We start from the raw sequence: 57,671 nt of genomic DNA on the forward strand, positions 1-57,671 counted from the left end.
GTTCACTTGAAGAAGTAAAAGAATTGTATCGTTCATCTGGTTTTGAAATTGAGTTTAAGCAAGATTCTGACTGTACTACTTTTGCGAATCATTTTCCTGAGTTTGAGCAAATACACTCAAAACTTCTACTATATCCACAAGGAAGTGATACTGATATGAAAAATGCAATTAATTATATCGCAGATAATTCTATCGATATCATAAAAATCGAAAAGAAAGAACCTACCTTAGAAAATTTATTTATGGAGGTGGTGAAGAAATGAAACAGTTTACTGGATACCTACAGAAAGAATTTTTGGAAATTATACGCAGCGGGAAGCTTACAATTCTGACACTACTTTCTGTTTTATTTGGAATTATGAATCCACTGTTTGCCAAATTAACACCGTGGTTAATGCAACTGATGTCTGAACAGTTATCAGAAGCAGGTATGAGTGTTGGGGAAGTCAGTGTTGATGCAATGACTTCATGGACGCAATTCTATAAAAATATTCCAATTGAATTAATTATCTTCATTGTAATCTTCAGTGGCATATTAACTACCGAATACCTGAAAGGCACACTAACGATTGTTTTAACCAAAGGATTGAAACGATGGAAGGTAATTGTCTCTAAACTTATAACGATGGTTGTTATGTGGTCCTACTGTTTCTGGTTATGTTACTTTATTACTTATTTCTATAACTCTTATTTTTGGTCAAATAACATCGCATCACATTTATTTTTCTCCGCTTTTTGTATCTATTTATTTGGAATTTGGATTTGCTCACTTATTATACTGGCATCTACGTTCCTAAAAAATAGTTATGCTGTATTAGTTTCTACAGGAGTTATCGTGATCATTAGTTATATTCTTGGAATGCTCCCACAACTAAGTGAGTACCTTCCAACTTATTTACTATCTTCTTCTAGTTTGCTAACGAATGCACTCACTATCAATAGTTTTCTATATTCAATTATAATCATTATTATATTAACTACTTTAAATATTCTTTCTTCTGTTATTTTCTTCAACAAGAAATCAGTATAAAGACAAAAATAGAGTTTCTTCATCTTTTATGAAGGAACTCTATTTTCGTATCTTTACTTCTTCACCATCATCCAACTTTCCTACTAAAAGGGTTGATGTATCATCGTGATTCTTTATATTACTATTTACTTTCTTTTCATCATAATTTGCATAACAATACTTACAAAAATGCGGACATGAATTGTATACTCCTATATCAGCAAACCCAACACAACTACAGTTCTGTGATTGTCTTGCCGTCCACTTCTTATAAGTTTTCCCTGTCATTTTATAAGCAAGCTCATTACTCATACAATCCTGTTTGATAAATCCATACTCCAACAGTCTTCGCTCTTCACAACAAGTCTGCACATTCATATTATGTTCTTTCGCTATCAAAGAGAAGTTTTTACCTATCTGTTCATAATCATTATCTGTAAATTCTCTTGCATTTAAAACCTGTTTATTATTTCTAACATTTTTATAATCATCTAAGAAAGATACAATGATATAACTGATATAACCATCCAGTAACTCACACATTCTTTTAAACACTCGAATGTGATAATCAATTGTATACTTATCACTTAAGAAAATTGGATCATATCGTACATAGACATATTCTTTTCCAACTCTATCTGATAATTCTTTGATTGCATCAATAATCTTGCTTTTATCAATTACCCCAGGTTCTATCTCTTTTCCATAAGCAGTTAACGTCACATTGAAAATAACTGGCTCTTCTATCTCATCCAGATATGGAAGAATTGGAATTGGATTCTTTGTACAAAAGTAAATCATATCAACATTAGATCGTTCAATCCTACTAATTTGTTGTGGATAATAAGGATTACGAACATCCCAAAAACCTTCACGATAGCGTTTCATGAACCATTCAATATAAAATGCGACTATATCTGTTCTTTGGGATACACTTAATATCATTCATTTACCTCTTGCTTTATTATAGAAAACAAAACTGTTACTTTCAATCCTAATTACCTTATTTGTTTCAGTTGGTCCTATATCGTTAATATAGTATTATAAATATAACGTGTATGGATAGGGGGAATAGATTTGGAAACAACTATTATTGAAGAACTTAAGGAAGAAGCAGAAGAGAAGTTCAAAAAAATTGATATCTATAAAATATTTGCATACTTCTTAGTGTGTGGTTTTATTGGCTGGATTTTTGAAACCCTTGCCGTTTGGATAACTTTGGGAGAATTAACAGACCGTGGATATCTCTTTGTTATGGGACCATTAAAAGATTATATCGGGTTCTTCGCAAACATTCCTATACTAGATTCTATCCCTCTTGTCTGGGGATTACCTATCATTGAAATGTATGGATTTGGTGGAGTTATTATGATTTTGTTATTTCGCCATCTAAAAGATCATAAAGCAAAAATATTTGTATATGGTGCCATCCTAATGACTTTATTCGAATTAGGATCCAGCTATTTCTGTACAATGGTACTACATCACAGTTACTGGGATTATAAACAGGAGTTCCTTAACTTCCAAGGAAGAATCTGTTTAAGGTCTTCAATTGCCTGGGGAGCATTATCGATTGTTGCAATAGAGTTTTTAATGCCTCGTCTAGATAATCTGTATCGTCATATAAGAGCCAGAAAGAATTTTAAAATAATAATTGCTGTATTAATTATTTACACCATTATCTGTGCAGCTACCAAATACATTATAGATCCTACTATCATTGCAAACTAAAAGCACCTGTCAACCTATGACAAGTGCTTATTTTTTAGTTATACAAATCGTTTTTCTTTTCTTTTTTATATAATCGAACATCAAATACATGATTATTAATTTTAGTTTTTCCCATTTCATTAATAATCTTTTTAGCGATATCCTTTTCCACAATTACAATACTGTAACGTTTACGAATATCAATCATTCCAATTTGATTTTGTTTTACTTTACAGTCTGCAAGAATTGCATGTTCAATATCAGCTGGAGATATTTTCTTTTCCGAACCAATTGTAAATTTAAGTTCTACTCCATCTTTTACTTTTCTTTTTTTCTTCATTGGTGTAGCTGGAATTACTTCTCCACCCTGCACCATTGTAAGTAAAGAACTTACCATTGTTTCATAACTATATCCTTGAGCTAATAAATCATCCATCAGTTTCTGATGTTCAGGAATAATTCCCTGATTATCCATTAGCGAAGTCAACTGATCCATCATTTGTGATTGTTGTTTCAATTGAATATCCTTTAATGTAGGTAATTCCTTCTTTACAATATTTGCTTTTGTAAACTTCATAACACTTCTTAGACGGTCATTTTGTTTTCTACCTTGTACAAGGGTAATTGCTAATCCATTCTTACCAGCACGTCCTGTACGACCAATACGGTGTACATAAACTTCATTGTCTTGTGGTAAATCATAGTTCAACACTAAATCGATATTATTCACATCAATTCCTCTGGCAGCTACATCACTAGCCACAAGAATGGCTTTCTTAGATTTCTTAAAGTTTGCCATAATCTTTGTACGTTTATCTTGCTTAATATCACCATGAAGTCCCATTGCCTTGATTCCAGCTTTATTTAAGTCATCTACTAAATCATCAACACTTGATTTCATATTACAGAAGATAATACTTAGATTTGGTGAATAGTAAGTCAACAACTGCTGAACAGCTTCTGCCTTTTTACCTTGACGTTTGATTTCATAATATACTTGATCAATCGTTTCCACTGTTTTATATTGTGCTTTTACTTCAATCTCTACCTGATTCTTTAAATATGTTTTCGCAATATCACGAATTGGTTTTGGCATTGTTGCACTAAACAAGATTGTCTGATGTTCCTTTTCAATCTTACTTAAGATTAATTCGATATCATCACGAAATCCCATATTCAACATTTCATCTGCTTCATCCAGTACTACACAATCATAATCTTTTAATTTGATTGTTTTTCTTTTAACATGATCCAAGATTCTTCCTGGTGTTCCAACAATAATCTTCACACCTTTTTTAATCGCACGAATCTGACGATCAATCGGGGTTCCACCAAATACACTTGTAATCTTAATAAACTCCGTATACTTTGTATATTTACGGATTTCATCTTCCACTTGCATTACAAGTTCTCTTGTTGGACAGACAATCAATACTTGATTGATTTCTCCTTCACAAATCTTCTCTAATAACGGAAGTCCAAATGAAGCTGTCTTACCTGTACCAGTATTTGATTTTGCAATTAAGTCTCTACCTTCCAACACAAAAGGAATTGCTCGCTCTTGTATTTCAGTTGGTTTATCATATCCAATATCTTCGATTGCTCGAAGTAATTTTGTATTCTTTATTAATTCATTAAATTTGTTCATCTATTGTTCTTTCTTTGCAATTGTCGCAATGTTACAATTGTACCTTAAATAAAGGAAAAAGTATACAAAAAGAGAAAGAAGTTGAACAATCCATGATTATTCAACCTCCTTTAGTTATTTTATTTTTTTACGATTATATACAGAATATGATATCCCTAAAATTCCAAACATCAGTAATACCATCATCAAAGATTGAGATGTAGTATCTCCTGTATTCGTTCCATTTGATATATTTGTACCATTTGTTTTTCCAGAATCGGATTCTGTAGATGGCTTAGATTTTGATTTAGTTTTTAGTCCATCTATTGCATTCTGTAAATCTACTTTGGCTTGATCTATCTCTTCTTGAGTAACCGATGCATTATTTAATACATCCGTTGCAGCGTTCATCGCCTCAATAAATATTTCCCAGCTTTCATCTGTATAGCTATCTTTCTTTAATTGATTACCTTTCTCAATCAATTCTTCCAGTAGAGATTTATCTAGCTCTATATTTGAATTTCTTTTTATTAGGGACTCTCTCGCTTCTGTTAATTGAATCACTATGTCATCAACTTCCTTTTGTGTAGCGTTTGTGTCTGCTAATACTTCTTTAGCAATCTTTCGTGCATTTGCATACACTTGCCAACTTTCTGCGGTATAATCATTTTCATTTAACTTATCTACTTCTGCCAGTTCTTCTACTAATTTGCTAGTATCAACTACTTCCACCGAGACTTCTTCAAGTGAATCTTTTGCAGATGTTAATTCAATCACTTTTGCATCTATATCTGATTGTGAGATATTTTTATCTTGAACAACTGCTTTTGACTCTGCTAATATCTCCATAAATGACAACCAGCTATCTTCTGTATAGTTACTTTCATTTAACTTCTCACATTTTTCAATTAATTCAACTAACGAAGAAGTATCTGCAACTTTTACAAGACCAGTTATTGCAGTATTTAAAGCTACTATTGCATTGTCAATTTCATCTTGTGTTGTAGCCGTTGCTAGCACTGTTTCTGCCAGTTCTAATTGGGTCACTAGATCTGCATATGTTTTTGGAGTGTACTCACTTTCCACAATTGATTTTGCATCATCAATCACCGTCTCCAATTTACTGAAATCCAACGCAACCTCTACTTTTATTGTAACCGATGAAGATGCTCCACCATCGTTATTCACTGATGTAAACTCAAAACTCTTTCCATCTTCTAATGGTGTAATTCTTGAATCGCAAGATACCACGCTTAAATATGCTTCATCCATAGAAACAATAATCTTTCCTTGTTTTCTTGTTGGATCTGCTATCGTAATAGTTATTTCATCACCAACTTGTTTTACAATTAATGAAGATTGCTTATCAACTGTATAACCATTCAAAGAATATCCTGTGTTGTTCCAGACATTCATAGCAAATATTTGTTCTTCAGTATCTTGAACTGCATGAACATCATCATTATTTTCAAGAATTTCTAATGCATTATTTTTTGCATACTCCCTAGTCTCTTCTTCTGTTTTCCCAGGTAATAATACATAACTATATGTACCATCACTCACAGATGAACCATGTTGAATCATCATTTTAAAATATTCATGTTCATATGTTTCACCATTCACAAACAATGTGTTAATTGAGAAATGACTATCTGTTCTAGTTTCCTTCATTGTCGTAACTTCACCACCATCAGGAAAGTAATAACCAAGATCAGTTCCTTCTTTACTACCTTTTAAATGAACATATGAATTATCAGATAATGTTTGTGTTTTTTCACTACCATTATCAAGGGTTCCATTAATTGATAGTGGATTACTTACAAATTTTTTTATTCCGCCATCCAACAGTCTGTTTTCTACAATTGTTTCAATTGATGCATCTGTAGTCCCATTAATGTCACTACCTACTGCTACAACTTTATCACCAAATAAAAACCAAGATTTCTTTGCTGTTAAATCCATTGATACATTTGTTTTATCTAAATACATCCCTGCAGCTCCAAACTCACCATCAGTTGCTCCTCCAACCCATGATTGTTTTGATTTAGTCCCTTTTCCAGCACCTAAAGATAATTCTTTTGTATCAACTGTTGTTCCAGGTAATCGATATGAATCTACTGTTGCCCAATACCCATCACTATATGAATTGCAATCTTCATTATATAAATATAAGGCTCCATCTGCCTGATGCCATCCTCGAATATTTTCATATTTTGTATTAACTCCACTACCTTGTGTCTGCAACTCATAATTACCACTCCGTGACGAATACATGCTAATTCCTACTGAATAATTCTTTGTTGCTTGGATTACTCGATCCATTGAAAATATTTTAACGCCTTCAAATGTATATTCTGATTCAATTGTAGAATCATTCATAATTTTATCTGCATTTTGTAGTGCTTCAATGTCACGTGCATTAGCAAAGAAATTATAAGTGTCTTCACTGGATTCAATCCAATACTTAACATTTTTATTGAATTCGGATCTATATTCTTCAGGTGCAAAATTCGAAATTACCATAATATTAGAAATTGTTTCCTGTCCTGCTGAATATTCAGTCGAGAACTTATTTGTTCCTGGAGCTCTTGAAATACTTCTTCCACTCATCATCGACATCATACGTCCATCATGAACTAACGGAATATATCCTTCTTTTACTGTTTTGTATACATTCTCAATTGCAGGATCTGTAATTTCCCACTTCGTTCCCTCTGTTGTAGAAAGAATTCTACCAACCCCTTTCATTAGTTCATTACCATAACTACCTGAATAAGCATAGATTGTATGTTGAACTAATGAACCATCTAAATACATTCCATCGCCTGTTGTAACCAATTTAAATACTTGAGGTATCTTTTCAACAACCAAATTCATTCTTGAAGAATCTTCTAAAAGAATTCCTGTTCCTAAAACTGAAATACCAATATCGGTACGATTTGCGCCTGTAGCTGTTGCACTAGGCCATTGTTTTGATGGATCACTTGCATAGCCTCCAATACAATCAGCATATACTTTAATTTCATCATATGTCATATATTCTGATAAAACCATCAATGTATCAGTAAACTGTTGCGCAGCACCAATCTGGCAATCCCACCAGTTGCTTGTCCCAGTTGTACCATTATACTTTTTAGTTGTTCTCATAAATTCTATAGCATCAAGAATATCAAAATATAATTCTCTATTTCCTTCTAGAGATGATCCTTTTGTTCCAAATGCTAATGCTAATTTATTTATGTTTGTAAATTGAGTTGTTATATCTGCTGAAGATGTATCACCATCTTTTAATGGCCAAAGATAAGTTCTATTTTCTGATTTATCCATTGTATTCCATAATGCTTCAGCTTCTTCAGATAAATTATCAACATAATCAGATATATATTCGTTTTCTAAGTTTAAATTATCATCTCCAACAATACGTAATAACCAGCGCTCCTTCATCAGATTATAATCAGCATCACTAGTATCATCCATAACTGTAACTTTAATAGAAGTTGTAATAGATGGATTTTCCAGCGAGGATAATGACAATGTTGCCTCACCACTACCGACTGCCTCTACAAGACCACGCTTGTTATCAACTGTAATTACATTCTCATCACTTGATGACCAAATTACTTCCAAGTCTAAATTGACAGCAGTTTTAGGTAATGCTATGTAATCCATGAAACGACTCTTATCACTCTCCAGTGTCAAATCACCTCCAACAATTTCCAGTTCGTCAACAACGATATCTCCATCCACAACTTTCACTAGACAACTAGCCTCTAATTCTGGATGTATTTTAGAACGAACCGTAATCGTTGTTTCTCCTACTGCAAGCGATTCTACCAATCCTGTAGAGTTTACTGTTGCAATACTTGGATTTGAGCTTTTCCATTCTATTTCTGTTTCATCTGTATAATCTGGAGATAATAATGCTGTTAAAGTCTTAGAATCTCCATTACTTAACACTATTTTATTCTCATCTAACGTTAAGTCTTTTAAACTAATATCTTTTACTCCCAGATAAATATCATCAATCCACATTGATCCTGTTGTTGATGAAGGTACTACAAAAATTAAGTTTATTTTTGCTGTATTACTTCTTGTTTTAAAATAGTTTTCTTGTTGTGTCCAATCACTTGTACCTTTACCAAAAGTAAAATCTGTTGTTGTAATTTTTGAACCACTGGACGTATACTCTTCGATTCTAGCAACTACTTGAGAACCTGTAATTCCATCTAATTTAGATGCAAAGTTAAAATCATAATAGGTATTTGGATCGATAGCAATTTCATTTTGTTTTAAAAAGGCTTGTGTCGTACTATTAGATTTTTTCACTGTTATTTTAGCTGACTGATTGCCTTTAGTTTTTTCAGTTGTATCCAAAGTAGCATTAAAATTTTCATTTGGTTGATTTATATTCCAACGCTGAAAATCCCATGATACTGCTTTTTTATCATCTGTCCAAAGATCTGTATTCCACCATGTCCCTGATGGTCCATTTGGGGTGTCTGGTGCTATTTCTGATTCTTCAAAACTCCAATTACTTACCAAGTTAGTTGATGGTTCTACTTCTCCACCAGCCACCTTAAAACGCAACGCAGTAATCAAATCACCAGATGTTGCCTGAATCATTGCAGTTCCGGAACCAACTGCGCTAACTACTCCATTTGCATCAACAGAAACAACTGATGGATCTGTCGATGTCCAGGTAAGAGTTGGCATAAGTGCTTCATTAGGATGAACAGTTGGTGTAACTTGAATTGTATCTGCAACATCCAATTCATTAGTAGATGCAGATAATGAAATGTAGTCCATTGCAGGAATACCTGTAGGTACATCTTCCTTCACTTGAACATCATCTAAGTAAAAAGTTCCATTTGCTCCACCTAATATCTTAAACACTAAATCATATTGTGCTGTATTTGCTGTTGTTGTAAAAGATGTAGTAATGTAAGTCCATTCGTCATTCACCAAACCATTTACAGTTTTCCCCGCAGAAGTAATTTCTGTACCACTACTATTTCTTTGCGAAATTGATAATGCAAATTTTGCATCAGTTAAGTCTGTTGTCCTCACCCAGAAAGAAACATTATATGTTTTACTTGGTTCTATAGGCAAACGCATTTGTTTAAAGAATGCCTGCGAACTACCTGATCCACCACTCTTCACTACCTTAACTGCATTTGTACCTTCTTTCACATCTTCACTTATAACCTCTGCTTGGTAATATTGTTTTCCTTCACTCGCAGGATATAATTGAAAATCCCACGATGTAGATTTCACATCGTTAACCCAAAGATCTGTATTCCACCATGTCCCAGATGGGCCATTTGGTATTTCAGGCGATGGTTCTGTATTTTCAAAATTTCCATTTGGTAAAATATTAACACTTGTCCCAACTTCTACTCTATCATTAACCAATCCTTTTGCTTCAATTTCAAAGATTTCATAACCTTTTGCATTATCCGCCGAGCTAATTAATTCACTCATTGAAATCCGAACTGCTTTTACTCTTTCATTAGATAATGGAACTGTATCTACAGCCACTACATTATCATCATCGTGGGAATATGCACGTACAAAATTGATACCATCATAAGATATCTCTACATCATATTTTTTAGCTCTATTAGATCCCCAATTAATCTTAAGTTCATTCAAATCATATGGTTTTACAAACTTCATCGTTATTGTCTGTAATTCTCCAGCAGCCGATTGCCAACTAGTATGAATATCATTATCTACTGTGGCAAGTGCAGAGAATTCTTTATCTGTTTCTATATTATTAGTTGATGACGCTTCCATCAATTGTCCCAATGCTATATTTTCATTCACTGGATAGTCGCCACCAATTAATTCCAATTCAACATAAAACATATTATGATCTGAAAGATTGTTCTCTACCATTCCTTGATTTTTGAAATTAATATTCTTTGAAACAATAATATTATCAATTGTCATAACTTTCATACTTGGATCATCATTTGCATTAAATGTATCAAACCATTGTCCATTATAACCATTGATAACCTTATAATCTCCTAGAAACATTGAATACTCATATAAATTCTGATCAGCATTAAAGTCTCCCATAAGAATTTTATACTCAATAGGGTCCTCATTCATTCGATTCAATACCTGACGCATTTGTTTATTTCTGAGTTCAATTGTTTCCCAACTAAAGTGAATATTATAGATTGCAATTTTTTTACCATCTTTTTCAATCACAGTTCGCTCACACGTTTTTGTGATATCAATTCCTTCATTTGTAATAGGTGAACTGCTTGCTTCAAGAAATTCACTTTTAGATACAATCCCTGTACCAAATTCCCCTCCAGCATATTCACGACCTTTTGCAAAATGTACATATGGATATGTCTCATTTTGAAATTGAGCCATCATATCATAGTTATTTCTTGAATTAAACATATCTACTTCCTGTAATCCAATTACATCAAGATTATAATCTTTAAATTGTTGACTCATAGAGTCAAACAATGGATTGTTAGGATTGTTTCCAAAATTCTTAGCTGCAATATTATAAGTTCCAACATTGAGCGTAGTTATTTCATTTGGTGTTTCTATTTCTTCAGCATAAGTCTGTCCAGCAGGAATCATAACTAAAGTGATCATAAACACCAGTAATAGTTTTACTAGTTTATTAATCCGTTTCATTACTCTCTCCTTATTTTTTGTGTGTAGAAAGCGCTTTCATCGTATGCGAAAAAATAAAGTTACTACTTATCCCTGTAACGTAACTTATCTTTACAACATCATATTATCATTTAAGTAATTATATTACAACATTATTTATAATTATATTTAAATGTAATTTAATTACATTATTGTAATCATTTTTCAAATAGAAAAAAATCACTTAAACAACCGTTTAAATGATCTTAGTTAAGTATTATTATTCGTCTATTTCGCAGTCATCGTCGTCATCACCAACTGTTTGCACTGCCATTCTTCCAGTATCTAAAAGTTGATTTGCCAGTGCTGATACATCTTCAATTGTCGATACAGAATATTCAATAACCATTGCTAAATTTAATCCTGTAATGATTTTCTTGGTAGCATCATTCAAGCTCGTCATACTTGCGACATTGAATGGTGTACCTCCAAATAAGTCAACAGCAACAACAGCAGGAGTATCACCTAGTTCTTCTAGAACTTTGTTATACTTCGCTCTGGTTCCATCCAACCCATCTTCTGCATCCATTGATACTACATAAATATCATTTAATTCGCCAGTAATCATTTGCGCTGACTGCAATGTTTCATAAGCCATTTTTCCATGACTCATTAATATTAATTTTGGTTTCATATAGGTTCCTTATCTAAAAACAATTGAACCAACTTCTTTCTCGCTACTAAAAACTCATTTTTCCTTTTTGGAAAATTTCGATTTGTCAGTAATACAAATCCTTTGTTATTTATGAAATCTAAACATATAGAAGTCCCAGTAAAACCTGTATGATACAAAACTGAGGTTTCAAAGGGTTTCTCCCATCCAAATGTTCTTTGATTCACTGTAGTGTCCAGCAATAGTTTTTTTGTTTGATTGCTTATTATTGCTTCATCAAACAACATACTCCTCACAAACAAAGAAAGGTCTTTGAGTGTTGAGAAAAGTCCTGCACTTCCGATCATTCCCATTTGATATGCTTTAGAATCATTCACAATCCCTTGTATGCACCCTCTTCCTTCTTGAATTTCAGTAGGTACATACTTAATTTTATTCATTGTTGTTTTATAAGAAGTCTGATTCATTTTTATTTTTTTAAAAATATGTATTTGAAAACTCTCTTCAAGACTCATATGATCAATTGTTTCAATTATCATTCCAAGTAAAATAAAGCCTAGATCTGAATAGAGCGTTTCATCTTTATGACAAAGTGAAGTCTTATTGATTCTTTGAAGAACATTCTGCTTTGTGATATTTTCTTTATTCTGAAAATCAGCATCTAATCCACTTGTGTGTAATAGAAGATGCTGAATTTGAATATTCGAAAAAGTAAAGTCTGGAAGAATATCTATAACCTTTGTTGACAACATCAATCGTTGTTGTTCAACAAGCTGTAATATCCTTGTTGTTGTCCCCAGTACTTTTGTTAATGATGCCAGGTCATATATCATTGATTCATCAAGAGGAATATTCACAAAAGGCTCAACTTTTCCTTGTACTCCACAATAATGAAACTCCATAGTATCTTTTTCTATAAAACTATATGAAGCCCCAGCAATCATTTTTTCAGTTATATATTCATTTATGTTTTTCGAAATTTTATCTTTATTACTGTTCATTACTTTTAATTAATTCAATTGCGGCACGAACTTTTTCATTTGTTTTATCCAGAGCCTGTTCAGCAGACTCTCTTGTTGTATTCCCTTCATACATTACAATTGCAACAGCAACATTATTACCTGATTTCTTTAACAGTTCTTCTGCTTCTGTGTCACTTGCTCCAGTAATATCTGAAATAATACCAGTTGCTCGAATCATTAATTTTTCATTTGTAGGTTGAACATGTACCATATAATTTTGATAAACTTTTCCAACCTTAATCATTGCACCTGTAGAAATCATATTTACTACCATTTTTTGTGCAGTTCCTGCTTTCATTCTTGTTGATCCCATAATAACTTCAGGACCAACAACTGGCGCAATTGATATTTGCGCAATTTTTGCCATTTCACTGTCTTTATTACTAGTAACAGCAATCGTTAATGCACCAATCTCATTTCCATATTCTAACGCACTAATTGTATAAGGCGTACGTCCACTTGCAGCAATTCCAATTACAACATCATCACAACTCAAGTTTACATCTTTCAAATCTTGAATCCCAAATTCACAAGAATCTTCTGCTCCCTCGATTGCGGAATACATTGCTTTATCACCGCCTGCTAATATACCAAATGCTCTTGTTGGAGATACACTATAAGTAGGTGTAAGCTCCACAGCATCTAATGTTCCCATTCGTCCAGAAGAACCGGCTCCAATATAAATGATTCTTCCACCTTTTGCAAAGCGTTCAGCAACACCATCAATTGCCTTAGCAATCGATAATTTTTCTGCCCCTACAGCAGCTGCGACTTTTGCATCTTCTTCATTGATCAATTGTACAATTTCTTCTGCACTCAATTGATCTATATTTTTTGTATTTTCATTGTTTGTTTCTGTTGTTAAACCATGAATATTTATCATCTTTTTAATCACCATTATCTTTCGTCTTTAAAGCTCTTGTTAATTTGCTTGTCTTCAAGAGTTCTTTTTCAATGACATCAAGATTACTTTGAATTGCACCTAAATACAATAAATCTGCTACTAGCATACTTGTATATTTAGAAGCAATTGCTCCAACTCGAGTTAAATGTTCATTATTAGGAACATGTAAAGCAATTGTAGAAAGACGACTTAGTTTTGATTCCTTATTTCGAGTAACTGAAATAATGGACGCCCCTTTCTGTTTTGCTACTTCAACTGGATATATTACCTCAGTTGTTCTACCACTATATGAAAATGCTATTACTACATCTTCATTAGTTAAGTAGTTAAAAAATTCAACTGTCATATGGGCATCAAAGTTAAAGAATGTATCAATATTTGCACGATTCAACTTATGAAAAAGATCATATGCCGGAAGTGAAGAGGCTCCAATTCCCAACAGATAAATCTTTCGTGCTTTTTGAATAATCTTTATTGATTCCTCTAATGCCTGATAATCTAATTGATAGTAAAAATCTTCATTTGCACTACTAACTAATGAATTCATTTTCTCACAAAGAACCTCTACATTATCATCTTTTGATATGATTGGATCAATATTATCACTTGTTTCACTTTGTGTAGTAGAACGAGCTAATGCAATCTTAAAATCCTCTAGTCCTGAAAATCCTAAAGATTTAACAAATCTTATTATAGAAGCAGAAGAGGTTTGACTTTCCAGTGCAACATCAATTGCAGTCATTTTTAAAAATTGTTCAGGTTGCTGTAGTATAAAATCAGCTATCCTTTTATTTGTTTTACTAAAATCACTATATTGATTTCTTAGTTCCAATTTTACGTTCATCAAACCTCTCCTCCTTAGTTTTATTTTGGTAAATAGTTTATAATCGATTGATCTGATTCGTTTGGCACCATCTGTGCGGTTACCTTTACACCAGCGTCAATCATTTCGCGAATATCTTGAATATCTTGTTGCGTAACATGAACTGATTTTTTTATTTGAACAGCTCCATCACGTTTTGCTACATTCCCAACATTCACAGCTTTTAATTCTGTAAGTCCATTCTTTACTAAATCATTCATATCACTGATTGTTTTCGTAATTAAGAATACTTTATCTCCATCAAAATCTCCTGCTGCAAACTTTTCAACAGCACGTTTCTTTGATAGAATCGATAATTTCACTCCTGCTGGTTTAGATATTTTTAATGCTGAGATAATCATTTCATCTTTTACTGCCTCATCATTTACAACAGCGATTCTTGTAGCACCAACTGTATTTGTCCATACCATTGCTACCTGTCCATGAATTAATCTCTCATCTACTCTTGCATGCACAATTGCCATATTCTTTTCCTCCTCAAATCATTTTATTTTTAGAATAATCCTGCTACCCAATCAACCATTGTTTGTAAGTTTCCTAAAACCATTCCCACAAGAATCAAAATAAAAATTAATCTTGTAGAGTTTACTTTTTTCTTACCTAATAACCAATATGATAACAGTACAATTCCTAGTGGAATTAATGAAGGCATAATACGATCTAACATTTCTTGCATTGATAAAGATACTTCACCAATTGTAAATGTTAAGTCTAATGTATAACTAATTACAGAAGGAATAAGTCCCCCTACTACTGTTAACCCTAAAATAGAAGCCCCTTCAGTAATTGGTGCTATTTTATCAGCAAATCCTGTAGCTAGTTTTCTACCTTGATTATATCCCATAAACATAAATTTGTAACGTACAAATATTACTGCAAGTGTAGCTAAAATCGGAATAATCAATCCAACTGGATTTCCCTCTAACGCTATGTATGAAGCAATTGAAAATACAATTGCTCGATAGATTGCGATGAAGATTGTGTCTCCTACTCCTGCAAATGGTCCCATCAGACCTGTTTTCAATCCAGATACAGCTTGTTCAGCATCTGTACCAAATTCTTCTTCTAAAGCAATGTTTGCCCCTACAATCAAATGTGACATTGCTGGTGTTGTATTAAAGTATGCTAAGTGTGCTTGTAAAGCTTTTGTCATTTTCTGATTATCGTCACCGTAGAGTTCCTTCAGAACAGGCATAATTACAAACGAGTAACCAAGCCCCTGCATTTTTTCATAGTTCCATCCCCATTGCAAACCAAAGAGGTTTCTTACAAATACTTTTTTTAGAGTACTATTTGATATTTTTTGACTAGCCATCTATTTCTACCTCCTCATCATCTACAACTACACTTCCATCAGTTGTAGCCACACCTTTATCCTTTATTCTTGTAAAATGTAGTGCAGCAAATGCAAATCCTAATAACGCTACTGACAGAACACTAAACATCCCTGCACCGTAAGCTAATACTACAAATCCAATAATAAAGTATGGATAGTATTTCTTAAGTGGTAGGTAACGCATAAGAATGGCAATCCCCATTGCTGGAAGAATTGAACCAGCTGCTTTTAAACCTGCCATAAACCAATCAGGGATAAATGCATTTACTGAGTTTACTACTGCTTCTCCAAATGCTAATCCTAGAAATACTGGAATTGCTCTTGATAAAATCCATGGAAGCATTCCTAGTATATTGGCAAATTCAACACCTTTGTAGTTTCCTTTTTCTGCATGACGATCTGCCATATGTTGGAAAAAGGTATTTGCCATTCTACCTAAGATATCTAATTGAGTTAACAACAATCCAATTGGAACTGCTAAAGCAATTCCATACTCAGCACCTTGTCCTGAAATAATTGCATATGCTGTCCCCATGATGGCTCCAGATAAATAATCAGGAACAGTTGCTCCTCCATATGTTGCAACCCCTAATGTCATCAACTGAAGTGTTGCTCCAATTACTAAACCAATTTCTAAATCACCTAATAAAAGACCTGTTATTGTTGCTGCAAACAATGGTGTATAAATTCCAATTTGAATTGAAATTTGGTCAAGTACACCTATTGCTGCATAAAGTGTTAATAATATAGTAATCACAATTGATATTTCTTGCATATTTTCTCCTCCTTATGATTAACTTTTTTTAAATATTTATACTTCCTATCACTTCTTGATTCGTATTCTAAGCTCCTCCTTTCAAATAACTAAAGCGCTTTCACATTTACATAATATCACAAATGTATTTTCATTACAATATCTTGATTAATTTAATTTATTATGTAATCATATTACATGAGGAAATTAATTTTAAGGAGCTTACATGAAACATTTAATTTATTTTATTGTAATATTTTTATCAAATACAATAGGTTCTATTGCTGGATTAGGTGGGGGAGTAATTATAAAACCAATGTTGGATATGCTTGCATATGATCCCTTATCAACAATCACTATATATTCTTCTATTGCTGTTTTTGCAATGTCTATATCTTCTACTTATAAGCAAATTAGAAATGGAGTATCCATTAACTATATAAAATCTTTTATGCTGGCAATTGGTTCTGTTCTGGGTGGTTTCTTAGGTAATGAAGTATTCAATATCTTATTTTCTCATCCATCTCTTTCCTCCACTCATGTACTATTGATTCAAATCGTATTATCTGTTCTATCTCTATTACTAGTACTTTTTTATAATCAATATGGAAAGAAATCTTATCATCTTACCAGTAATGTCATTTATTTATTAACAGGAATATTTTTAGGTTCATTTTCTACTTTACTTGGTATTGGTGGAGGACCTATTAACGTAACTGTCCTGATTATTCTATTCTCTTTGCAAATGAAAGAAGCCGTGGTCTATTCGATTATTACCATTTTCTTTTCTCAATTATCTAAGCTAATATCTGTTTACTTAGCAACACAATTTCATTCCATTGACTTATCTATATTAGTTGTTATTTTACCAGCAGCATTCATCGGTGGTTATCTTGGTGGTTATATCAGCAAACGTTTAGACGATAGTAAAGTAAAGCAGTTATACAAGTACATTGTGGTAGTTGTAATTCTTATAAATCTCTATAATGCAGTTGTTGTTTTAGTTTAAAACACAAAAAAAGTTTCGCCTAACACAATAGGCGAAACTTTTTTCTATTTACTCTCTAAGGAAATTAATCTTTTATATACATCAATCATTTCATCAGCTATAATTTTAAATCCTTCAGCACTCATCAGTTGATCTTCTGCATGCAAAAGCAAAAGTGTAATTGTACTTGATTCACCTGATGCTTCTTGCTGAATCAGCTTGGCATGAGCATGATGTCCTTCAACAAATACCGCTTCTCCTTCTTTCATAAGTTTCTCTGCGCCTTCAATATCACCCTGCTTTGCTAATTGAATTGCTTCAATATACATACTTCTGGCAGAGCCTACGGCAGAGATAATCTGAAAGCTTATTAGTTCTACGCCTTCCACTATTTATTCTCCAATCAACTCAACAGCACGTTTCATTACTGCTTTACCATCCATCATTCCATATGCAGCCATATCGATTGCTTCTACTGGACATGATACATCTTCTTTAATTTTGCTTAGTTGGTATCTTACTTGTGGTCCAAGTAATACTAAGTCAGCATCCTTTGTAACTTCTTTTACTTCTGAAACTGAGTAAGCTGCAATATCTGCTTCAAAGTTCATCGCTGCAGCTGCCTCTTCCATCTTTTTCACTAACATACTTGTTGACATTCCTGCTGCACATAATAATACAATTTTCTTCATCCGTATTTCCTCCTTAAATATTATACGTTTTGACTATTATATCTTTCCTTTATTATAACCATTATATTACCAATATTTAAAGTACTAAAATCATTTACTGAAATAATTTCCACTTTAACCTCTGGTAACATCTTCCTAACCTTCTGTGAATTAAATTAAACCTGAGGACTTAAGAGTACCATATCCATGTTTTTTCCTAATTCATAAAAGTCTGAAACTGTCCCCGTTTCAGTTTACAATTTAATTTCTGATACTCTATTTCATGGTTATTTAATGATTACCTTAAGTCATTTTAGAATATCTAAAATGATTTTCATCTCTTTTTTTGATTTCCCTATACTAATTCACTTTAAGTAAACAACTCTAATTTTATTGATTTGATTCTATAATTTCTTTTAGTGAAACATTACTATTACGAAATCTTTTTTTACTTTTCTCACCAATAACCCTAATAGAATTTTGCGGACAATTATGAGTGCATGAAAGACATCCTATACATTCCCCTTTAAAATCAGGTTCCTCTTTAACCACAATATTATTGACAGGACAAACTTTTTCACAAATGCCACAACTTATGCATGTGCTTTCAACACAAAAGACTTTATCAAAGCTTTTTTTATAAATCCCTAGTTTTTTATCTCTTTTAGGAAATACTTTTTTTCGAGCGTACCTTGTTAATAACTTAGTTTTAATATTATTTCGGGGTATTTTGTTTACTTTTAATTCTAAATCTTTTCGTATATTAGCTATTTGTGTTTCTATATTTTTTCTTTCTTCCGTTTCAAGTTGCTCTTCAATTTTATATACAGGAAGATAGTTGTCAATCATAATCAACGTATTGATATAAGACAGCTGTATATTATTTCTATTCGCTATTTTTTTTAGGTGAGAAATAGCTGAGCCATCATACATTCCATAAGTCATAATAACAAAAATATATGAACTATCTATCTTCACACGGTCAAGAAACTCCTCAACATACTTAGGAACTCCCAACTCATAAATTGGAAAAACTATCCCCACTTTTTCATCTGCAATTTCATAAACATTTTGCTTCACCATTTTTGGAATGGAATATATATCTTCACCTATTTTTTTCGCTACATAAAGGTTATTACCTGTAGCTGTAAAATATAGTATTTTCATGTTTTTTTGTATGATTAAATCATTTCTTAAGGATGAAAGAATCACACTTCTCCTTTCATAATTTCTATAATACAATTGTAACTGCACAGTCCTTATATCAATTTACTGTTTAACTAAACAAAAGATAGTACTATCATAAGATTTATTTCATTAGTAATTAATACTTGGTTTTGGCAATAAAATCCACTGTTTTAAAATCATCAACTTTCCAATTTATTCTCCGGACAACTTCGCAACACAATTAATTACATTTGCAATATTTAAAGTACCAAAATCATTTACCGAAATAACTTCTACTTTAACCTCAGGTAACATCTTCTTAACCTTCTGTGAATTAAAGCGAACCTGTGGACTTAGGAGTACCATATCCATGTTTTTTCCTAATTCATAAAAGTCTGAAATTGCTCCCGATTTCAGTATACAATTTAATTTCTGATGCTCTATCTCTTGTTTCATCTTATCAATAAATCGATTAGATGAAACACCAGCATCACATAATACTAATATTTTATACATCTACAACCTACTTTCTTTTATTCAATACAATTAAGACATCTCTTTTAAATCGATGAGTTTCAAGCAATTGTTTTCCATTCTTTTCTACTATTTTCGTATATCCTACTCTACCATCTTCAAGATCATACATCTTAATATCATAATCCGATACATCTTTATTAACATACAATTGTGTATTAATAGGTAAATAAATAAATATTTTATCTTCATTTGTTGTTGCAGCACAACAAATCTGTTCATTTTTAAATTCAATAACATCTTTATTTGGAATCAGTTTATCCAACTTATAACTTTCAAATATATGGCGTATAAAACCATAATCCCAGGCTCCAGGAAAATGAATTGCTTCATTCCATGGTGATGGTTGATCAAATCCTTCTCCTAGTTCACTGGCAAATGATTTTCCAAAGGAATGCCAACTGTAAATCCCGGCTGCACCATAGGTAACCCCACTATATGCACCAGACAATAAACTCATCCATGCTGCTCGACGAATATCAAACTCATAGAAGCGTCCATATACTTGTCCTGAATTTCCCATCTGTTCATAACATGGTTCACTATTTAAAGAAGGTTTATCTACCTTTTCATAAAAATGTTTCGCTAACGTAATTGGCATATTCATATTTTCTGGTTTTCCATTATGTCCTGATTGAAACATAATAAAATCTGATTGTTCTTCCAGTACTTTTGGCAAATCTGTAAATCTACCTTTTATATGAAATGTCTGTAATTGTTTTGGTGATAATTCATGCAGCATATCAGATGCCTTTTTATAGTGTTGAATTGTTTTATCTGTATTAAAATCTGTATCACCACTAATTATATAAATTGGATCAAACTTAGTGAATGTTTCATTCACTTTTCTCACATATGTATCAATTGCATCAAATGGCATTATGTTATTTGAAATAGCATTACTTGCCCATGTATCAGGAACATAGTTACACCACAATACAACTAGTGCTAATTCAAAACCCTGATCCTTAGCCTTTTTACACATCCCTGCGGCATGATTAAAATATTCCTGATTCAAACTATTAAAATCAAAACTTCCATCTTCATGTTTTGCGTATGGTGAATACTTTAAACCCGTTGCACTTGCATCCCACTGTGGAAGAATATTGATTTGCAATACATTAAACCCCTGGTTCTTACGATAATCTAAATAATAATCCCAGTCATCATCAGTGATATTCGTAAATGCACTCCAGCAAGTATCTGCAAGATAAAAGAAATGCTTCCCATCTTTTTCAAATGTATTCAATTCTTTATTGATTGTTAATCCCATATTATTCACCTCGGATAATTGATTTTATCTCTTCTTCATTACCATCATATAAATCTGGAACCAATCCGTCAATATATTTACAAGCTTCATATACTTGTGGAAGGATATCTTCATGAATTCCAACACAGTGGTGAACATAAGGTCCACTCACTAATTTATCTTCTAATTTTCTAAGATTTTCTACTTCAATCCACACATAGGTCCCTTGATTGAATGGTCCTTCAATTCCTTTTGCTTTTCCCATTAATAATTTATATTCACCATTATCTCCATCAAAACGAATAATACTCATATTACCACCTTTTAATTCCCCATGTAATGCTCCTGGATGTGAGTGATTAAAAGCAAATGGCGCTCCAAACGTTGGTTTTGTTTTCATTAAGGAATGTGGCCAAGGTCCACAGTGTTGTAATAATTCTCCATTATCATTACTTGGATGTGGAACTGTCCAATCTGCAAAGAACGGCAGTTTATCTGCTCTTGATGCAGCCTGTGCAATAATCGATGTAATCGCACCATGAATATCAGTTTCACAGGTCACAGGAAATCCTTCATCTCCTAACAGTGAATTGGCAACACACGGGAACATTCCCAGTTCACTCTGTAACGCATTCCAGCACTGTATCGCTGCTGCTTTACAGTTGTATCGTTTGGCAATTGCTGCAATTGCTAGTTTTAAACAGGCTGTTCCCTCTACATCTTCAGGGTTTACATTTACAATCATATGTCGTTCAATGAATTGAATTGTTTTCTTAATTTCTTCCTGGTGGTGTTCTCTTTGATACTTCATTTCTTCTTTAATTTCAGTAAATGCAATTGGGTGAATACGAATATCGAATCGTTCCAATAACTCCCCTTCATTTACCATCATTGTCCAGAATCCTGCTGGACGAGTTGAGATCTGAAGAATCGTTAATCCTCGCATTTCTTTCACAATATTTGCAGTTGCAAGAAATCTGTATACACCTTCTTCAAAGCGCTTATCATCTAACTCGCAAGATGTAAGATAGGTAAACTTGCACTGAAATCTACGCAGGATTTTTCCTGTCGCAAACAATCCACACTGAGTATCCCGCAGACGACTTCCATCTTCTAAAGGACTTTCATCTCTTGGACCCCACAGTAGTACAGGTAAATTCAGACGTTTCGCTACCTTTGCGACCAAATCTTCAGTTCCAAAGTTACAGTGGGGAAAGAAAAGTGCATCTACTTCCTGATCTTTCATCTTTTTTATAACTACTTCTACATCTTGCTCATCAAACAGTAATCCCTCTTCATTTACATCCATAATATCTACATAATCAACTTTAAGTTCATCTAATTTCTTAAGAATTAATTGATTAAATTTAATAGCATCATCTTTACTAAAGATATTTCTTCTTGTTCCTATCACCCCAAGTTTCACATTGTATTTCATCTGTATTCTCCTTCCGTATTGTTTCAATCAATTACAATCAGTGTTTCACTGAATACACTGTTGTCTCAATTGCATTTTTCCATGTATTAATTTTTTCTTTTCTTACTTTCTCATCCATTGAAGGAGTAAATATAAGCTCTTCTTTATGCATATTTTGTAGTTCACTTTTAGTTTTTAATCCCAAGCCAATCATTGCTATACAATAGGAACCTAAAGCACTTAATAACATTCCTTTATTAATAACCACTTCACTTTCACACAAGTCTGCTATTAACTGCATTAAGCAAGGATTTTGAATTCCCCCACCATCAATATGAATTGTAGGTACTGAGGTCTTCACCAAGTCCTTTAGTTCTTCAATCGCATCATAAATTTGAAATGCAATTGATTCTACTCCTGCGCAGATAATATTATATTTATTAGTATCACGTGATATTCCCTGAATACTTGCTTTTGCATCTGCCAGCCAATATGGATTTCCTAATCCAACAAATGCTGGAACAACACTTACTCCATTTGCATCATAGGTTTCGCATATTTCATTTAACTCGCAATCGTCTTCAAACAATCCAAGTTGATCTCGCATCCAATTTAATGTATCTGTACTACTGTGAATAATTGCTTCACTTGCATAAACACTTTCGCTTTTTAAACTCCAAGCTAGTGTATTCACTATACCAGTCGCTTTCTTTAATACATTCTCTCCTGTATTCATAAGTACACTTGATCCAGTCCCAATGGTTGCTTTTGTCTGTCCAACTTCAAAACAATGCTGTGCAAACAAAGAGGCTTGCGAGTCACCAATTACACCAATAATTGGTATTTCTTTCAGTTGTCCATTTAATGTAGTATAACCAAAAATTTCATCACTACTCTTTATCTCTGGTAATATTTCCTTGGAAACTCCAAATATATCTAATAATTCTAAATCCCAGTCTTTTTCTTTTAAATTATATAGCAGAGTTCGTGATGCATTTGTATGATCACAAACATGATTCTTTTTATTTGTCAGATTATAAATCAGCCAACTTTCGATTGTTCCAAACATGTGATTTTCTGGTTTAAGATTATACTTGTCAAATATCCATTTTATTTTTGTAGCACTAAAATATGGATCTACTTTTAATCCTGTTTTGGCAGTAATAGTTTCTTCTTTTTCTTTTAGTTGTTCACAAAGATCACTTGTTCTTCTGCATTGCCATACAATTGCATTATGAACTGGTTTTGCATTATGGGTTTCCCACACAACTGTTGTTTCTCTTTGATTTGTGATTGATAAAGCAATGATATGGTCTTTCACTTCTTTATTTCTATTTAATAGTTCTTCCAGTGACTTATACACATTGTTCATGATTTCGTTTGCATCACGTTCCACCCATCCTTTTTGAGGATAAATCTGTTTATGTTTTATCGATACGGTATCCACAATTTTTCCATTTGCATCAATCATCATCGCTTTCGTTGCAGTAGTACTTTGATCAATTGTTAGTATATACTGTTTCATTATCCTAATAATTGTTTCGCTTCAGAAATTACATTTTCAATATTCAGTCCATAATAATCAAATAGTTCTTTACTATTTCCTGACATTGTAATTTCATCTGGAATTCCTAATATTTTCATTTTCGCTGGACAATGTTGTGTAACTGTAGCTGCAACCAAAGAACCAAGTCCACCATTCACACTATGCTCTTCCATAGTGATGATTGCTTTTGTTTCTTTTGCAGCCTTAATAACTGCAGCTTCGTCAAATGGTTTAATTGTATGAATATTTAGTACTCTGGTACTAATTCCAAGTGCTTCCAGTTCTTTTGCACTATCAATTGCAATACTAACCATTTCTCCAGTTGCCACAATCGTCAAATCACTACCATCTTTCATCATTGATGCTTTACCGATTTCAAAATCAAACGCTTCACTTTCATGAATCTGTTCAACTGGATTTCTGCCTACACGAATATAAGTTGGAATATCATCATGTATAATTTGCCTTATCATTTTTCTTGTTTCATATCCATCTGCTGGAACTAAAATACGTAAGTTTGGAATTGCATTTAACACTGCCAAATCCTGTAAGGAATGATGACTCATCCCAAGTGCTCCATAGCTTACTCCTGCACTAATACCAATCAATTTTACGTTGGTATTTGAATAGGCAACATCAACTTTAATCTGTTCAATACTTCTCATTGTAAGAAAACTTGCAGGTGATGCAACAAACACTTTTTTTCCTGAATGGGCAAGTCCTGCTGCCACTCCTACCAGATTTTGTTCGGCGATTCCTAGTTCTACTGTACGCTGTGGATATTTATCAGCGAATTCTCCTAAAGATGCAGATCCTCGAGAATCACTGACTGCAATACAGATATCTTTATCATGTAGTGCTTCTTCAACCAAACAGTCACATATTACTTTTCGGTTTGCTATTTTACTCATTGTTATCTGCTCCTTCAACCTCTTTGATCGCTTGTTTATATTGTTCTTCATCCATAACCCCATGATGCCATTTTGCATTGTTTTCCATAAAAGAAACACCTTTTCCTTTAATTGTATCTGCAATAATGACAATTGGTTTTCCTGTTATTGCCTTTGCTTCATCAAAAACTTGAATTAAGTCTTTATAATTATGTCCATTTACACTTATTACATGAAATCCAAATGCTGACCATTTATCATGAAGTTGTTCAAGTGACATTACATCTTCAGTAGCACCACTAATCTGTAATCCATTACGATCAATAATCGCTACAAGATTGTCCAATTTATAATGAGAAGCAGCCATCGCTGCTTCCCAGATTGAACCTTCTGCTAATTCTCCATCACCCATAAGTACATAGGTGTAATATGGTTTTTCATCTTGTTTTGCTGCTATTGCCATTCCAACTGCAACCGATAATCCATGTCCAAGAGCACCCGTATTCATTTCAATACCTGAAATTTTATTATTTGGATGTCCAATATATTTAGACTTGAACTGTGAAAAACTTTTTAAATCTTCTTTAGGAAAATAGCCTCGAATTGATAATGTACAAAATAAACTTTCCGCAATATGTCCTTTACTTAATACAAATCGATCTCTTGTATCATTGTCAGGATTACTTGGATCAACATTCATTACATGATTGTATAGAACATTCAATATATCTGTACTAGATAGAGAGCCTCCTACATGTCCTGCACTTGATGCATAACATGTATCCAATACTGCTCTTCTTATCTCTTTTGCATTCGTTTCTAAGAGTTCAATATTTTTCATTCTATTTATGCTTCTCCTCTTACTCCTACTGTTTCAACTACAACCTCTTCTTCAATTACTGTTTCTTCTTCAACTGCATCCTCTTCAATCACAGCTTTTTTATCTAGCATTTTAAAGAACGGGAAGTAAACAAGTACTCCTACTCCAATACAAATTACTTGCAGTAATGAAATCATCCATCCTCCAGCTATAAATCCATTAGCTAAAATTGGGAAACCAAATGGAACTTGAACTCCTGACAAATGAGGGAAAATTCCTGATGCGATTGCTAAGTATGCAACTAATGTTTGAATAATTGGTACAGTAATAAATGGGATTGCCATTATTGGATTTAAAATCATTGGTAAACCAAATACGATTGGTTCATTGATGGTAAAACACCCAGGTACAATACCAAGTTTTGCCAATGTTTTGTGCTTTTTACTTTTTCCAAAAATCAGCATTACAATTAATAGTGACAGCGTTCCACCTGCTCCACCGATTCCTGAGAATAGACTATAAAATGTATTTCCTAAAATATTCGGTAAATCTGAATTTGCTACTCCAGCTGCAACTGCATCCATGTTTGCAACATCCATTGGTAAATATAATGCTGTAATGAATCCACCAACAACAAGTGATCCATGAAGTCCAAAGAACCACAATACCATTTGCATAAGGACAATAAATACTAATGACCAAACACTTCCTGATAAGTTTGTTAATGGTGCTGAAATAATAGCGTATACAAAGTCTGAGAAAGATCCCCAACTAGTTAATCCAAATAATAATGCGACAATGATTGCGATTACTCCTGTAAGAATTGCTGGGAATAAACCTGCAAATGTATTACTTACTACAGGAGGTACACTATCTGGCATTTTAATTGTTAATTTCATATCAATAAATAAACAGTATAAACGTGCAAATACTAATCCACAAATCATTGCTGTAAACAATCCTTGTGCCCCTAACATTGTCATGTTTAATGTGCTTCCATTTTCAGTAGCAACCATTGGTGTTAAGATAAAGAAACTCATTAATGCAACTAATCCACCATTGACTCCTTCTTTACCGAAGTTAACTGCCAAGCGATATCCAATTAGAAATGCTGCATAGACTGCAATAATCCCAACTGTTAATGTGTAGGCAGTCATTAAATATGGTGTTAACCCAATTGAAGCAAGTGCTTCACTTATAAAATCTACAGGCAACACTGCAAGAAGCAATGCAACTGAACCTATCATCATTATTGGTAAGGTTCCCATTAGTCCATTTGATATTGACATCAAATATTTGTTTGTTTGAACTTTTGATGCAAAAGTCATTACCTTTTCCATCATTTGATCTTTGTTCTTCATAATTTTCTCCTTTAATTTTATTTGTTATGTAATCCTAGAATGAAGTTTAATTCTTTTGTGCACAGAACTTCATGAAACCCCTTTCTCAACCAAAGTATATAAAAAGAAAAGTACGAAATCAACAAAATAACAAAACTTTTTCTTTTATTTGCTAAATATTTACTAAATTATTTATTTTTTGTTATTTTTAAGCGCTTTTTTCATACTAAATATAATAAATAATTTCTATTATGAATTATATTTAGTAAATATTTAGTTGTTTTGTTTGTTTTTTATTGACTACATTTTGTTTTTCCATTACTTTAAGATTAAATAAGATAAAATTTAATGGAGGATTTAAAATGATTACAAAAACTATAAAATTAAATGAAACTGCATCCTTTGATACCTATCTGCTAAACAATTCTAAAGAATACAATGTAGATAAAAAAAGACCACTTGTTATTGTCTGCCCTGGTGGAGGATATGCGTTTACAAGTGATCGAGAAGCAGAACCAATTGCCTTAAAATTTAATAGTGTAGGTATGCATAGCTTAGTTTTATGGTATACCGTGTATGACCAAGTAAAGAACGTTCCTAGAAACGCTTTGATTGAGCTGGCACAAACGATTAAATATGCAAGAGAACACGCTGAGGAATGGTTTATTGACCCTGATAAGATTATCGTTTGTGGATTCTCTGCTGGTGGACATCTTACCTTACAGATTGCGACTCGTTGGCATGAGGAATGGTTAGCAAAAGAAGTAGGAGCAACCAGTGATCAATTAAAAGTAAACTTAGCAATCCCTTGCTATCCTGGAGCTGTGCCTACCCGCTTTGAAAAAGGTGATTATGGTTTTGCACACCAGTTAATTGAAAATCCTAATACTGCGAATGAGCGCATGTATGGTAATGACAATCCCAGTGATGAAGAAGTGGATGAATACAACATCTTGCTTCATGTAAGTGAAAACACTCCACCTATGTTTGTATGGCATACTTATGAAGATGTGTTGGTAGATGTATCTAATTCACTTCAATTAGGTTGTAAATTAAGAGAATTCAACATTCCTTTTGAAATGCATATCTTTGAAAAGGGAGAGCATGGCTTAGCTTTATGCGATCGTACAACCGCACGTAAACCAAGTCATCATAATAAACATGTAATTCACTGGTTCACTCTATGTGAAGAGTGGTTAAGTAATTATATAGATTAAAAAAGCAAATGATGTTAGCCATTTGCTTTTCTTATCTATTTAAGTTTTCTACACTTTCTCGTTTTACAATATCAGTACCAATTAATATTTTTAGTTTTGACTGATCCTGATCGCCAATAATTTCTACTAAACGATTAATCGTCTTTCTTCCTAAATCAATTTTATTTACTCGCACTGTAGTTAGTGGTGGATTGCAATATTCACAAATTGGCAAATCATCAAATCCAACAATAGATGATTTAATTTTCAGCTCACGAAATGCTTTTAAAGCACCCAGTGCTATATTGTCATTCACTGCAAAGAATGCTGTTGGTAGTTCACTGCCCTCTGCTATCATTGCCTTAAGATAGTCAATCATATCATTATAGGCTCCCTCAGGATTTGGCTCTACAAGCGCTTCAAACTCTTGATACACTGATAACTGATGATTAATAAGTGCTTGTTGGTATCCAAGTTTTCTTTCTCTAAAGTTATTAATTTGATAAATAGAATTAATCAATCCAATTTTTTCATGTCCATTCTGAATCAAATGTTCCACAATTTCATAAGCTCCATCCGTATTATTGATAGCTACAAAATCAAATTCTTGATTTCTAAAGGCAGCATCCACAATAACCAAAGGAATATTAATATGACGGAAAACATCTAAGTCTGTTTGTTCCATCTCGGTTCCAAGAATCACCATTCCATCTACTAAATCATACTTCAGTATTTCATCCAGCAATGATTTCTCCTTGTTATCAATTGAAATATGTGTGATTAATAACTCATATCCCAACAAACTACTTTGTGTTTCAATCCCACGAATAAGTTCTGAGAAAAATGGAGTATCATCAACTACATGTGCTTCTTTATTTAAAACAACAAATCGTAAAGTGTGTGTTTCTCCACCACTTTTCTTGAAATATCCCATTTCATGAGCAATCTTTAGAATTTCATCACGTTTTTCTTTTCCTATTCCTTTTCTATTATTTAAAGCATTGGATACAGTCCCACTAGAGACCCCAGCTTTTTTCGCAATATCTGAAACTTTTATTTTCATCTCATCACCTCGACTATTAAATTATATCAACTATTATTTAGTAAGGCTATTAATTTAGTGAAATATTACATAATTACTAAATTTATTTTTCGTTCATTTAGTAGCAAAAAGGATAGATTTCTCTATCCTCTTAGTATAAATTATTTGAATACTCTCTTCTTTTGCATTACAATAAATCCACCACTTACAAGCAATACTAACATTAAGAACATAATGTTCGTAGTATCTCCTGTTTTTACAACATCACTATTATTGTTTATCGATGTTGTAGGTGCTATTGATGGTTTACCATCTCCTGATACTGTAACTTTGATTGTAACTGAATTCGTTACTTTTTCACCACTAGTGGCAATATGTTCAGCAGTGAAAGTAAGGTCATAAACTCCACCTTTGCTTGAACCGTTTCTAATTACTTCTAGTTGATCTCCATCAACATAAACATTTAATGTTACAAATCTAGTAGTTGCTGTCTCATCTGCTTTTAATAAGTATGCTTGAGCATTTGCTTTCGCAATTGCAGTTGTTTCATCAATACTCTTCGATTCATTATATGTTAAATCAAAGTCTGTAGCACTAATTGCTAATTCATCTCCATCAGGTGTTGTTACTACTGGTGGCGTACCTGTTCCTTGAACTGATACTTTTACACGTTTTGTTGTTTCTTTATCATCTTTTACTACTTTAAATGTTAAGTCATAAATTCCACCTGTTGTACTTGCTGCATTAATTGCAGCCAATTCTTGCGCATATGCTGTCACATCAGCTGTTACATCTGTATAAGTGACAACTCCATTAGAATCTGTTTCTTTATATACTGCAAATACTTTTCCATGTCCTGAATCTTTTGCAATTGCCTCTGTTAATGATTTCGCATCTTTATTCGCAACTTCAAAGCCTTCAGCGTAAATTGCTACAGTTCCTGTTTTATCCCAGATAATTCCTCTAGGTGTAACTGCTACATCTACTGTAATACTATCTGTCTTACCATCTGCGTTCGTTACACTATATGTTACTTTGTAGATTCCCACTTTACTGAAATCAGTTGTTCCATCCGGCCCAGAATCCACTGTTACTTTGATATCAGAACTTAAGTCTACACTTACTGGTGCACTTCCTGCTCCATCACTTGCTTTCAAGTAACTTGCTGTTGCTGCACTTTCTACCTGACTTAAGATTGTTGCATCATCACTTAAGTATTCTTGTGCGCTTGCTTCAATCTCAACTAATCCATGTACTTTCACTGTTCTTGTCTTTGTCTGTGTGTTTCCAAAGCGATCAGTGATTTCATATGTTACTTCATATGTTCCTGGTGTTGTATACTTTCCATCCGTTACTGGTATGTTGTGTGTTACTACTGTAGTTGTTAATGCTCTTGTTGTTAGAATTGGAATGTTCGTATTCGTTGCATCCTCTGCACTTACTCCATGTAACACATCAAAGCTATCTCCTACATAGTGCTCACAGTCATCTGCTGTAATCGTTGGTTTGATTAATGTTGCACTTATTGTCACATCTACTGTAATCGTTGCTGTCTTTCCATTATCTTCTGCTGTGAAGGTTAGAGGTTTTGTATCTCCCTCTAATCCCACTGCATTGATATCTGTTAAGTCACTTGCTGTTGCTTCAATCGTCGTGATAGGTGTTTCATCTTTTAATAGATATGCACTTACACTTCCATTGCTTTGTGCACTTGTGTCATCTAGTGTAGCAGCATCAGTATTCGCTATTGTAAATTCTTTTGCTTTTATTACGATTCCATCATTCTCTTGAATTTCAGTTCCTTCTACCACAACTAGGATTTCTTTGGTGATACTTCCACTTGCTCCTGTTGCAGTAAATGTAAGTCTGAATTCTCCACCTTTGGCAGTTACATTTTTGATATCACTTACATCTGCACTTGTAATATTTGTAAGTGTATCTACACCAGTGATGTTTCCATCTGTTCTTGTGTACTCATATGCTTTCACATTTGCTTTCGTTATTGCATCTGCTTTGGTTAATGCTTTTGCTTCATCTTGTGTAAGAACGATATTATCTGCTCTTATTGCTAGGTCATTTTCTACTTTTGTAGTGTCATCTAGAATTAAGACATTTACTTCTTTGGTTGCTGTCTTTCCATCTGCATTTGTAACTGTATACTCCACTACATACGTTCCTACTTTACTATAGTCAGAACTTGGTCCACTTTTGATTGCATTTGTGATTCCTGTTACTGCTGTAGCCATTGGTGCAATTCCTACTGTATCGTCTGCCTTTAAGTAACTTGCAGTTGCTGCTCCATCTACTTGTGCAGCGATTGTAGCATCACTTAAGTAATATGTTTGCACTGGTACTGTGATTTCAGGTAATCCATTCACTTTTACTTTTCTAGTTTCTGTTGAATCATTCCCAAATTGGTCAGTTACTTTAATACTTACTTCATACGTTCCTGCTGTTGTAAACTTATCGCTAGCATTTGGGATGCTATGAGTTACTACTGTATTCTTATTTGGATTTTCTGTTTTTAATGTAATTGGTGTTGTAGTTGCATCTTCTGCAGTTACATCATGCAATACATCAAATGTATCTCCTACATAATGTTCACAATCATTTGCAGTTATTGTTGGTCCTGTTAGTGTTGGACTTACTACCACACTTACTGTAATATCTGCTGTTTTACTTCCACTTGTTGCAGTAAAAGTTAAGTCTTTCGTAGCACCTGCTAATCCAACCGCATTGATGGCAGCTAGGTCTGTAGTACTTGCTTCAATATTGATGATAGGTGTTTCATCTTTTAATAGATATGCACTTACATTTCCATTACCACTACTTTGAGCAATTGCATCCGTTAATCCAATTGCATCTGTATTTGCAATTGTGAATCCTTTTGCTTTCACTACGATTCCATTATCTTCTTGAATCTCAGTCCCTTCCACTACAACCAGGATTTCTTTTGTGATTGTCCCACTTGCTCCCGTTGCAGTGAATGTAAGTCTGAATTCTCCACCTTTCGCAGTTACATTTTTAATATCAGTTACATCTGCACTTGTGATGCTTGTAAGTGTATCTACACCTGTGATGTTTCCATCTGTTCTTGTGTATTCATATGCCTTCACATCTGCTTTCGTTATTGCATTTGCTTTTGTGAATGCTTTTGCTTCGTCTTGAGTTAATACAATATTATCCGCTCTAATAGCTAAGTCATTTTCTACTTTTGTATTCTCATCTGTGATTAACACAGTTGTTTCTTTTGTCGCTACTTTGCTGTCTGGATTCGTAACACTGTATTCAATTTTATAAGTACCTACTTTACTGAAATCAGTTGTACTTGGTCCACTCTTAATTGAATAAGTAATTCCTGTAATAGGAGTATCTGTTGGAGCAGTTCCTACTGTATCACTTGCTTTTAGATAACTGGCACTCACTACTGATGAACTTTTTATTTGGGTATCAATCGTAGTATCACCTAATGCATAGGTTTGAACACTTGTAGTGATTGATGGTAACCCATTTACTTTTACTACTCTATTTTGAGTTTTCGTATTTCCATAGGTATCTGTTATCCTATACTCTACATTGTAGGTTCCTTCTGTAGATAATGTACCTAATGCCATTGGTACTGTACTAGTATCCCACTCCACGTTCTTATCAGGATCACTTGACTCAAGTGTTATCGCATCTCCATTATCATCAATGGCAGTTACTTCAGTACCTAACCAGTTAATCACATCACCTTTGTATGCATTGATGGTTGGTAAGGTTACTGTTGGTGCAGTTGATGTATTTACTTTTACTTCAACTACTTCACTCTTCGTCTGTCCATAAATATCTTTAATTGTAAGTCTTATTTCTACTGTTTGTGTTCCTGTTGTTTTACTTACTCCAGTTACATTTACAGTTTTATTAGTAGTGTTGCTTAACGTGACATAAGCAGAATCTGATGAATTCACTAATTCCCAAGTATATGCACTTGTAGGATTCTTAATACTTTCCCAGAACTCTGGTTCAATTTTGGTTGGTGTAATATTAATGTTTTCTCCAACTTTTACCACTTGCGTATCACTTGGAACAGTCAATTTCAAATCAACTGGAGGATTATATTCCAAAAATCCACAACCAATTGTTTTTGCGACTGGTTTGGTTGCATCAATACCTAATACCCAACCTCTGTATGTATCGCCTGGATTAGGAATATTATTGGCAACAATTGCATCGCTATTGATTCCTTCACTACCAACACTAGTATTATTAACTGTATATTGATAAGTGGAACCTGTTTTCTCTACAAACTCTACAGCATAGGTTCCATATCCCATACCAGTTGTATAGTCAAACAAGTACACTCCACTTGTATCTGTAGTTACACTTACTTGATTTCCATCTTTCATTACTTTTTCATATACATTAGTAACTTCATTCAATTTCCATAATCTTACTTCGTGATTATCTACTGGAGTATCTCCATCTTCTGTTTTGTATAAACCATCTCCATCATTATCAATAAAGACAGTTCCACCAACTTCTGCAATTACTAATTCCGTTCCTGCTTTGGTACCAGGTAGTGTTCCTGTGAACGTTGCACTAACTACATCATAAACAGGATTATACACATTCTTCGTACCAATCTTATTCCCACTAGTAGCCGTAGCGAATGTTTCATTTACATTTAAAGGAACTTTAAACGTTACTTCTGCACCTACTGCCAGTGGTGAAGTTGCTTCTATTTTTACCATATTTACATCTGCATAATCGGATGGATATTCAGTATAGTTTGCTGTTGTACTATAGTTTGATGCAGATGCATTTGTGGCATAAGAAATCTTAAAACCTGGTTCTCCAGTGATAGCACCTGTTAATTTCATATCCCAATTGAAGTCTTCACTTTGGAATACACTTCCAAAATTCTGACCTGTTTTAGGAATCGGAACATAAGCAACATAACTAGATGCTTCTGAAGGTGAGTTATTTGTAATCTTTACTGTATAGTCTGCATCAGTACCTGGAGTGAAATAAGCTAATGTATTAGAATCACCTTCTACATAAGGATCCTTTGGTTCTTCTCCTGAAAGTGATAGAAAAGTTTCAACTAGCACACTTTTATTCTCTACTAAAGTAAATTGTTTATGCGCTGTAGTAAGAATCAAATCAGTTTCATCACTATTCCCATTTAAATCATAAATATCAGTTGCAGGGAAGGTCGCTCCACCAGTATCAGGCACAGCTTTTATATCTGGATTTCCTAACCCTATCATCTCTCTAGCATTAAAGTTTCCTTGCGCTTTTACATCTGTATTTACATTATATGAGAACGTTATTGTTTTCGATTTTCTATCTTCTCCAAAATAACTACCAATAACTGTATCAGAAGAAGTTTTAACAGTATATATTGTTTCGCCAATAGAATTTTGATGTGGTGTAATTGTATATCCACTTAACACTACACCATCCTGATCCACAAGTTTTAAAGTATCTAATGCTATATTCATCCCTTCTGGTTGTCTAAAATAAAACTCTGGAGATTGAATTGCTGTTGTTGTTCCATAATTATAACTATGAATCTCAAATTTACCTGACACATTAAAGGTATTTCCAGCAACAATTTGAGTAATTTCTTGGCCTTCAGTATTTTTAAACACTGCCGTTGAGTTGCTTGCTGTTGTTTTAGTAGTTCCTGCTACATTTCTGACTATAGAACTTTTTGTAGATTTTGTTGCTACTTCATCATTTTCATCATAGATGCTAACTTCAACAGTCGCTTGAGTACTACCACTTGCCATCTTTCCATATGTAGTTATACTTGTATAATTTAATGTAGAACTATTAATACCTGCTTGATACCCTGCTTTAAATGATCCAACCCAGGCTTTCACTTCTGTGAAGTATTCATCATCTGCTAAACCGATCTTATTTCCATCCAGTCTCTTCATATAAGAAACTGTGGTCATCGCATTAATCTCCGACTCTGATAGGTCTCTCCATGAACTATCCAGATTTGTTTTATATTGAACTTTTGTAATTTTATTCCCTGATATTGAAGCATCAAAAGGAACTTGAACCGATTTCACTAACCAATCCGAACCTATTTTCACATTAAAAACTTGGTCAGTTTTTGTTCCTGCTGTTGCATTTGTTACAAAAAAGAATGGTCCATATTTATAGTTATCTTCTACTTCTGAATCTGAATATCCCCCACTACCTTTTACTGTTATCTCCATCTGATTAACTGAACTATCTACAACATTTACGGAATACTTCGAAGGTAGAGTCGACGTTACAGCAGTACCATCATATTGCTTATATTCAACATAATCACAAGCTGGAACCTCATATGTATCAACTGCAGCACCTTCTGGAACTTTATATCGGACTCGATATGTATTTCCTAATTGCAAACCTGGTACAGTTACAACTACTCTTGAATTCTCTGGCTCATGTACAAGACTAGTATATCCTGCTAACCCAGAAAAACTAACATACTCCATTCCTTCAGGATAGTATATATAATATACTGCATCTTTAATATATCTAGTACGAACATCATATAAATCCGAGTTCCATATTAGAGTTACACGATTATAATTTGTATATCCATACACAGTTTCGCTCGCTGTTGAAGCAAGTGTTTCTTTTGTGGATCCTGCTGTAGAATAAACACTCAACGCCCCGCTACCAATTGCCGTTCCTACAGCATTAATTGATTGTTCAGTAGAGCCAATGTTTGTTCCATTCATTTCAACATCTGCAGTCATTTTTTGTTTCAAAGTTATTGCACCATAATATTTTTTAGGGTCTACACGAACTTTAAAATATAAGGTTGCTTTTTTTGTTCCTGCCGCAAACTCATATGTTACTTTTCCATACGTACTAGATGCAGCATCTGTAGTTGGCAACCCAACTGATGTAATTGCTGTATAAAGTGGATCAGATGAATCAATACCTGCAATAACATTTGTATTCACACCAGTTGTATCATAAGTTCCTGCAACTGGTATCTGAATATATTCCATACCATCTGGTAATACAAATTCTAGTTTCTTTCCTAAAGAAGTATTATCATTTCCAAAATCAACACTTACAGCAACTTCCTTAATAGTGGCATTGTTCCAACTCAATCCATCATAATCTGGAATATCAATTGAAGCACCACCATCAGTTGCAGTAGTTCTTAAAGAAAGACCATATTTCTTACTTGAATCAGTTATTTCCATTTCTTGCTTTTCTTCCAAGACTTCTGATTCGAATCCATCTACAATTATTTCTTTTTCATAACTGTATTCTTCATCATCTTCACTATATACAATATTAAATTTAAACGTATTATTTTCATTTACTGTATATGTACCTTTTAATCCTAAACTAATCCCTTGTGGATCAGTAATATCCAGAATTGTATATTTCTCATTGATGTTTTCCACATCAAAAGAAATAACAGCTTCTGTTTTTTCTTCATTGTAAGTTACTTTCTCTTCTATACTAAATTCTTCACTTGCTAGTATATTAGTCGCTTGAATAAACGTACCAATACAAGTGAATGATAGTGTAAAAGCTAACGCAACTTTCCAAAATGCACTTAGTTTTCTTTTCATCTGCTTGCCCTCCAATTATTGCATTTAAATTAGAATATCTTTCAATTCTCATACCCTAGACTTTGCAATTATCAAAAGAGTTTGGAATTTCTTATTTTTTTTATTGCAATAACCATAAAGAACAATCCTAAAAGAATTAAACCAACTGGTAACATATTTTCTTTTATTTCTTTATCAATAGTAATCGTACGAACTTCATATTCATTTGCTGATGTCGATTTTCCTTTATCACCATAAAGAACATCATAATTTGATTTTTTTATTACCTCTTTTTCTTCTATATTTAATTTCTGTTCATTAATTGAAATACTATATTTTGATTTTATTTCAGAATCTTTAAATATTGCATACACATCTGTATCTCTTGTTATTTCTGATAAATCTTTATCCCATTTCAGAAAACCATCTTTACTTTCAATCGATGGCCACCCGTTTGCATTACTTCCATAAGTTACTATTTCTGTACCTACCAACTCATCTTCATCAAAATATCGAACTGTGTATTTATCAACTTCATATATTGCATAATAATCTTTAGAACTTACTGCAATATTAGAAGTTAAATAATTCCCTGTCCCATCTTTTTTCTCATTGAATCCCAGAAATGTATAATGTTCTTTCGATACTGTTGGAATTTTAAATTGTTCCTGATCTTTTACTTTCATCGTTTCAATAAGAGAATCACCATCATAAAAATTAATCATATAATTATTTTGAAAAGAAAATTGAGAATAAAATGCATGCTCCGTAACATACATATCTGGACCTCGATTAACGGAAGATGATTGAATCGTCAAATCAGTACTTACCTTATTTGAATAAGAGCCTATACTTTTCATTTCAATTGATATTTCTATGTTCTTATCACTTAATCTCAAACTATTGCCACCATCAATAAAACTATAATATTCACTTTCACTACATATCTTTCCATTTATCTTAAGTACTCCAGAATAATAAGAGAAATACTCCAACCCTTCTTTCTTCTGTACTTGTACCTTTGCATCAACATTTCCCGATTCATTCTTTATCTGATAATCAATTCTTATTGTAGAACCATATGGGACAACACCAGAGCCAAGTGTTCTTTGTAACGATAGTTCTTTACCTGTCTCAACCCAATGGGCTTGTGAGGTATATGACAACGAAAAAGAAGTAGAAGCTGCCTCTACTTTGTTGAATGATTGCACAGAAATTATGGAAACTATAATTAGGAGTATTCTTATACATCGTTTAATCATTGGAATCTCCAACTTCCTCTGTGATTTTTACTTCATATACTTTTTCATTTTGTAAGTCATCATATAAATGGAAATTTACAACTCCTGTAAATTCACCTTCAATCTTATGTGACTGAGGTAACTCATATGTCTGCTCATTAATTTCAATATATGACTTTTCATAATCAATAACTGATTGATTATCCACTAAATCAAAGCTTAATAAGTCCTCTTCATAACTGACCGATTTCAACTCAGGTCCTTCTTTATCAATATTACTGATTACTAAGTCATCTTTAAAGTTGTCTACTTCTATACTATACGTTCCATTACTATCTGCTACAAATGTTAGAATATTCTCTCCTTGCAAAGCTGTTATTTCTTTGCCATTCTTGCTTACCTTATAACTTTTTGGTTTTGTTTCCAAATGAACTGTAACTTCAATTGGTTGATTTGTTGGTGAATTATAATAACTTATCTTTCAACCACAGTAGTAGGCTCATTAACAACCGTATATGTACCATAACCAACAGTCACGACTGACATAACAAGTAAGAACTTAGCTGCATTCGCCCCAAAGAATTGCATAATAGCGATACCTCCAGCATTTGCTGCTATCTGATATCCGCTTGTTGCATTTCCAATATTGTTATAAATATTAGTTAGTGTTGCATTTGATATGATACTTTCATAAAATGCCTGAATAACAAATGGAGATAATCCAACTGAGAACATTCTAGAAGGTGATATACCTTTACTTCTTAGTGCTGGTTGTAAGTTTTCTCTAATAATTGATAATCTTGTCTTTACTGTTCCTGTAGGAATATCTAATACTTCTGCAATCTCTTTAATTGTTAAATCATCAAAATATTTTAGGATTGCTACCTGTCCATATATTTCAGGCATCTTCTCAATCTCATCTTTTACCAGATCTACAATTTCTCTTTTAATATATAATTCATCTGGCATTTCCTTATCGTATACAATTTCCTCTAAATTGGTGTCATCATCCAGATTAACCTTATGTTTATCTTTTGAACAAATTGTAATTGCCTGATTATATGCAATTCGATACAACCAAGAATGAAATGCCTCTGGTGATTTAAGTGACTGAATATTTTTAATCACCCGTATAAACGTTAGCTGTAACCCTTCTTCTGCATCTGCTGTATTCTTTACTATACTGAAAATAAAATAATATAATTGTCGATTGTAATGCTGATAGATTTGCTCAAAAGCTGAAGTATCACCTTTCTGAAATCTTCGAACATATGTCTTATCTATTTTTTGTGTCATCTTGCCGCCCCGTAAAACAAAGTCCTTTCTTATACCATGACTTTCTTATCATTGATATGGTTTGTATTTTCTTAAATTTCTTTTCAAACCATTTCCCAATCAATGGAATTCATTCCTTTCTGATAGTTAGTCGTGATTTCTTAGAATAGAGTTCATTTTGCTTTATAAACTTTTTTATTCAAGATAAATAGATTTGATTTTGATTAATTACTATTTTATACTTTAAAGAGAACAATGTATAAATTAAATAGAGAGGCCAGATTATGGTAATAAAACTTAAAACCACAATACCTTCTAAGGACAAAGGTAGATTATTGATGCCATTACCTTATGATGAAACAAGGGTACTAGATAAACTGCCAACACAGAAAGTAATAGCAGTAATTAACAAAAAGAAATATACCTGTAATCTGTTTTATAAAGAGGATGATATTTTTTATTTACATATCACAAGATTAATAAAAAAAGAAGTAGGTTTGGGATCAAGGGTTTCTCTTACTTTAGAAACAACAGAAGAAAATGAAGAAACTAACAAGATTCATAACGATGTCTTAGATTGGGAGACCTCAAAGTGTAAACACATTATGAAGGAAGTTGGAATCAAAGAAAATGATACGATCGCTGATTTTGGTTGTGGTTATGGTCATTACACAATAGGTTGTGCTTTAGCTTTAGAAAATACTGGAAAAGTAATTGCAATTGATTGTGATTCTAAAGCATTAAAATGGATCAATGAAAAAGAAAAAATGTTTTCTATCAATAATATAGAAACAATCAAAACAAGTGGGGAATCTACTATTAGTCTTCCTGATAGTAGTGTGGATGTTATTTTATTATATGATATTTTACATATTCAAGATAAGAATACAGGAAAATCATTAGCACCCTCTCTATATAAAGAAGCTTATCGGGTTTTAAAAAAGAATGGAATTTTATCTATACTTAACTTTATTAGTGATGTAAAAACAATGAAGATGGAAAATAACCAACAAATGACGTTTGACGATATTCATAACGATATAATAAATGTGGGATTCTCTTTTTCTCATTCAGTAGAAAATGGAGTGCATTTTGATTGGTATCATAGTAGTTATAGACTAAAAAAAGGATTATTATTCTCACAATTAGAAAAAGGAGTAATTCAAAATTATATTAAATAAACAAAACACGCAAACGCGTGTTTTTAGTTTTCATCATCACTCATATTCTCATATACACTTCGAATATCGATGATTGCATTTCTACCTATGTTAATTAGGCTCTCTTTCTTTTCATTTGGATTTAATACAGCAGATAGGACCATTGGAAGATTCATTCCACTGATAATCTCATAATGCTTATTTTCAGATAAATACTTAAGTGTGGTATTACATGGTGAACCACCATATAAATCAGCAAAGATAAGTACTTCCTTATAATTGATTAACTTTTCCAACATATCATCTAATTTCTTTTCAAAATCATGAATGTTCTCTTTCACATACAAGCCAACACAATATAAATTTTCATTTGACCCCACAATCATTTCTAATGTATTCTTTAATTCATATGCTAGTTTTCCATGTGATATTAATAACACTGCTTTACTCATAATACACCTACGCTATCGCAATTCCTGTTACTGAGAATAGAATAGATAAAATAATTACAATCAGAATTAATTTAGTAGTAGTAAGATTAACTTTACCAACCAACCAGTACAGACTGACAGCTAATAATGCCTGTGGTAATTTAGGTAGAATTTTATCAAACAAATCTACTTGTAAATCTAGAGAAGTTGAGAATAATCCTACCGTTCCAAGATTTAAAGTTACCATTGATGCAATCATTGATCCTACAACAATTAGACCCAACACTGAAATTGCTTTGGTAATATTTTTTAGTTTATCTGAATACAATCCTACTAAGTTTGTACCTTGTTTATATCCAAGATTAAATAAGAATGGACGTATTACAAATAAAGCAAACATATACCATACTTCCCAAATGATAACTCCTGTTACATTCCCATCAGCAGCCATTGTGGCGGCAATACTTCCAAAGATAACTGAGTTCATCATTGCGAAGATTGTATCTCCAATCCCCGATAACGGACCCATTAGTGATGTTTTTAGTGAGCTTACAGTTTCAATCGCAGATATTCCTTCTTGTTCTTCTATTGCAATATCCATCCCCAGAATCAAGTGAGCCATATGTGGTGTACAGTTAAAGAACTGTGAATGTGCAAGCAATGCCTTATCCATTGCTTCTGTATCATCTCCATACAACTTCTCAATTACTGGTAACATCGTCGTAAGATAACCTGATCCCTGCATCTTTCCATAATTAGAACACAATTGCCCCATTAGAACCCAACGCCAACTTAACCTGCTTAATTCACTTTTCGTAAATTTCTTATCACTCATCGTAGTCATCTCCTTCCAATCCAGTAAAGGTAGCCTGTGGTGTTGCTTCTAATGAGTTTTTATAAATTGTCACAGCAACAACCGCTCCTACAATTGCAACTCCCAAAGTAGTTAATCCAAAGAGTGCAGATAATGCAAATCCAAGAATTACAAAATGAAAGTTTTCTTTTGTTGGTAAATATTTCAACAATACTACAAATCCTACAATCGGTAATACCCCACCTGCAATTTTAAATCCATTGATTAACCATATTGGAGTGTAATCATTCAAAAGAGTTACTAAGCTTGGTCCAATAATCAATCCTAAAGCTACTGGTATTGCTCTTCCCAAGAATAACGGAATCGCACCACAGACATTAAACATTCTGATTTTATTTAAATCTCTGTTTGCAACTGCTTGGTCAATTCTTCCCTGAAAGAAGGAATTACACATTTTAGCAATTACATCCATCTGAATTGTAAAAGCAGCAACTGGAATACCAAATGTCACAATATATTCTTGAGCAACATCCACGCCACCATGCATCGAAGCCAATGCAATTACTAAGATTGCAGCAGAACGATACTCTGGTATTGAAGAACCACCAATAGCAGCCATCCCTAATGCTAATAACTGGAAGGTTCCTCCAACTATTAAACCTAACTCAAAGTCACCTACAACTAATCCTGTAATAATCCCTGTTAATACAACGTTATGATATGCACCTGTCATAAAACTCATTGCATCTACATAACTAAGACCTGCAAATAAAACTAATATTATAATCTGCCATACTTCTAAGATCATTTCGTTTCCTCCTTTATCTTAATTCTTTATAGTTTTCCCAAGTATCTGCCGGAGTCATCTGCAATCCTATCGTTACCCCATAATCACATATACTGTCTAACTCTAATCTCTGTTTATCATTTACATAAACTGATCTTCTTAACATTTTCGAATCATCTTTTCCAGATATATTACCAAGAATCAGTTCTGGAAATTTAATTCCTGCTTCTAATAATTCTAAAAAATATTTCGGTTCTTTACATACAATAAAGATTCGTTCTTCACCATATTTATCAGACAATAAATTCTTCACTGCTGTTTCTATTGATAAGATTGACAACTTACAATTTGGTGGACAAGCCATCTTTAATGCCATTTTATCAATGTCATTCTTAATCACTTTATTATCAATCACCATAATTCTTTGTGATTTTAGTTTATTTGTCCATCCGGTTGCTACCTGACCATGAATCAAGCGTTCATCTACTCGACATCCAACAATATTACTCATTTTCTTCTATCCTTTCTTCTAAATAATTCATCTCATCAAATTCCATTGAGCACATCACGTGCCCAGTTACATGTTCTGCTTTATATGCTTTTCCATATTCTGTTTCAACAAGTTCATAATGAAATTCTTCACCAACACTATTTGGTTTTACTGAATTTAATAACAACTCTAGTTTTTCTTCTTTTCCCTCTTCTCCAAATACATAAATCGTTGCATCCTTTAATCCATCCAACAAAATTCTACGTTTCATAATTACACTAACAGGACCATACTCACTCATTGATATAACACCATTCTCTTTTTGGTCAACAAACACTCTACACTCTCTATTAAAAGAGCGAGGAAAATGATATTCACCATATCCATTGTTTATGTATACTTCATGTCCTATGAGGACTGGTACACCAAGTGAAAATCTTATCTTTAACCCTATTGTAGCATCTGGGAAATAACCCGAGAATAAGAAGGCATTATTGCTTCTATGAATGGTAAGAGCTGGCATCTTTGTCTTCATACTTTTCCTTTGAAATTCAATATGCATACCAAACTCCTGTAAGGCATATCTCAATAGATACTCACTATGGAAATACCTATCTTCAGTATATGGAACAAGCAGATTACTATTGCTACGAACTTCATTCGCATTGGATCCTCTTATCCATACAAGTGTTCCTTTAATTTCTCTTTTCACTCCAAACACTCTTACTTCATCATCCTGTCTAACTGATGCAAGGACCTTAGAACTAATTAGTTTTTCATTATCAATTACTGTATCGATCAATCCATCTGATAGGTTTGGGTTGTGGAAGATTTTATCAATATTGTCTAAGTTTTCATCTCCTAGTTTGTATGTAGATTGTAATTGCAGTTCTCCATATAAACCTTCATCCTTTCTAACATTCAATAATGTTAAGATGTCCTTACCTGCATCACTCAATGAACCATACATTAATACCTTTCCACCATTTTCAACATATGAAATTAACGCTGTTTCGTGCTTAGTTCCTTTATATGGTACTGGCGATAAAATAATAGTCCCTTTAAAATAATCATATTTATCATTCGCATATTTTGCAAAGTTGGTTGTTGAAATAACATTATTAATTGGCATTCCTCCATTAATTGCAGAAGTAATAAACCAATCTTCAAAAAATGGTTTTTTTAGATTATAGTTCCCCATAACATCTTCATTTTGGTATTCATGAAATGGATATACCCAAAGAATTGGAGCTACCTTGTCAGGAAGTGTCTTTAATGCTTTGTCAATATGAGGGGATATACTTAATACTGCTTCTTCTGGCATATCACCTAGAGAATTATCAATTGATAAGAAATTCATATACTCTGGTGTTTCTATTTTCAAATCATCATCGATTCTTGCTATCGCTAGTGGCATATATATATCATGTGGTTCTCCTTCATAGCGATCAAACCATGGACTATTCATCCACCATGGATCATGCAAATAAAACCGAAACATATAATTACTGTTTTGTGGTAATTCTGCAATTCTTGACATATATCCAGATAATTCAATACCAAAGTTTTTATCTAAAGCTGCCCATGGTGAGTTTGGTGGTGGAACAATATTTAACTTTCCATTATAGATTGCCTCAGTTGCAACTGCATCGGTTGCAAAATCAATTCCTACACTAAGATTTGTACCCCTAGTCTGTACTTCATAATCTGGACATTCCTTTCGAAATAATTTCCAAAAATTTAATGTTTTCTCTTTCTGATTAAGAATTGAAACTTTGTCTTCAACAAACGTTTCACCATCAAACAATAAACCAGTAGTTGCCCAGTTCTCCGCTCCAAATCCGAATCCATTGGAAAACCAGATATAATCAAAATTGAAGTCATTTAAGAACTCATTTGCTTGTTTTCCTAAAAAGGTTGCAAAGGGTGTTCCTTCATTAATACCATTAGGATACGCTTTATAGCTTCGATTATCTTTATGTAAAAGTTCATAACTTACTACAAAACTTTTATCTCCCATTGTTCCAGCGGTACATATCTCTGGATGCCATTTGTACTTAAATTTTGACACTGCAAACTCTGGTCCTGGATCAAACGTTGCTCCTACTTTAATCGGCTTTTGCAGTACATCTTCTCCTACCTCTTTTATCATATTCACAATAATTTCTAAATCCTGATATGTAAAAGCAGGAGGATTATTCATATACAAATAATTTCTTGTATGGGGGCTTACTTTTTGAGGATCAGTAATAGGGTCCCAATCACCATGAAACTCATTTGCCCTACCAATATAACGTCCCCATTCAATCTCTTGAGTAAAATCACCTGCATATTCTAATATTTCACTTCCATCTCCAATCCACAAAAGAACACAAATTACATCTGCTTTTGCAGTGATTTCTTTCCATTGATCAAAGAAATACAAACAGACTTCTTTAATTGATTCTGGACTATTTTCCTTAAATGGTTTCAAACTCATTTCCAGTGTTATTTCTTTCATATACGTTACTACTCCTTCGCTTACAAATCGATTTGACACTTTCAGTATAAAACGAAAAAAATGAATAACAATACTTTGAGCCAAACTTCGAACAACGGTTCAATAATACTTAAAATTTACTTCTTATTTTTAGGAATGTTGTTCCAAATTAACTGATATTGTTTACAAAAAATAAGTTTCTATATATTATTGAGTTAACGAGGTACCATTATGAACTTACTAAAAAAGATGGAGAATAATAAGACTTTTTCTCAATCAGAATTAATTGTACGTAATTATGTTTTAAATCAGAAAGAAAATATTTTAAATAAAACAGTAAATGAAATTGCCAGTGAAAACTATGTATCAAAATCTACATTAACTCGTTTTTCTCAAAAACTAGGATTTAGTGGATGGAATGAATTTAAAATTGCCTTTTTTAGAGAGATTGGTAATGAGAAGAATAAAATTTCTGATGTTGATGTAAACTTCCCTTTTACTGTAGATGACTCACCTGAGTTTATTACAAAGAAATTATTAGTAATGAAACAAAACATTTTGGAACAGACATTTCAGCTTTTAGATACAAGAATGCTTAATAAAGCCGTATCATTATTGACTCATAAAAATCGTATTCATATATTTGCAGAAGGTTATTCACTATCTTCAAGCAATGACTTTTGCTATCGAATGTCAAGAATTGGTAAACATATTACTAATGACAATCAAATAGGAATGAGTTATATTGCAGAATCACTCACTGCAGATGACCTTGCTTTTATTGTATCTTATAGTGGTAGAACAAAGGATGTTGTATACGTTACATCTATTCTCAAACAACACAATGTTCCAGTAATTTCTATTACTAGTGATGAAAATAATCCGATTAGCGAATTGGCAGATATTGATATTTCTATACCAACTATGGAAGATCTTTATTTTAAAATATCGAACTATTCTACTGTTGATTCAATTCGTTTTGTATTTGATATTTTGTTTAGTCTTTATTTCAATGGGAACTTTAATGTGAATCTAAAAAATCGAACTTCTATGGCTCGTGTTGTTGATAAGAAACAAGATATATAATTTTAGGCTTAATTCAACTAGAGAATACCCAACATCTTTTAATCATCATGATTAGTGGACTTTTCGTAAATTCTTTATAAATCATACATCCGCTCTTATTAATGATAAATTTTGATGACTAGGTATCTGTTGGTTGAATTAAGCGTAATTTTATTAATCCTAAAACAATGATTTATTTTTAGGATTTTTTTGTAATACGAGTATATATTAGTAGGATAGTAATTTGAAACTATAGTCTATATAATTCAAAATAGATATAGTTAATTTTGCTAATTGTGCTTTATAAGTGTTATAATTAAAGCACAGAAAGGAAATAATATGAAAAATATCAATGATGCAAGGTTTTTTGTTAATCAAAGTAACGGAATAATTACTAATAATGATTTCAAGGAGAATGATATAGGAAAATATTTTGTTAATATGTTACTTGAGGAAGGTACATTGGAACGATATCAAAAAGGAATTTATGTCAGAAACGATACATTTGAGGATGAATTTTATATACTTCAGAAGAAGAATCCTACAATTGTTTTTTCATATAACAGTGCAATGTATCTTCTTAACCATACGGATAGAACTCCTTTTAGAATGGATATTACTGTATACCAAGGATATAATGTGCATCGTTTACCTAAAGATATAAAAGTTCATTATGTAAAAAAAGAACTTTTAAATCTTGGGACAATTAAAGTAAAAACACCGTTTGGTTTTGAAGTCATTACTTATAATATTGAAAGAATTATTTGTGATCTCATTAAAAACAGAAATACCGGAATTGATAAGGAACAAAGTAATAAGTTCATAAGAGAAATGTTTTTAGAAAAAAAAGTAAATACAACAACACTTATAAATTATGCTAAACAATTAAATTGTGAAAATAAAGTTAGAACAGTTATGGATTTATTTATATGATTAGAAGTGTTGAATCACTAAAAGGAAAAGTACGACACTATTCTAAAGAAACTGGATTAAGTGTACAACAGGTATTACAACATTTTATGTTTGAAAGGTTTCTTGAAAGACTTTCAAATTCTGAATATAAAGATAATTTTATCATTAAAGGAGGTTGCCTATTATCCTCTATAATGGGTGTGGATTCAAGAACGACAAGAGATATTGATGCGAATATTATCGGAATTGATTTCAATCAAGATATGATTACATAAATAATATCAACCACAATAGCTATCGATATTGAGGATAATGTAACTTTTATTTTAGTTAAAGTTAAAGAAATAAGATTATCAAAAAAATACAATGGTTATAGATTCACTTTAACTGGTTGTTATGGTAATTTAAGAATATCTTTCCACATTGATATTACTACTGGTGACATTGTTACCCCAAGAGCAATAAAATATGAATACAAAATGATATTAGAAAATGACTCTATAAATATACTTGCTTACAATTCTGAAACTATTTTTGCAGAAAAATTGCAGGCTATCCTACATTTAAAAACTGCTAACAGTCGTATGAAAGACTATTATGATATTTTTTATTTTTTAAGTGATGGTTGGACTCATTTAGATAAAAAGACACTTATCAACGCAATTCACACTACCTTTACTAATCGAAATACACTAGATGACTTATATCTTTTAGATCCCATTCTGCATACATTAGAAAGTGATAAAAAACTAAATGAATTATGGTTGGATTATCAAACTGTATTTTTTTACTCTAAAAACATTTCTTTTCAAGACATTATTAATCGAATGAAAGAATTTAGTACTTGGTTAAACCCATTCTTATAAATATAAAAAGAGACCTTTCCAATCAGAAAGGTCTTTCATATTTATTTAGCTTCTTCTGCAGCTGCTGCAACTTCTGCTTCTACATTCATCTTGTCTAACTTTTTAATAAATGGTAAGTATACAAAGAATGAAAGTACTAATACAAATAATTGTAACAATGCTGTTTGCCATCCACCTACTAGGAATCCTGAGATAATAGGAGGTGTTGTCCAAGGAACTAATACTCCTCCAAACAATGGTACAAGTCCTGTAGCTTGCGCAAAGTATAAGATTAATCCAGAAATTACTGGCATTGCGATAAATGGTACTGCAAGCATTGGGTTTAATGTAATTGGTGTACCAAATAGTACTGGTTCATTAATATTGAATAATGCTGGTACTGCTGATAATCTACCAATTTCTTTGTTTCTTGCTGATTTTGCAAAGAATACCATGAACATTACAACTCCAATTGTCATCCCTGCACCAGTTACAGTCATAAACTGATCTAGGAATTGTTTTGTAACAATATGTCCACCATTTGCTTGAGTTAACTTTAATCCTGCATCTAAGATTGCTTGATTTTCTAATGTATTTGCTAATAGCATTGGTTCCATGATTCCACCAACAATTGTTGATCCATGAACCCCAAAGAACCATAGGAATGGAATTAAGAATCCCATCATGATAACTCCACCCAAACTATCTGTCATACCTTGTAGTGGTGTTTGAATTACGTCATAAATTAATTCTAATAATGTTGTATTTCCAATAATATCGAATAATGCATAAGCGATAAATGTTGAAGTAATTAATACAACTCCAGGAATAAGTGAAGTAAATGAGTTTGCAACTCCTTCAGGAACTCCTGCTGGCATTTTAATACGAATATCTTTTTTCATAAATAATGAGTATACATATCCTACAATTAAACCAATTAAGATTGCACAGATCATCCCTTTTCCACCTGTCCATGCTTTGTTGATTACACTACCTACTTCCTCTCCACCAGCACTCATCACTGATGATTCTTGAAGAATTAGGAAACAAACAAATGAGATGATTCCTGCATTTAATGCTGGATATCCTTCTGCTTTTACATACTCATATGCAATCCCAATAACTGCAGCGATTGCGATAATATCAAATGTTGCTCCGGTTACTTGAAATAATGGTCCAAGTAAATTAACTGATCCTAACCATTCAACTACTGGATCATATGGGAAACATGCAATTATCAGGAAGAATGACCCGATAATTGTTAATGGCATTGTATATAAGATACCATTACGTAATGCCATCATTGCTTTTGTGTTCACAAACTTCATTATAGTTGGAACTATACTGTCATTTAAAAATTGTTTCATCGTTTTTCTCCTCTTATAAACCTAGTGCAAATGTTAGTACATTTTCACCGTTCATCATTCCATAATCTGTCATTGGTATTACACCGACAGGAATTCCTTTAGGTTCACACAAACCTTTTACTCTTTTTTCTTCATAACCTACTTGAGGTCCTAATAATATTATATCTGCTTCATCCATTTTTGCACTTAAATCATTTAAAGGATATGCAATAATTTCAACATCGATTCCTTTATTTTGTGCAACTTCTTCCATCTTCTTTACCAGCATGCTTGTTGACATACCAGCATTACAGAATAATCGAATCTTTTTCATCTCTATGCCTCCTTGATGTTACTTTGTTGATGTAATGTATAAAGATCAATAATTTCTTCAGCTACCAGTTTGAATGTTTCTGTTGTCATCAACTGATCTTCTGCATGCATCAGCAATAAATTAAATTCTGTCTTATTTCCATTTGCCTCTTCCGCAATCAATCCTGCATGTGCCTGATGTCCATCATGGAAAACTGCTTGACCTTCTTCAATTAGTTCTTTTGCACGTTCTATATTTCCTGCTTTTGCTTCTTGTATTGCATTTACATACATACTCTTTGCAGCCCCTACAGCTGCTATAATCTGAAAACTTATTAACTCTAGTCCTTCCATTACGTTACCTAACCTAACTCTTTCCCATTTGTTTCAATTACTCTTTTAAACCAATCAAAACTTTTCTTCTTACTTCTTTCTAGACTACCATTACCTTCATCATCTTTATCTACATAGATGAATCCATAACGTTTTTTCATTTCTCCTGTACCAGCTGAAACAATATCAATTGGTCCCCATGAAGTATATCCAAGAACATCTACTCCATCTTCACTCATTGCCAGTTGCATTTCTTTGATATGATCTCTCATATAGTCAATACGATACGTATCATCAACTGTTCCATCAACTACCTGATCAATTTCACCATATCCATTTTCAACAACAAACAATGGAAGTCGATAATGATCATATAACCAGTTAAGTGAATATCTGAATCCAACTGGGTCTATCTGCCACCCCCACTTGCTTGCTTCTATGTATGGATTTCTAACAAGCATTGTTTCTTCATCATAATCATAATGTTCATTACCTTCTGTATATTGTGTCGCAAACGACATGTAGTAACTGAATCCTACATAATCCACACAACCTTCTTTTAGTGCTTCTTCATCTTCTTTGGTTACATCAATATTGAAGTTCTTTCTTTGCCAGTATGTTTTAATGTATCCTGGATACTCTCCATGAACATGTACATCACCGAAATATAAACGTTTGTGCATTGCTGAGGTTGCCATCATCATATCTTCCGGTTTACATGAATAAGGATAAATTGGACACATTGCAAGCATACAACCAATCTTAAACTCCGGATTGATTTCGTGTCCTAACTTCACTGCTTTGGCACTTGCCACTAATTCATAGTGCGCTGCCTGATACATAATTTCTTCACGGTTTTCACCATCTTCGTATTTAATACCTGAATTAGTGAATGGTGCAAAATCGGTTGTAAAATTTGTCTGGTTATTAATTTCATTAAATGTCATCCAATACTTTACTTTGTGTTTGTATCGTTTGAAACAAACTTCCGCAAAGTTCATAAAGAAATCAATACACTTCCTATTTCTGAACCCTCCATACTTTTCTACTAAGTAATATGGCATTTCAAAGTGAGATAAGGTAATTACTGGTTCAATTCCTTGTTTGATACATTCATCAAACATATCATCATAGAACTGTAACCCTTCTTCATTGGGTTCACTTTCATCCCCTTTTGGAAATATTCTTGTCCAGGCTATGCTGGTACGAAAACATTTGAACCCTAATTGAGCAAACAACTCGATATCTTCTTTATAGTGATGATAGAAATCGATTGCCTCATGATTTGGATAATTAATTCCATCAATAACACCATCTGTAATCTCTCTAGGTACTCCATGTGCCCCTGCACTCATTACATCGGCAACACTGATTCCTTTCCCCCCGATATTCCAAGCACCTTCCATCTGATGTGCTGCAACAGCACCACCCCACAAAAAGTCTTCAGGAAAGCCTTTAATTGTCATTGTAATTCCTCCTGTACTATTTTCCGTTTCAACTGATATCATCTGAATACGCTTACATTGTAGCAGTAAAAAATTTGTATGTCTCAATTTTGGCAGTTAATAAAACAAGATAACTATAGTTGTAATTTGTTACACAAAAAAAACAACGATAAATTTTAGGATATCATTGTTTCAATAAAGGCTTATTTATTGGTCTATTTCCATTTTCTGTACTTTCTTCGCTAAAGTTTCAAGAATAAAGAGTACAGGTACTTGTGTTGTTAAATTTAGTGAATCACCAATGATTGTCATTGGCATATAGTATGATAAATTGATATCTGACATACTTGCAATTGTATTTACATTGGTATTTGTAATAGACAAAATAACTGATTTTGTATTTAAGAAATTATGCATCTGGTCAATTGTTTCTCTAGTTTCACCACTCACTGATAAAATAATTACGACTGAATCATCTAAATATCGATTCGGTACTGGATAAAAGGGATCATCAATGTGTTGAGAAAACTTTCCTATATTGGAAAAGAATCTGGCTCCATACTTCGCTAAAATACCAGAAGTTCCAATCCCTAAGAATATTACATTGCTTCGTTCATATATAAGTTCAGCAACCTTATTCAGTTCATTATCAAAATCTTCTGTATCAATTCGCTTAAAGTATTGAAGCATTGTATGCACATCATTATAATCTTTTGCTACTTCATTTTTTGAAAGTTCCATCTTATACTTCAGTTTGAATTCAGCATATCCCTCACAACCAATCTTCTTACAGAAGCGTAAAACAGTAGTCGTTGATACATGAGCAGCATCTGCTAAATCACGAATTTTCATATTTAAAACTTCAGTCCGATTCTTTGTAATATACTTGTATACTTCTAGTTCTGTTTCATTTAAACTCTTGATCTCAGCTGCACTAAACATGATGTTACCTCACTAAGTAAATTTTATCACATTCACATGGTAATAAAAAGAAAGTCTTTTCCATAAAGACTCTCTAATCACCAAACATTTTATGTATGGCCTGTCACTAATAATTATACACTTTAAATAAAAGTTTAAAAGACTTTTATTTATACTTTATATATAATATATTATTTATTGAGAGAGGAAGACAGTAAAAGAGTTGTCTGAAATTATTATGAAAAAAAAAATTAACAAGCAAGAATATAATTATTTTTATAATCGGTATCATTGTAGGATTACTTACTTACCCATTAATTACAAAATTAATTGTATCTATACTTAGGTAAAGAAAGACAATCGCTATGATTGTCTTTCTTTACCATTCAACTACTTCTTTAGCAATCAACTGAAAATCTTCAGCACTCATCATCTGACATTCTGCATGAACTAACAGAATATCTACTTCAATCTTTTCACCTGAAGCAAACTTTGTAAGTAGCTCTTTATGAATGCTATGGCCTTGGGCATAGCATTTATCTCCTTCTTCGATTTTGGCAATTGCCTGATCTATTTCTTTGATCTTTGCACATTTTATAGCTTCGATATACAAGCCTTTCGCTTCTCCAACAGCAGCTATAATTCTGCAACTCATTTCTGTCAACTGATTATCCATACTCTTCCTTTCTCTAACTATCCTAGCACTTCTATGATTTGACCATAGACTTTCGCTCCATCCATTTTCCCATATGTTTCCATATCTAATAAAATCACTGGTTTATCTGGATACATTGTTTGTACTTTAGAAAGATTATATCGAATTTGTGGACCTAACAATATTACATCAGCAGTCACACCTTCTTTTGAACACTCAGAATAAGGAAAGGCAATAACATCAAAGTCTTTTCCATTTTGTTTTGCTGCTTCCTGAATCTTCTTGCACATGATTGCTGTTGAAAATCCATTTGCGCAAAATAATCTTACTGTAATCATAATTTTTCCTCTCTTATAGTTTTATATAGAAGATATCAGAGAACTGATATCTTCTGATGTTTAAGCTACATTCTCTTGAATATGTTCTTGTTCTTCCATTTCATGTTCTTCACGTAAACACTTGTTGTCCCACACCTTGAGGAATGGATACCAGATTAAGAAGGTAACAAGTAGAATTACTGCGAATACTAAGAATACTCTTAAATCTCCATCACATGCAATCCAGGTCGCAAATGGTTGTGGTACTCCCGAAATTTGTGGAGTAGCACTGGCATTCATGAATCCAAGCTTGATTGCCCCAAAGTTAATAGCTACACAAATTGGATGAAACAGAATGAATGGTATTCCCAGAATCGGATTCAATACAATTGGAGTACCAAAGGTAACTGGTTCTGATATTCCAAATATTCCTGGTACTAATCCTGCTTTTCCAATTGCCTTATTTCGTTTTGCCTTACAAAAGAAAATTAGCATTATTGGTAAGAACCACCAGAAGGTTCCCATGAAATTCGCCCCTCCAGGTGTAATATAAGGTAATGCTTGTCCAGCCGCTGCTGCAGCTGACTGTTCAGCTAATAATGCCGTTTGAATTGGCATCATAATTCCGGCCAAGATTGCCCAACCGTGCATTCCCAACCAGAAGAACAATTGCATAAAGAAGTGAATTGCTACCTGATATGTAATCGTATCTCCACCTTGAATTGCTGGTGTTACAATTTGCTGAATCCATGCTGGAATTAACATTCCTGTAAATTCCTGACAAGCTAAACTTCCTAAATAAAATACTGAAATTAATATAAATAATGGAACAATCGTTTCAAATGATGAACTTACAAGTGGCGGAACTGAATCCGGCATCTTGATTTTAATATTACGTTGCACTAAGAAACGATAGATTTCTACACTTACCAATCCAGTAATTACTGCTGAGAAGATACCTGCATATCCAAAGAATGTTGCATCAAATGTATTGTTCTCAAGCGGTGATGCAATTAATACAAAACAAATTAGTGATACAATTCCACAGTTTGTTTCATTTAATTCATAATACTTTGCATGACGTTTCGCTACAGTAAATGAAATAATTAATGCTAGTAACCCAAATAACAAGTTATAGGGTAACATAATTGCACTCGCAACTTCTGGACTCCAGTCCGGAAGAAACGGTAATATATTTGGCAATGAGTTGATGATTGAGAATACTGCTGCAATCATAGTCAATGGCATGGTCATGATCACTCCATCAGCGATCGATTTTAAGAATCTATTATTTGATAATTTATCAGCAACTGGTGATAAATACTTATCAAGAAAATCTGTAAACTTTTTCATATTATCTGAACACAGAAAATTTCTATGTTCCCTCCTCTCTTATAAATAATTTATGTTATACCTGATTCATTGACATACTATAATCATTGCTAGCAATTATATTATAAAATGACATCTGAGGTTTAACAACTTACCATATGCCACTATCGTGGCAATTCCTTATGCAGTTTGTCTTTTTTTCTTTATTGTTTTTATAACCTGACGAAATTGAATTCTTTTAAATAAAGGAACTTTTCCTTTATTATCATTTTCAACTTTCATAAAGATTTGTTCGCCTTTATCATCCTTTACTAGTTTTTCTAATTCTTCACTATATAAAATTTCAATTTTTGATTCTTCTATTTCCTTGACCTTATACTGTACCTTAGTTTTTCTTTTATTACTCTCATATAAAACGGTATATGTTTTATATGGCTGATAATCAGTCAAGGTAACATATGCATACTCTGGTTTTTGTGAGTTTGAAGAAATATTCTTCTTATATGAAAATCCTTCTTTAATCTCTTCGATTTTTGTTTTTTTACCTATATAAGTAAAAATATCATCAATAATACTTTGATTCAAACAAGTAAATAATTCGTTTGCACTCACTGGCAGTTCGATTGTAAATTCCATAAATATTCTCCTAACTTTCAATTATCTTTTTATTATTCCACTTTCCAGAAAAGTAAATTGTATAACTTAATAAGCATGCCACAATCCAGCCAAACGGATACGCTAACCACAGAGCAAAGCGTCCCATATGGTTTACCATAGCATAAGCAAACAGTGTTCTTCCTCCTAGATCTAGACAAGAACATATAAATACTGATTTTACGTCTCCAGCACCTCGTAAGACACCCGTAGATGTAAACATAAAAGCCATAATTACGTAACTGAATACTGCAATACGCAAGTATTCCACTCCGATATCAATCAGTTCACTACTAATTGTTCCATCAATAAATAATCCTAATAGGTTTGCACCAAACAGATAAATAATTATTCCTGTTATGATACAAATACCAAGTGCAAATATATTAACAAAGCGAAATCCATCTTTGATTCTTTCACTTTTATTAGCACCAATATTCTGTGCAGTAAATGTAGAAATTGCAGTTCCCAAACTAACCATTGGCGTCATCGCAATTCCATCAATTTTATTTGCAGCTGTATACGCTGCAACTGTTGTACTACCAAATCCATTTAATAATCCTTGTATTGCCAATAATCCTGAACTGGATATAAGATTTTGTATAACTGCTGGCGTTCCCAGCGTTATAATTTTTTTAAACACATGGTTATCAAATTTATATTTTTCTTCATCCAGTGCTTTGTAATCCATGAATTTTCGAATTCTAATATAACAGGCAATAGCTGCAAATCCTTGTCCTATAATAGTAGCAAGAGCGACACCAGATACTCCCATATGAAATACAAGAGTAAAGACTAAGTCCAGTACTATATTAATTATACTTGCTATAAACAACATATACATTGGTGCTTTAGAATCACCAAGTGCAACTGAAATCATACTCAATGTTTGAAATAACAATACAAATACAATCCCTAAAAATATAATAAATAAATACGAAGTTATATAACTTATTATATTATCTGGTGTATTCAACAGCTCTAACATCGGATTCATAATTAACCAACCAACAATGGTAGCGATTAACCCAATTCCAACAAACGTCAGAATGGAAGTATAAATTGCTTTATTCGTAGACTGATAATTCTTCGCTCCATAAAATTGAGCAATGATAATACTTGCACCTGTTGCAAGTCCCAATCCCGCACTGCTAATCATATTCATTAAGATACCAGAAGTTCCTACAGCAGCCAAAGCTTCTTCTCCAATAAAGTTTCCTACAACTATTGAATCCACAATATTGTAGAATTGTTGAAATAGGTTACCTATAAATAATGGAATTGAAAAGATTAGTAATTTTTTCCATGATGATCCTTGAGTTAAATCTCGTTCCATCATTCACCTATAAATTTACTGCTATAAAATACGCATTGTTAGTTGCTTCCAATACTTTTCCTACTCGATCACAATCACCAACATAATAGGTTTCTGGCGTTATACCATAGAAAGAAGCAACTTTATCAGTTAGTGGACGTAATCCTACCGATACAAGCACTGTATCTGCTACTATTGTTTCTTGTTTTCCATCTTTTTCAATAATAACTCTATCATCTAGTATTTCCATACATGAAGTATTTAAGTAACTAGTAATTTTTTCACTAACTTTATCCATTGCATGACGAATCCCAATTCGATACAACATATGTCCTCTTGCACACAACTTATCCCCACTCTCAATAATCGAAACTTTATGACCATCTTCAGCAAGTTTCAATGCCATCTCACTTCCAATAGTTCCACCACCAATAATTGATACATTATGTCCGATCATGTCCATATAATTGTAACTGTCAATTGCTTCCATAACTAACGGCTTGTCAATTCCTTTTATATTTGGTTTTACTGGTGTTGCACCTATTGCAATAATTACTGCATCTGGTTCTAAT

The 57,671-nt window shown here is 32.8% G+C and carries 49 protein-coding genes and 1 pseudogene (2 of these 50 running past the window's edge); 9 read left to right on the plus strand and 41 right to left on the minus strand.

Annotated features, from left to right (window positions below; translation table 11 throughout):
- Both J2S15_RS04465 and J2S15_RS04470 read left to right on the plus strand, forming a co-directional pair.
- On the plus strand, positions 1 to 263 hold the 3' portion of the coding sequence (locus J2S15_RS04465) for an ABC transporter ATP-binding protein (protein ID WP_307405833.1). It extends 640 nt beyond the left edge of the window; only the last 263 of its 903 coding nucleotides appear in the window; its start codon lies beyond the left edge, outside the window; it ends in the stop codon at positions 261 to 263.
- Positions 260 to 1,030 (plus strand): ABC transporter permease subunit, encoded by a 771-nt coding sequence (locus tag J2S15_RS04470; RefSeq protein ID WP_307405835.1) that lies wholly within the window; start codon positions 260 to 262, stop codon positions 1,028 to 1,030. Before J2S15_RS04465 ends, J2S15_RS04470 begins: the two co-directional genes overlap by 4 nt.
- Positions 1,031 to 1,069: 39 nt before the next feature.
- Here the strand turns inward: J2S15_RS04470 and J2S15_RS04475 are convergent, their stop codons facing one another.
- Positions 1,070 to 1,954 (minus strand): DUF1848 domain-containing protein, encoded by an 885-nt coding sequence (locus J2S15_RS04475; RefSeq protein WP_307405837.1) that lies wholly within the window; start codon positions 1,952 to 1,954, stop codon positions 1,070 to 1,072.
- A gap of 132 nt (positions 1,955 to 2,086) precedes the next feature.
- Between J2S15_RS04475 and J2S15_RS04480 the strand changes: the two genes are divergently transcribed.
- On the plus strand, positions 2,087 to 2,740 hold the full coding sequence (locus J2S15_RS04480; RefSeq protein WP_307405839.1) for a putative ABC transporter permease: 654 nt from the start codon (positions 2,087 to 2,089) through the stop codon (positions 2,738 to 2,740).
- A gap of 34 nt (positions 2,741 to 2,774) precedes the next feature.
- Here J2S15_RS04480 and J2S15_RS04485 read toward each other — a convergent pair whose 3' ends face one another.
- From J2S15_RS04485 to J2S15_RS04525, 9 genes are all read right to left on the minus strand, one after another.
- Positions 2,775 to 4,367 carry a DEAD/DEAH box helicase gene (locus J2S15_RS04485; protein WP_307405842.1) on the minus strand — a complete coding sequence of 531 codons (1,593 nt, stop codon included), beginning with the start codon at positions 4,365 to 4,367 and terminating at the stop codon, positions 2,775 to 2,777.
- Positions 4,368 to 4,481: 114 nt separating this feature from the next.
- Complete coding sequence (locus tag J2S15_RS04490) at positions 4,482 to 11,012, minus strand: polysaccharide lyase family 8 super-sandwich domain-containing protein (RefSeq protein WP_307405843.1); 6,531 nt, start codon at positions 11,010 to 11,012, stop codon at positions 4,482 to 4,484.
- A 238-nt stretch (positions 11,013 to 11,250) separates the two neighbouring features.
- Positions 11,251 to 11,664 (minus strand): PTS sugar transporter subunit IIA, encoded by a 414-nt coding sequence (locus J2S15_RS04495; RefSeq protein WP_307405845.1) that lies wholly within the window; start codon positions 11,662 to 11,664, stop codon positions 11,251 to 11,253.
- Entirely contained in the window at positions 11,661 to 12,644 is a 984-nt protein-coding gene (locus J2S15_RS04500; protein WP_307405848.1) for a serine hydrolase domain-containing protein, read from the minus strand. Before J2S15_RS04500 ends, J2S15_RS04495 begins: the two co-directional genes overlap by 4 nt.
- On the minus strand, positions 12,634 to 13,548 hold the full coding sequence (gene murQ / locus J2S15_RS04505) for an N-acetylmuramic acid 6-phosphate etherase (protein WP_307405850.1): 915 nt from the start codon (positions 13,546 to 13,548) through the stop codon (positions 12,634 to 12,636). Before murQ ends, J2S15_RS04500 begins: the two co-directional genes overlap by 11 nt.
- 4 nt (positions 13,549 to 13,552) lie before the next feature.
- Positions 13,553 to 14,413: a MurR/RpiR family transcriptional regulator gene (locus J2S15_RS04510; protein WP_307405852.1), complete on the minus strand. Its 861-nt coding sequence runs from the start codon at positions 14,411 to 14,413 to the stop codon at positions 13,553 to 13,555.
- A gap of 20 nt (positions 14,414 to 14,433) precedes the next feature.
- Positions 14,434 to 14,916, minus strand: coding sequence for a PTS sugar transporter subunit IIB (locus J2S15_RS04515; protein WP_307405854.1), 483 nt, complete (start codon positions 14,914 to 14,916; stop codon positions 14,434 to 14,436).
- 29 nt (positions 14,917 to 14,945) lie between these two features.
- On the minus strand, positions 14,946 to 15,767 hold the full coding sequence (locus J2S15_RS04520) for a PTS system mannose/fructose/sorbose family transporter subunit IID (RefSeq protein WP_307405856.1): 822 nt from the start codon (positions 15,765 to 15,767) through the stop codon (positions 14,946 to 14,948).
- Positions 15,760 to 16,563 (minus strand): PTS mannose/fructose/sorbose/N-acetylgalactosamine transporter subunit IIC, encoded by an 804-nt coding sequence (locus J2S15_RS04525; protein ID WP_307405858.1) that lies wholly within the window; start codon positions 16,561 to 16,563, stop codon positions 15,760 to 15,762. Before J2S15_RS04525 ends, J2S15_RS04520 begins: the two co-directional genes overlap by 8 nt.
- A gap of 205 nt (positions 16,564 to 16,768) precedes the next feature.
- Here J2S15_RS04525 and J2S15_RS04530 point away from each other — a divergent pair, with 205 nt between their 5' ends.
- Entirely contained in the window at positions 16,769 to 17,551 is a 783-nt protein-coding gene (locus tag J2S15_RS04530; RefSeq protein WP_307405860.1) for a sulfite exporter TauE/SafE family protein, read from the plus strand.
- A gap of 44 nt (positions 17,552 to 17,595) precedes the next feature.
- Here the strand turns inward: J2S15_RS04530 and J2S15_RS04535 are convergent, their stop codons facing one another.
- The 10 genes from J2S15_RS04535 to J2S15_RS04580 form a co-directional block, all read right to left on the minus strand.
- Positions 17,596 to 17,919, minus strand: a complete 324-nt coding sequence (locus tag J2S15_RS04535; protein ID WP_307405862.1) for a PTS sugar transporter subunit IIA — start codon at positions 17,917 to 17,919, stop codon at positions 17,596 to 17,598.
- A 3-nt stretch (positions 17,920 to 17,922) separates the two neighbouring features.
- Positions 17,923 to 18,222: a PTS sugar transporter subunit IIB gene (locus J2S15_RS04540; protein WP_307405864.1), complete on the minus strand. Its 300-nt coding sequence runs from the start codon at positions 18,220 to 18,222 to the stop codon at positions 17,923 to 17,925.
- 369 nt (positions 18,223 to 18,591) lie between these two features.
- A complete protein-coding gene (locus J2S15_RS04545) occupies positions 18,592 to 19,413 on the minus strand; it encodes an EFR1 family ferrodoxin (protein WP_307405866.1) in 822 nt (273 codons plus the stop codon).
- A gap of 168 nt (positions 19,414 to 19,581) precedes the next feature.
- The gene (locus tag J2S15_RS04550) at positions 19,582 to 19,884 is read right to left on the minus strand and encodes a PTS sugar transporter subunit IIB (RefSeq protein WP_307405867.1); all 303 of its coding nucleotides are present in this window, start codon (positions 19,882 to 19,884) and stop codon (positions 19,582 to 19,584) included.
- A 7-nt stretch (positions 19,885 to 19,891) separates the two neighbouring features.
- Positions 19,892 to 21,175 carry a glycoside hydrolase family 140 protein gene (locus J2S15_RS04555; RefSeq protein WP_307405869.1) on the minus strand — a complete coding sequence of 428 codons (1,284 nt, stop codon included), beginning with the start codon at positions 21,173 to 21,175 and terminating at the stop codon, positions 19,892 to 19,894.
- Between the two features lies 1 nt (position 21,176).
- On the minus strand, positions 21,177 to 22,592 hold the full coding sequence (locus J2S15_RS04560; RefSeq protein ID WP_307405870.1) for an L-fucose/L-arabinose isomerase family protein: 1,416 nt from the start codon (positions 22,590 to 22,592) through the stop codon (positions 21,177 to 21,179).
- Positions 22,593 to 22,629: 37 nt separating this feature from the next.
- Positions 22,630 to 24,096 (minus strand): FGGY-family carbohydrate kinase, encoded by a 1,467-nt coding sequence (locus tag J2S15_RS04565; RefSeq protein WP_307405872.1) that lies wholly within the window; start codon positions 24,094 to 24,096, stop codon positions 22,630 to 22,632.
- Positions 24,096 to 25,028, minus strand: a complete 933-nt coding sequence (locus J2S15_RS04570) for a transketolase family protein (RefSeq protein WP_307405874.1) — start codon at positions 25,026 to 25,028, stop codon at positions 24,096 to 24,098. Before J2S15_RS04570 ends, J2S15_RS04565 begins: the two co-directional genes overlap by 1 nt.
- On the minus strand, positions 25,021 to 25,848 hold the full coding sequence (locus J2S15_RS04575) for a transketolase (RefSeq protein ID WP_307405876.1): 828 nt from the start codon (positions 25,846 to 25,848) through the stop codon (positions 25,021 to 25,023). The genes J2S15_RS04570 and J2S15_RS04575 overlap by 8 nt, the downstream gene beginning before the upstream one ends.
- A 5-nt stretch (positions 25,849 to 25,853) precedes the next feature.
- Positions 25,854 to 27,188: a PTS sugar transporter subunit IIC gene (locus J2S15_RS04580; protein WP_307405878.1), complete on the minus strand. Its 1,335-nt coding sequence runs from the start codon at positions 27,186 to 27,188 to the stop codon at positions 25,854 to 25,856.
- Positions 27,189 to 27,529: 341 nt separating this feature from the next.
- On the opposite strand from J2S15_RS04580, the gene J2S15_RS04585 reads away from it, so the two are divergent.
- Entirely contained in the window at positions 27,530 to 28,384 is an 855-nt protein-coding gene (locus J2S15_RS04585) for an alpha/beta hydrolase (RefSeq protein ID WP_307405880.1), read from the plus strand.
- A 31-nt stretch (positions 28,385 to 28,415) separates the two neighbouring features.
- Here J2S15_RS04585 and J2S15_RS04590 read toward each other — a convergent pair whose 3' ends face one another.
- From J2S15_RS04590 to J2S15_RS04610, 5 genes are all read right to left on the minus strand, one after another.
- Positions 28,416 to 29,426: a LacI family DNA-binding transcriptional regulator gene (locus tag J2S15_RS04590; RefSeq protein WP_307405881.1), complete on the minus strand. Its 1,011-nt coding sequence runs from the start codon at positions 29,424 to 29,426 to the stop codon at positions 28,416 to 28,418.
- Positions 29,427 to 29,566: 140 nt separating this feature from the next.
- Positions 29,567 to 36,991, minus strand: coding sequence for an immunoglobulin-like domain-containing protein (locus tag J2S15_RS04595; protein WP_307405883.1), 7,425 nt, complete (start codon positions 36,989 to 36,991; stop codon positions 29,567 to 29,569).
- Between the two features lie 71 nt (positions 36,992 to 37,062).
- A complete protein-coding gene (locus J2S15_RS04600; protein ID WP_307405885.1) occupies positions 37,063 to 38,232 on the minus strand; it encodes a hypothetical protein in 1,170 nt (389 codons plus the stop codon).
- Positions 38,225 to 38,638, minus strand: coding sequence for a hypothetical protein (locus J2S15_RS04605; protein WP_307405887.1), 414 nt, complete (start codon positions 38,636 to 38,638; stop codon positions 38,225 to 38,227). The genes J2S15_RS04600 and J2S15_RS04605 overlap by 8 nt, the downstream gene beginning before the upstream one ends.
- 47 nt (positions 38,639 to 38,685) lie before the next feature.
- Complete coding sequence (locus J2S15_RS04610) at positions 38,686 to 39,507, minus strand: RNA polymerase sigma factor (RefSeq protein WP_307405888.1); 822 nt, start codon at positions 39,505 to 39,507, stop codon at positions 38,686 to 38,688.
- A gap of 263 nt (positions 39,508 to 39,770) precedes the next feature.
- Here J2S15_RS04610 and J2S15_RS04615 point away from each other — a divergent pair, with 263 nt between their 5' ends.
- Positions 39,771 to 40,667 carry a class I SAM-dependent methyltransferase gene (locus tag J2S15_RS04615; RefSeq protein WP_307405890.1) on the plus strand — a complete coding sequence of 299 codons (897 nt, stop codon included), beginning with the start codon at positions 39,771 to 39,773 and terminating at the stop codon, positions 40,665 to 40,667.
- 23 nt (positions 40,668 to 40,690) lie between these two features.
- On the opposite strand, the gene J2S15_RS04620 is transcribed toward J2S15_RS04615, so the two are convergent.
- The 5 genes from J2S15_RS04620 to J2S15_RS04640 are packed head-to-tail and all read right to left on the minus strand — an operon-like array spanning position 40,691 to position 45,668.
- Positions 40,691 to 41,098, minus strand: coding sequence for a PTS sugar transporter subunit IIA (locus J2S15_RS04620; protein WP_307405891.1), 408 nt, complete (start codon positions 41,096 to 41,098; stop codon positions 40,691 to 40,693).
- A gap of 7 nt (positions 41,099 to 41,105) precedes the next feature.
- Positions 41,106 to 41,912, minus strand: coding sequence for a PTS system mannose/fructose/sorbose family transporter subunit IID (locus J2S15_RS04625; protein ID WP_307405893.1), 807 nt, complete (start codon positions 41,910 to 41,912; stop codon positions 41,106 to 41,108).
- Entirely contained in the window at positions 41,905 to 42,699 is a 795-nt protein-coding gene (locus J2S15_RS04630; protein ID WP_307405895.1) for a PTS mannose/fructose/sorbose/N-acetylgalactosamine transporter subunit IIC, read from the minus strand. The genes J2S15_RS04625 and J2S15_RS04630 overlap by 8 nt, the downstream gene beginning before the upstream one ends.
- Before the next feature lie 13 nt (positions 42,700 to 42,712).
- Complete coding sequence (locus tag J2S15_RS04635) at positions 42,713 to 43,189, minus strand: PTS sugar transporter subunit IIB (RefSeq protein WP_307405897.1); 477 nt, start codon at positions 43,187 to 43,189, stop codon at positions 42,713 to 42,715.
- Complete coding sequence (locus J2S15_RS04640; RefSeq protein ID WP_307405899.1) at positions 43,182 to 45,668, minus strand: hypothetical protein; 2,487 nt, start codon at positions 45,666 to 45,668, stop codon at positions 43,182 to 43,184. Before J2S15_RS04640 ends, J2S15_RS04635 begins: the two co-directional genes overlap by 8 nt.
- A gap of 210 nt (positions 45,669 to 45,878) precedes the next feature.
- On the opposite strand from J2S15_RS04640, the gene J2S15_RS04645 reads away from it, so the two are divergent.
- From J2S15_RS04645 to J2S15_RS04655, 3 genes and pseudogenes are all read left to right on the plus strand, one after another.
- Complete coding sequence (locus J2S15_RS04645) at positions 45,879 to 46,733, plus strand: MurR/RpiR family transcriptional regulator (protein WP_307405901.1); 855 nt, start codon at positions 45,879 to 45,881, stop codon at positions 46,731 to 46,733.
- 318 nt (positions 46,734 to 47,051) lie between these two features.
- Positions 47,052 to 47,645, plus strand: a complete 594-nt coding sequence (locus tag J2S15_RS04650; protein WP_307405902.1) for a type IV toxin-antitoxin system AbiEi family antitoxin domain-containing protein — start codon at positions 47,052 to 47,054, stop codon at positions 47,643 to 47,645.
- 86 nt (positions 47,646 to 47,731) lie between these two features.
- Positions 47,732 to 48,490 (plus strand): annotated as a pseudogene (locus J2S15_RS04655) (nucleotidyl transferase AbiEii/AbiGii toxin family protein).
- A gap of 41 nt (positions 48,491 to 48,531) precedes the next feature.
- On the opposite strand, the gene J2S15_RS04660 reads toward J2S15_RS04655, so the two are convergent.
- From J2S15_RS04660 to J2S15_RS04710, 11 genes are all read right to left on the minus strand, one after another.
- Positions 48,532 to 49,836 (minus strand): PTS sugar transporter subunit IIC, encoded by a 1,305-nt coding sequence (locus J2S15_RS04660; protein ID WP_307405904.1) that lies wholly within the window; start codon positions 49,834 to 49,836, stop codon positions 48,532 to 48,534.
- 13 nt (positions 49,837 to 49,849) lie between these two features.
- Positions 49,850 to 50,149: a PTS sugar transporter subunit IIB gene (locus tag J2S15_RS04665; protein ID WP_307405906.1), complete on the minus strand. Its 300-nt coding sequence runs from the start codon at positions 50,147 to 50,149 to the stop codon at positions 49,850 to 49,852.
- A 2-nt stretch (positions 50,150 to 50,151) separates the two neighbouring features.
- On the minus strand, positions 50,152 to 50,481 hold the full coding sequence (locus J2S15_RS04670) for a PTS sugar transporter subunit IIA (RefSeq protein WP_307405907.1): 330 nt from the start codon (positions 50,479 to 50,481) through the stop codon (positions 50,152 to 50,154).
- Positions 50,482 to 50,489: 8 nt separating this feature from the next.
- Positions 50,490 to 51,926, minus strand: coding sequence for a 6-phospho-beta-glucosidase (locus J2S15_RS04675; protein ID WP_307405909.1), 1,437 nt, complete (start codon positions 51,924 to 51,926; stop codon positions 50,490 to 50,492).
- Positions 51,927 to 52,112: 186 nt separating this feature from the next.
- Positions 52,113 to 52,847: a MurR/RpiR family transcriptional regulator gene (locus J2S15_RS04680; RefSeq protein ID WP_307405911.1), complete on the minus strand. Its 735-nt coding sequence runs from the start codon at positions 52,845 to 52,847 to the stop codon at positions 52,113 to 52,115.
- Positions 52,848 to 53,205: 358 nt separating this feature from the next.
- Positions 53,206 to 53,502: a PTS sugar transporter subunit IIA gene (locus J2S15_RS04685; protein ID WP_307405912.1), complete on the minus strand. Its 297-nt coding sequence runs from the start codon at positions 53,500 to 53,502 to the stop codon at positions 53,206 to 53,208.
- A 17-nt stretch (positions 53,503 to 53,519) separates the two neighbouring features.
- On the minus strand, positions 53,520 to 53,819 hold the full coding sequence (locus tag J2S15_RS04690) for a PTS sugar transporter subunit IIB (RefSeq protein ID WP_307405914.1): 300 nt from the start codon (positions 53,817 to 53,819) through the stop codon (positions 53,520 to 53,522).
- Between the two features lie 60 nt (positions 53,820 to 53,879).
- On the minus strand, positions 53,880 to 55,151 hold the full coding sequence (locus tag J2S15_RS04695) for a PTS sugar transporter subunit IIC (RefSeq protein ID WP_307405916.1): 1,272 nt from the start codon (positions 55,149 to 55,151) through the stop codon (positions 53,880 to 53,882).
- Between the two features lie 159 nt (positions 55,152 to 55,310).
- On the minus strand, positions 55,311 to 55,766 hold the full coding sequence (locus J2S15_RS04700) for a DUF3284 domain-containing protein (RefSeq protein ID WP_307405918.1): 456 nt from the start codon (positions 55,764 to 55,766) through the stop codon (positions 55,311 to 55,313).
- Positions 55,767 to 55,776: 10 nt separating this feature from the next.
- Positions 55,777 to 57,120: an MATE family efflux transporter gene (locus J2S15_RS04705; protein WP_307405920.1), complete on the minus strand. Its 1,344-nt coding sequence runs from the start codon at positions 57,118 to 57,120 to the stop codon at positions 55,777 to 55,779.
- Positions 57,121 to 57,127: 7 nt separating this feature from the next.
- A protein-coding gene (locus J2S15_RS04710; RefSeq protein WP_307405922.1) for an oxidoreductase crosses the window boundary here: on the minus strand, positions 57,128 to 57,671 show its 3' portion. It continues 1,364 nt past the right edge of the window; the window shows 544 of its 1,908 coding nt (coding positions 1,365-1,908); the start codon falls outside the window, past its right edge — the gene reads right to left on this strand; the stop codon is at positions 57,128 to 57,130.

Origin of the sequence: Breznakia pachnodae (genome assembly GCF_030814225.1) — a bacterium.
Lineage (GTDB): Bacteria > Bacillota_I > Bacilli_A > Erysipelotrichales > Erysipelotrichaceae > Breznakia > Breznakia pachnodae.

Coding starts and splice junctions, on each gene's coding strand:
- J2S15_RS04595 (WP_307405883.1), bottom strand. CDS start 36,991: ATGAAAAGAAAACTAAGTGCATTTTGGAAAGTTGCGTTAGCTTTTACA.
- J2S15_RS04645 (WP_307405901.1), top strand. CDS start 45,879: ATGAACTTACTAAAAAAGATGGAGAATAATAAGACTTTTTCTCAATCA.
- J2S15_RS04580 (WP_307405878.1), bottom strand. CDS start 27,188: ATGAAGAACAAAGATCAAATGATGGAAAAGGTAATGACTTTTGCATCA.
- J2S15_RS04500 (WP_307405848.1), bottom strand. CDS start 12,644: ATGAACAGTAATAAAGATAAAATTTCGAAAAACATAAATGAATATATA.
- J2S15_RS04565 (WP_307405872.1), bottom strand. CDS start 24,096: ATGAAACAGTATATACTAACAATTGATCAAAGTACTACTGCAACGAAA.
- J2S15_RS04530 (WP_307405860.1), top strand. CDS start 16,769: ATGAAACATTTAATTTATTTTATTGTAATATTTTTATCAAATACAATA.
- J2S15_RS04670 (WP_307405907.1), bottom strand. CDS start 50,481: ATGGAAGGACTAGAGTTAATAAGTTTTCAGATTATAGCAGCTGTAGGG.
- J2S15_RS04700 (WP_307405918.1), bottom strand. CDS start 55,766: ATGGAATTTACAATCGAACTGCCAGTGAGTGCAAACGAATTATTTACT.
- J2S15_RS04590 (WP_307405881.1), bottom strand. CDS start 29,426: ATGAAAATAAAAGTTTCAGATATTGCGAAAAAAGCTGGGGTCTCTAGT.
- J2S15_RS04610 (WP_307405888.1), bottom strand. CDS start 39,507: ATGACACAAAAAATAGATAAGACATATGTTCGAAGATTTCAGAAAGGT.
- J2S15_RS04625 (WP_307405893.1), bottom strand. CDS start 41,912: ATGAGTGATAAGAAATTTACGAAAAGTGAATTAAGCAGGTTAAGTTGG.
- J2S15_RS04575 (WP_307405876.1), bottom strand. CDS start 25,848: ATGAAAAATATTGAACTCTTAGAAACGAATGCAAAAGAGATAAGAAGA.
- J2S15_RS04630 (WP_307405895.1), bottom strand. CDS start 42,699: ATGATCTTAGAAGTATGGCAGATTATAATATTAGTTTTATTTGCAGGT.
- J2S15_RS04650 (WP_307405902.1), top strand. CDS start 47,052: ATGAAAAATATCAATGATGCAAGGTTTTTTGTTAATCAAAGTAACGGA.
- J2S15_RS04520 (WP_307405856.1), bottom strand. CDS start 15,767: ATGGCTAGTCAAAAAATATCAAATAGTACTCTAAAAAAAGTATTTGTA.
- J2S15_RS04510 (WP_307405852.1), bottom strand. CDS start 14,413: ATGAACGTAAAATTGGAACTAAGAAATCAATATAGTGATTTTAGTAAA.
- J2S15_RS04555 (WP_307405869.1), bottom strand. CDS start 21,175: ATGGGATTAACAATCAATAAAGAATTGAATACATTTGAAAAAGATGGG.
- J2S15_RS04685 (WP_307405912.1), bottom strand. CDS start 53,502: ATGGATAATCAGTTGACAGAAATGAGTTGCAGAATTATAGCTGCTGTT.
- J2S15_RS04660 (WP_307405904.1), bottom strand. CDS start 49,836: ATGAAACAATTTTTAAATGACAGTATAGTTCCAACTATAATGAAGTTT.
- J2S15_RS04680 (WP_307405911.1), bottom strand. CDS start 52,847: ATGTTTAGTGCAGCTGAGATCAAGAGTTTAAATGAAACAGAACTAGAA.
- J2S15_RS04600 (WP_307405885.1), bottom strand. CDS start 38,232: ATGATTAAACGATGTATAAGAATACTCCTAATTATAGTTTCCATAATT.
- J2S15_RS04570 (WP_307405874.1), bottom strand. CDS start 25,028: ATGAGTAAAATAGCAAACCGAAAAGTAATATGTGACTGTTTGGTTGAA.
- J2S15_RS04560 (WP_307405870.1), bottom strand. CDS start 22,592: ATGAAATACAATGTGAAACTTGGGGTGATAGGAACAAGAAGAAATATC.
- J2S15_RS04540 (WP_307405864.1), bottom strand. CDS start 18,222: ATGAAGAAAATTGTATTATTATGTGCAGCAGGAATGTCAACAAGTATG.
- J2S15_RS04515 (WP_307405854.1), bottom strand. CDS start 14,916: ATGGCAATTGTGCATGCAAGAGTAGATGAGAGATTAATTCATGGACAG.
- J2S15_RS04485 (WP_307405842.1), bottom strand. CDS start 4,367: ATGAACAAATTTAATGAATTAATAAAGAATACAAAATTACTTCGAGCA.
- J2S15_RS04525 (WP_307405858.1), bottom strand. CDS start 16,563: ATGCAAGAAATATCAATTGTGATTACTATATTATTAACACTTTATGCA.
- J2S15_RS04640 (WP_307405899.1), bottom strand. CDS start 45,668: ATGAAAGAAATAACACTGGAAATGAGTTTGAAACCATTTAAGGAAAAT.
- J2S15_RS04705 (WP_307405920.1), bottom strand. CDS start 57,120: ATGGAACGAGATTTAACTCAAGGATCATCATGGAAAAAATTACTAATC.
- J2S15_RS04675 (WP_307405909.1), bottom strand. CDS start 51,926: ATGACAATTAAAGGCTTTCCTGAAGACTTTTTGTGGGGTGGTGCTGTT.
- J2S15_RS04665 (WP_307405906.1), bottom strand. CDS start 50,149: ATGAAAAAGATTCGATTATTCTGTAATGCTGGTATGTCAACAAGCATG.
- murQ (WP_307405850.1), bottom strand. CDS start 13,548: ATGATAAATATTCATGGTTTAACAACAGAAACAAACAATGAAAATACA.
- J2S15_RS04475 (WP_307405837.1), bottom strand. CDS start 1,954: ATGATATTAAGTGTATCCCAAAGAACAGATATAGTCGCATTTTATATT.
- J2S15_RS04635 (WP_307405897.1), bottom strand. CDS start 43,189: ATGAGTAATATTGTTGGATGTCGAGTAGATGAACGCTTGATTCATGGT.
- J2S15_RS04695 (WP_307405916.1), bottom strand. CDS start 55,151: ATGAAAAAGTTTACAGATTTTCTTGATAAGTATTTATCACCAGTTGCT.
- J2S15_RS04585 (WP_307405880.1), top strand. CDS start 27,530: ATGATTACAAAAACTATAAAATTAAATGAAACTGCATCCTTTGATACC.
- J2S15_RS04490 (WP_307405843.1), bottom strand. CDS start 11,012: ATGAAACGGATTAATAAACTAGTAAAACTATTACTGGTGTTTATGATC.
- J2S15_RS04550 (WP_307405867.1), bottom strand. CDS start 19,884: ATGTATAAAATATTAGTATTATGTGATGCTGGTGTTTCATCTAATCGA.
- J2S15_RS04620 (WP_307405891.1), bottom strand. CDS start 41,098: ATGAGTAAAGCAGTGTTATTAATATCACATGGAAAACTAGCATATGAA.
- J2S15_RS04615 (WP_307405890.1), top strand. CDS start 39,771: ATGGTAATAAAACTTAAAACCACAATACCTTCTAAGGACAAAGGTAGA.
- J2S15_RS04495 (WP_307405845.1), bottom strand. CDS start 11,664: ATGAAACCAAAATTAATATTAATGAGTCATGGAAAAATGGCTTATGAA.
- J2S15_RS04690 (WP_307405914.1), bottom strand. CDS start 53,819: ATGATTACAGTAAGATTATTTTGCGCAAATGGATTTTCAACAGCAATC.
- J2S15_RS04470 (WP_307405835.1), top strand. CDS start 260: ATGAAACAGTTTACTGGATACCTACAGAAAGAATTTTTGGAAATTATA.